At 65.5% G+C, this 56382-nt stretch carries 51 protein-coding genes and 4 pseudogenes (1 of these 55 only partly in view); 35 read left to right on the top strand and 20 right to left on the bottom strand.

The genetic code is table 11. The features are described 5' to 3' along the window. Positions 1 to 123: 123 nt before the first annotated feature. From ACMVY4_RS16575 to ACMVY4_RS16540, 8 genes are all read left to right on the top strand, one after another. Positions 124 to 315, top strand: a complete 192-nt coding sequence (locus ACMVY4_RS16575; protein ID WP_416897098.1) for a hypothetical protein — start codon at positions 124 to 126, stop codon at positions 313 to 315. Positions 316 to 332: 17 nt separating this feature from the next. After that, positions 333 to 1100 carry a hypothetical protein gene (locus ACMVY4_RS16570; RefSeq protein ID WP_416897097.1) on the top strand — a complete coding sequence of 256 codons (768 nt, stop codon included), beginning with the start codon at positions 333 to 335 and terminating at the stop codon, positions 1098 to 1100. A gap of 56 nt (positions 1101 to 1156) precedes the next feature. Beyond that, on the top strand, positions 1157 to 2074 hold the full coding sequence (locus tag ACMVY4_RS16565; protein WP_416897096.1) for a LysR family transcriptional regulator: 918 nt from the start codon (positions 1157 to 1159) through the stop codon (positions 2072 to 2074). Between the two features lie 49 nt (positions 2075 to 2123). After that, positions 2124 to 2957 carry a putative hydro-lyase gene (locus tag ACMVY4_RS16560; protein ID WP_416897095.1) on the top strand — a complete coding sequence of 278 codons (834 nt, stop codon included), beginning with the start codon at positions 2124 to 2126 and terminating at the stop codon, positions 2955 to 2957. Positions 2958 to 2959: 2 nt separating this feature from the next. Then, positions 2960 to 3997, top strand: a complete 1038-nt coding sequence (locus tag ACMVY4_RS16555; protein WP_416897094.1) for a TRAP transporter substrate-binding protein — start codon at positions 2960 to 2962, stop codon at positions 3995 to 3997. An 86-nt stretch (positions 3998 to 4083) separates the two neighbouring features. Next, positions 4084 to 4644, top strand: coding sequence for a TRAP transporter small permease subunit (locus ACMVY4_RS16550; RefSeq protein WP_416897093.1), 561 nt, complete (start codon positions 4084 to 4086; stop codon positions 4642 to 4644). Continuing rightward, entirely contained in the window at positions 4644 to 5927 is a 1284-nt protein-coding gene (locus ACMVY4_RS16545; RefSeq protein WP_416897092.1) for a TRAP transporter large permease, read from the top strand. Before ACMVY4_RS16550 ends, ACMVY4_RS16545 begins: the two co-directional genes overlap by 1 nt. 25 nt (positions 5928 to 5952) lie before the next feature. Beyond that, positions 5953 to 9546 (top strand): hydantoinase B/oxoprolinase family protein, encoded by a 3594-nt coding sequence (locus ACMVY4_RS16540; protein ID WP_416897091.1) that lies wholly within the window; start codon positions 5953 to 5955, stop codon positions 9544 to 9546. A 1-nt stretch (position 9547) separates the two neighbouring features. Here ACMVY4_RS16540 and ACMVY4_RS16535 read toward each other — a convergent pair whose 3' ends face one another. From ACMVY4_RS16535 to ACMVY4_RS16520, 4 genes are read right to left on the bottom strand one after another with little or no spacing between them, the layout of a single operon-like run. After that, positions 9548 to 10759: a TonB family protein gene (locus ACMVY4_RS16535; RefSeq protein WP_416897090.1), complete on the bottom strand. Its 1212-nt coding sequence runs from the start codon at positions 10757 to 10759 to the stop codon at positions 9548 to 9550. Positions 10760 to 10782: 23 nt separating this feature from the next. After that, positions 10783 to 11184 carry an ExbD/TolR family protein gene (locus ACMVY4_RS16530; protein ID WP_416897089.1) on the bottom strand — a complete coding sequence of 134 codons (402 nt, stop codon included), beginning with the start codon at positions 11182 to 11184 and terminating at the stop codon, positions 10783 to 10785. Beyond that, positions 11181 to 11609, bottom strand: coding sequence for an ExbD/TolR family protein (locus tag ACMVY4_RS16525; RefSeq protein ID WP_416897088.1), 429 nt, complete (start codon positions 11607 to 11609; stop codon positions 11181 to 11183). The genes ACMVY4_RS16530 and ACMVY4_RS16525 overlap by 4 nt, the downstream gene beginning before the upstream one ends. Next, positions 11563 to 12264 (bottom strand): MotA/TolQ/ExbB proton channel family protein, encoded by a 702-nt coding sequence (locus tag ACMVY4_RS16520; protein ID WP_416900334.1) that lies wholly within the window; start codon positions 12262 to 12264, stop codon positions 11563 to 11565. The genes ACMVY4_RS16525 and ACMVY4_RS16520 overlap by 47 nt, the downstream gene beginning before the upstream one ends. 275 nt (positions 12265 to 12539) lie before the next feature. Here ACMVY4_RS16520 and ACMVY4_RS16515 point away from each other — a divergent pair, with 275 nt between their 5' ends. From ACMVY4_RS16515 to ACMVY4_RS16440, 16 genes and pseudogenes are all read left to right on the top strand, one after another. Beyond that, on the top strand, positions 12540 to 12848 hold the full coding sequence (locus ACMVY4_RS16515) for an antibiotic biosynthesis monooxygenase family protein (protein ID WP_416897087.1): 309 nt from the start codon (positions 12540 to 12542) through the stop codon (positions 12846 to 12848). Between the two features lie 4 nt (positions 12849 to 12852). Continuing rightward, entirely contained in the window at positions 12853 to 13032 is a 180-nt protein-coding gene (gene hemP / locus ACMVY4_RS16510; protein ID WP_416897086.1) for a hemin uptake protein HemP, read from the top strand. Between the two features lie 179 nt (positions 13033 to 13211). Then, the gene (locus ACMVY4_RS16505; protein WP_416897085.1) at positions 13212 to 15284 is read left to right on the top strand and encodes a TonB-dependent receptor domain-containing protein; all 2073 of its coding nucleotides are present in this window, start codon (positions 13212 to 13214) and stop codon (positions 15282 to 15284) included. Next, positions 15190 to 15729, top strand: a complete 540-nt coding sequence (locus tag ACMVY4_RS16500; protein ID WP_416897084.1) for an ABC transporter substrate-binding protein — start codon at positions 15190 to 15192, stop codon at positions 15727 to 15729. The genes ACMVY4_RS16505 and ACMVY4_RS16500 overlap by 95 nt, the downstream gene beginning before the upstream one ends. Then, positions 15704 to 16018 (top strand): annotated as a pseudogene (locus ACMVY4_RS16495) (ABC transporter substrate-binding protein); the annotation flags it as partial. The gene ACMVY4_RS16500 and the pseudogene ACMVY4_RS16495, both read left to right, overlap by 26 nt. Positions 16019 to 16223: 205 nt before the next feature. Beyond that, a complete protein-coding gene (locus ACMVY4_RS16490; protein WP_416897083.1) occupies positions 16224 to 17297 on the top strand; it encodes a FecCD family ABC transporter permease in 1074 nt (357 codons plus the stop codon). Continuing rightward, positions 17285 to 17497 (top strand): annotated as a pseudogene (locus ACMVY4_RS16485) (ATP-binding cassette domain-containing protein); the annotation flags it as partial. The gene ACMVY4_RS16490 and the pseudogene ACMVY4_RS16485, both read left to right, overlap by 13 nt. An 85-nt stretch (positions 17498 to 17582) precedes the next feature. Continuing rightward, positions 17583 to 18080: an ATP-binding cassette domain-containing protein gene (locus tag ACMVY4_RS16480; RefSeq protein ID WP_416897082.1), complete on the top strand. Its 498-nt coding sequence runs from the start codon at positions 17583 to 17585 to the stop codon at positions 18078 to 18080. A gap of 144 nt (positions 18081 to 18224) precedes the next feature. Continuing rightward, positions 18225 to 18857 (top strand): TetR/AcrR family transcriptional regulator, encoded by a 633-nt coding sequence (locus tag ACMVY4_RS16475; protein ID WP_416897081.1) that lies wholly within the window; start codon positions 18225 to 18227, stop codon positions 18855 to 18857. A gap of 45 nt (positions 18858 to 18902) precedes the next feature. Continuing rightward, complete coding sequence (locus ACMVY4_RS16470) at positions 18903 to 19115, top strand: biotin/lipoyl-binding carrier protein (RefSeq protein WP_416897080.1); 213 nt, start codon at positions 18903 to 18905, stop codon at positions 19113 to 19115. A 149-nt stretch (positions 19116 to 19264) separates the two neighbouring features. Continuing rightward, on the top strand, positions 19265 to 20674 hold the full coding sequence (locus ACMVY4_RS16465; RefSeq protein ID WP_416897079.1) for an acyl-CoA carboxylase subunit beta: 1410 nt from the start codon (positions 19265 to 19267) through the stop codon (positions 20672 to 20674). A gap of 89 nt (positions 20675 to 20763) precedes the next feature. Then, complete coding sequence (locus tag ACMVY4_RS16460) at positions 20764 to 22401, top strand: AMP-binding protein (protein ID WP_416897078.1); 1638 nt, start codon at positions 20764 to 20766, stop codon at positions 22399 to 22401. Between the two features lie 26 nt (positions 22402 to 22427). Continuing rightward, positions 22428 to 23966 (top strand): acyl-CoA carboxylase subunit beta, encoded by a 1539-nt coding sequence (locus tag ACMVY4_RS16455; protein ID WP_416897077.1) that lies wholly within the window; start codon positions 22428 to 22430, stop codon positions 23964 to 23966. 63 nt (positions 23967 to 24029) lie between these two features. Beyond that, complete coding sequence (locus tag ACMVY4_RS16450; protein WP_416897076.1) at positions 24030 to 25163, top strand: C4-dicarboxylate TRAP transporter substrate-binding protein; 1134 nt, start codon at positions 24030 to 24032, stop codon at positions 25161 to 25163. Positions 25164 to 25269: 106 nt separating this feature from the next. Next, on the top strand, positions 25270 to 25800 hold the full coding sequence (locus ACMVY4_RS16445) for a TRAP transporter small permease (protein ID WP_416897075.1): 531 nt from the start codon (positions 25270 to 25272) through the stop codon (positions 25798 to 25800). Continuing rightward, a pseudogene (locus ACMVY4_RS16440) lies at positions 25797 to 27105 on the top strand (TRAP transporter large permease). Before ACMVY4_RS16445 ends, ACMVY4_RS16440 begins: the two are co-directional and overlap by 4 nt. A 40-nt stretch (positions 27106 to 27145) precedes the next feature. Here the strand turns inward: ACMVY4_RS16440 and ACMVY4_RS16435 are convergent. Both ACMVY4_RS16435 and ACMVY4_RS16430 read right to left on the bottom strand, forming a co-directional pair. Further along, complete coding sequence (locus ACMVY4_RS16435) at positions 27146 to 28126, bottom strand: NADPH:quinone oxidoreductase family protein (RefSeq protein WP_416897074.1); 981 nt, start codon at positions 28124 to 28126, stop codon at positions 27146 to 27148. Between the two features lie 92 nt (positions 28127 to 28218). After that, a complete protein-coding gene (locus tag ACMVY4_RS16430) occupies positions 28219 to 29181 on the bottom strand; it encodes a LysR family transcriptional regulator (protein WP_416897073.1) in 963 nt (320 codons plus the stop codon). A 127-nt stretch (positions 29182 to 29308) separates the two neighbouring features. Between ACMVY4_RS16430 and ACMVY4_RS16425 the strand changes: the two genes are divergently transcribed. From ACMVY4_RS16425 to ACMVY4_RS16415, 3 genes are read left to right on the top strand one after another with little or no spacing between them, the layout of a single operon-like run. Continuing rightward, positions 29309 to 29953 (top strand): glutathione S-transferase family protein, encoded by a 645-nt coding sequence (locus ACMVY4_RS16425; protein WP_416897072.1) that lies wholly within the window; start codon positions 29309 to 29311, stop codon positions 29951 to 29953. A 43-nt stretch (positions 29954 to 29996) separates the two neighbouring features. Further along, positions 29997 to 30989, top strand: a complete 993-nt coding sequence (locus ACMVY4_RS16420; protein WP_416897071.1) for a CmcJ/NvfI family oxidoreductase — start codon at positions 29997 to 29999, stop codon at positions 30987 to 30989. 24 nt (positions 30990 to 31013) lie between these two features. Continuing rightward, positions 31014 to 31733 (top strand): SDR family NAD(P)-dependent oxidoreductase, encoded by a 720-nt coding sequence (locus tag ACMVY4_RS16415; protein ID WP_416897070.1) that lies wholly within the window; start codon positions 31014 to 31016, stop codon positions 31731 to 31733. Here ACMVY4_RS16415 and ACMVY4_RS16410 read toward each other — a convergent pair. Genes ACMVY4_RS16410 through hmgA form a run of 4 tightly spaced genes read right to left on the bottom strand, consistent with a single transcriptional unit; the run spans position 31730 to position 35916 of the window. Further along, complete coding sequence (locus tag ACMVY4_RS16410) at positions 31730 to 31933, bottom strand: DUF2783 domain-containing protein (RefSeq protein WP_416897069.1); 204 nt, start codon at positions 31931 to 31933, stop codon at positions 31730 to 31732. The two genes, ACMVY4_RS16415 and ACMVY4_RS16410, sit on opposite strands and share 4 nt — an antisense overlap. A gap of 2 nt (positions 31934 to 31935) precedes the next feature. Then, entirely contained in the window at positions 31936 to 33552 is a 1617-nt protein-coding gene (locus ACMVY4_RS16405; RefSeq protein ID WP_416897068.1) for an FAD-dependent oxidoreductase, read from the bottom strand. 21 nt (positions 33553 to 33573) lie between these two features. Further along, the gene (locus ACMVY4_RS16400; protein WP_416897067.1) at positions 33574 to 34524 is read right to left on the bottom strand and encodes an MBL fold metallo-hydrolase; all 951 of its coding nucleotides are present in this window, start codon (positions 34522 to 34524) and stop codon (positions 33574 to 33576) included. A gap of 30 nt (positions 34525 to 34554) precedes the next feature. Next, positions 34555 to 35916 (bottom strand): homogentisate 1,2-dioxygenase, encoded by a 1362-nt coding sequence (hmgA, locus tag ACMVY4_RS16395; RefSeq protein WP_416897066.1) that lies wholly within the window; start codon positions 35914 to 35916, stop codon positions 34555 to 34557. A 68-nt stretch (positions 35917 to 35984) separates the two neighbouring features. Here hmgA and ACMVY4_RS16390 point away from each other — a divergent pair, with 68 nt between their 5' ends. From ACMVY4_RS16390 to ACMVY4_RS16380, 3 genes are all read left to right on the top strand, one after another. Next, positions 35985 to 36425, top strand: coding sequence for a MarR family winged helix-turn-helix transcriptional regulator (locus tag ACMVY4_RS16390; protein WP_416897065.1), 441 nt, complete (start codon positions 35985 to 35987; stop codon positions 36423 to 36425). A 175-nt stretch (positions 36426 to 36600) separates the two neighbouring features. Next, positions 36601 to 38286, top strand: coding sequence for a flavin-containing monooxygenase (locus ACMVY4_RS16385; RefSeq protein ID WP_416897064.1), 1686 nt, complete (start codon positions 36601 to 36603; stop codon positions 38284 to 38286). Positions 38287 to 38427: 141 nt separating this feature from the next. After that, on the top strand, positions 38428 to 39696 hold the full coding sequence (locus ACMVY4_RS16380; protein ID WP_416897063.1) for an acyl-CoA dehydrogenase family protein: 1269 nt from the start codon (positions 38428 to 38430) through the stop codon (positions 39694 to 39696). 70 nt (positions 39697 to 39766) lie between these two features. Here ACMVY4_RS16380 and msrA read toward each other — a convergent pair whose 3' ends face one another. Further along, the gene (gene msrA, locus ACMVY4_RS16375; protein WP_416897062.1) at positions 39767 to 40396 is read right to left on the bottom strand and encodes a peptide-methionine (S)-S-oxide reductase MsrA; all 630 of its coding nucleotides are present in this window, start codon (positions 40394 to 40396) and stop codon (positions 39767 to 39769) included. A 28-nt stretch (positions 40397 to 40424) separates the two neighbouring features. Further along, on the bottom strand, positions 40425 to 41330 hold the full coding sequence (locus ACMVY4_RS16370) for a TauD/TfdA dioxygenase family protein (protein ID WP_416897061.1): 906 nt from the start codon (positions 41328 to 41330) through the stop codon (positions 40425 to 40427). A 216-nt stretch (positions 41331 to 41546) separates the two neighbouring features. On the opposite strand from ACMVY4_RS16370, the gene ACMVY4_RS16365 reads away from it, so the two are divergent. Beyond that, positions 41547 to 42965 (top strand): sensor histidine kinase, encoded by a 1419-nt coding sequence (locus tag ACMVY4_RS16365; RefSeq protein ID WP_416897060.1) that lies wholly within the window; start codon positions 41547 to 41549, stop codon positions 42963 to 42965. Between the two features lie 3 nt (positions 42966 to 42968). On the opposite strand, the gene ACMVY4_RS16360 is transcribed toward ACMVY4_RS16365, so the two are convergent. Both ACMVY4_RS16360 and leuA read right to left on the bottom strand, forming a co-directional pair. Continuing rightward, the gene (locus ACMVY4_RS16360) at positions 42969 to 44660 is read right to left on the bottom strand and encodes an N-acyl-D-amino-acid deacylase family protein (protein WP_416897059.1); all 1692 of its coding nucleotides are present in this window, start codon (positions 44658 to 44660) and stop codon (positions 42969 to 42971) included. Positions 44661 to 44727: 67 nt separating this feature from the next. Then, positions 44728 to 46413 (bottom strand): 2-isopropylmalate synthase, encoded by a 1686-nt coding sequence (gene leuA / locus ACMVY4_RS16355; RefSeq protein WP_416897058.1) that lies wholly within the window; start codon positions 46411 to 46413, stop codon positions 44728 to 44730. Positions 46414 to 46752: 339 nt separating this feature from the next. Between leuA and ACMVY4_RS16350 the strand changes: the two genes are divergently transcribed. Beyond that, entirely contained in the window at positions 46753 to 47403 is a 651-nt protein-coding gene (locus tag ACMVY4_RS16350; protein WP_416897057.1) for a TetR/AcrR family transcriptional regulator, read from the top strand. 78 nt (positions 47404 to 47481) lie between these two features. Beyond that, a complete protein-coding gene (locus tag ACMVY4_RS16345; protein WP_416897056.1) occupies positions 47482 to 49203 on the top strand; it encodes a hypothetical protein in 1722 nt (573 codons plus the stop codon). Here ACMVY4_RS16345 and ACMVY4_RS16340 read toward each other — a convergent pair. From ACMVY4_RS16340 to ACMVY4_RS16330, 3 genes are read right to left on the bottom strand one after another with little or no spacing between them, the layout of a single operon-like run. Beyond that, complete coding sequence (locus tag ACMVY4_RS16340) at positions 49195 to 50139, bottom strand: ornithine cyclodeaminase family protein (RefSeq protein WP_416897055.1); 945 nt, start codon at positions 50137 to 50139, stop codon at positions 49195 to 49197. The two genes, ACMVY4_RS16345 and ACMVY4_RS16340, sit on opposite strands and share 9 nt — an antisense overlap. Further along, on the bottom strand, positions 50139 to 50486 hold the full coding sequence (locus ACMVY4_RS16335; RefSeq protein WP_416897054.1) for a LapA family protein: 348 nt from the start codon (positions 50484 to 50486) through the stop codon (positions 50139 to 50141). The genes ACMVY4_RS16340 and ACMVY4_RS16335 overlap by 1 nt, the downstream gene beginning before the upstream one ends. Before the next feature lie 26 nt (positions 50487 to 50512). Then, positions 50513 to 50824, bottom strand: a complete 312-nt coding sequence (locus ACMVY4_RS16330) for an integration host factor subunit beta (RefSeq protein WP_416897053.1) — start codon at positions 50822 to 50824, stop codon at positions 50513 to 50515. A gap of 169 nt (positions 50825 to 50993) precedes the next feature. Here ACMVY4_RS16330 and ACMVY4_RS16325 point away from each other — a divergent pair, with 169 nt between their 5' ends. Next, positions 50994 to 52394 carry a sensor histidine kinase gene (locus ACMVY4_RS16325; RefSeq protein WP_416897052.1) on the top strand — a complete coding sequence of 467 codons (1401 nt, stop codon included), beginning with the start codon at positions 50994 to 50996 and terminating at the stop codon, positions 52392 to 52394. Positions 52395 to 52493: 99 nt separating this feature from the next. After that, a complete protein-coding gene (locus ACMVY4_RS16320) occupies positions 52494 to 52850 on the top strand; it encodes a hypothetical protein (protein ID WP_416897051.1) in 357 nt (118 codons plus the stop codon). A gap of 56 nt (positions 52851 to 52906) precedes the next feature. Here ACMVY4_RS16320 and pnp read toward each other — a convergent pair. The 3 genes and pseudogenes from pnp to truB form a co-directional block, all read right to left on the bottom strand. Then, positions 52907 to 55082, bottom strand: a pseudogene (gene pnp, locus ACMVY4_RS16315) (polyribonucleotide nucleotidyltransferase). Positions 55083 to 55209: 127 nt separating this feature from the next. Further along, the gene (rpsO, locus tag ACMVY4_RS16310; RefSeq protein ID WP_416897050.1) at positions 55210 to 55479 is read right to left on the bottom strand and encodes a 30S ribosomal protein S15; all 270 of its coding nucleotides are present in this window, start codon (positions 55477 to 55479) and stop codon (positions 55210 to 55212) included. Between the two features lie 44 nt (positions 55480 to 55523). Next, positions 55524 to 56382, bottom strand: partial view of a tRNA pseudouridine(55) synthase TruB gene (gene truB / locus ACMVY4_RS16305; protein ID WP_416897049.1) — the 3' portion only. Its footprint extends 47 nt past the window's final position; the window shows 859 of its 906 coding nt (coding positions 48-906); its start codon lies off the right edge, out of view; the stop codon is at positions 55524 to 55526.

Raw genomic sequence — 56382 nt, 5'->3', positions numbered from 1 at the left:
CGCGGTCCACAGGATCACTTTGGGGTCGGATACTGGTATGATGCAGGTCATCCAGACAGAGATTCGTGCGGTGCCTCGGCGCCGGTCATGTCGACAATCGGCAGGCACACAGGAGCTTTTCGAATGCCGAAATACAACACCAGGTTCGAACTGAACGTTGACGATGTGGATCTGATCGAGACGGCGCTGCGCTCCATGCAGTCGAAGGCCGGGGACGATTCCGCGGAGACGCAGAAGATCAGGGCGTTGCTGGGCCGTCTGCACAACCAGAAGATCTTCTACCGGCCCGCGCGGGGCGTTTACGTCAGCGGCTGAGGCTGGCGGCCGCGCCGGTGGCGATCGACCGGCAAGCCGGCATGCGCGATCATCGATTGCCGTTGCAGACCGTCTTCTGCCGGATTGCCGGCAATTTCGTGACCAGACGCGGCCTGTCATGCGCTGCGGCTGCGGCCGCCATTGCGGTCGCCCTGGTCCAGTTCGCTTCAGATCGGGCCGTGGCGGCTCCCGATGTACCGCTTGCGGCCGAAGACGGTGGCCCGCGCCGGCTCGAAGTCCTGCCGGATATATCAAGCCTCAGGATCCGTGCCGAGCGTAGCACCGCCAGCCGGATCGTCGGTTCCTATCGGGGCGGCCAGATTCTCTGGAACCTCGGCTGTGTCCTCGAGGCCGGGCGTGGCTGGTGCGATGTTCAGGCGCTGAAGGGCGGTATTCGGGGGTATGTCGCCGCCGACTACATTCGTCCCGCCAAAGGGCCGGATGGCGCCGTGCCCACCGGAACAGATGATTCAGCTCTTCGGGCCGGACAGGGCGATTTCGACGCTACCGGCACGATCCCGTGTGCGGTGTCCTTGGGGCAGCCTACGGTCCCCTGCGAATTTGGTGTGGCTCGAGGTTCAGGAGGCGATGCGATGGTCGTCGTCTCGCGGCCGGACGGCCGGAAACGGGCACTCTTCTTCGCACATGGCCATGCCCTGAGCGCCGACACGACGGAAGCGGAGGGCCCGAAGCCGTTCGGCGCACGCAAGGAGGCCGATCTGCAATTCATTTCCGTCGGGAACGAACGATACGAAATTCCGGATGCCGTGATCCTCGGAGGCTGACGGCAGGCGATCCTGTGCCAGACTTGCCCGCACCGATCTGAGAAACGGCTCCGCCAATGCGCTTCACTCTCGACCAGATACAGACCTTCCTCACGGTCGCCCGCACGGCGAACATGCGGCAGGCGTCGGAGGAACTGCATCTGACGCAGCCGGCCGTCACGGCGCGCATCCGCAATCTGGAGCAGGTCCTGGGCGTCGAACTCTTCGATCGGAGCGCCGGCATGGCGTTGACCAAGGGCGGCGTCGCGCTGGTCAACTACGCCGAACAGTATCTGAAGCTGAACGATCTCATCCTGCGGGACGTGGCGCAGAGCGACAGCGTCGAGATGCTGTTCCGCATCGGTGTGTCCGAGACGATCGTCCAGGCCTGGCTGCCGGAATTCATCGCCAGCCTGCGCGAGACCTTTCCGCGGCTCAGGGTCGAGATCGATGTCGACATCTCCAGAAACCTCCGGGACCGTCTGATCGGCGGCGCCATCGACTTCGCCCTGCTGATGGGGCCGGTCTCCGAGTTCAGCGTCGAGAACGTTGCGCTGCCCTCCTTCGAGATCGCCTGGTTCCGCCCGCCCGGCGGTGACTGGCCCGAGGACTCGACCGACATCTTCCGGCGTTGGCCCGTCATCACATTCGCCCGGGGGACAAGGCCGTTCCGTCTGCTGAAGGAGACGCTGCTGGAGCGGTACGGTCCGGAGGCGATGCTGTTTCCGTCTTCCTCGCTGTCAGCCTGCTTCCGTCTGGTCGCGGCCGGTATGGGCGTCGGTGCGCTGCCTCTGGCGCTGGCCGGACCGTATCTGGAGAGTGGTGAGATCGACCGGTTCGATCCCGGCTGGCATCCGGCGCCCCTCGATTTCACGGCGTCCTACAAGGCCGTTCCGTCCGGCACGCTCGGTGCGCGGGCCGCCGCCATCGCGCTCGAAACGGCCATGTCTTTTGATAAAAATTCCTTATTGAAGCCGATGCAATATTACGATTAGATTTTAGTGTCGCGCCGTCGTTAACGTTCCTCCACACGAGGGGAACAGCATGGCTGTGGCACTGACACATGATGATCTGAAGGCCTGCGATGTCGCCGGCGTCCGGCGGGCGATCCGCTCCGGCAGCTACACGGGCCACACGGCGGGGCTGGTGCCCGGCCGGCTTCAGGCCAATCTCGCAATCCTGTCCGCTGACCTCGCCGGACCGTTCCGCGAATTCTGCGAACTCAATCCGAAGCCGTGCCCGCTGGTCGGCGTGACTGCGCCGGGCGATCCGGCCTGGTCCGCGCTCGGCGACATCGACATCCGCAGCGATGTGCCAGCGTACTACATCTACGAGAACGGCGAACGGACCGGCGAGGTCACGGATATCGCGGCGCTCTGGCGTGAGGATCTGGTGGCATTCGCCCTGGGCTGTTCGTTCACCTTCGAGAACGCGCTGATCGAGGCGGGCATTCCGATGCACCACATCGACGCCGACCGCACCGTTCCGATGTACCGGACGTCCATCGAGACGCACAGCGCCGGTCCGTTCGGCGGCGGCACCGTGGTCTCCATGCGCTATGTCGATCCCGGCCGGGTGGATGAAGCGGTGGAGATCTCGGCCGCATATCCGTGGGCCCATGGCGACCCGATCCATGTCGGCGATCCCGGGGCCATCGGGATCCGCGATATCGAACGGCCGGACTGGGGCGATCCGCCCTGCGGTCCGGCAGGCGTGCCTGTATTCTGGGCCTGCGGCGTGACCCCCCAGAATGCGTTGACCGTGGCGCGTCCGGACTTCTGCATCACGCACAAGCCCGGCTGCATGCTGATCACCGATATCGGCGAGCGCGAAAACGCGTTCGTCGACCAACCTCCGGCTCATGAACAGGGAGACTGAAAATGTTGAAGCTGGCATCCATGGCCGTCGCGCTGACCATCGGCGCGACCGCTGCACTGGCCGACGGGCCCGTCGTCGTGAAAGGCGTCGGGACCTGGGGCAATCTGAACAATTACAAGAAGCACGAAGGCCCGTTCTGGAACGAACACATCGCCAAGGCCTCGAACGGCCAGATCATCGGTGAGATCAAGCCGCAGACCGAACTGGGTCTGAAGGGCTTCGAGATCATGCGTCTGGTCAAGAACGGCGTCTTCGACTTCGCCTTCGGCCTGCCGGGCTATGTCGCCGCCGAGAATGCGGTGTTCGAGGGCGCCGACCTGTCGTCGGTCACCCAGGACATCGAGACCCAGCGCAAGGTTTCCGACGCCTATTTCCCGATCCTGGAGAAGGCCTTCGCGGACATCTACAACGCCAAGCTGATGATGCTCTATCCGTTCCCGAGCCAGATGCTGTGGTGCAACGCCGAGGTCAACAGCATCAAGGACCTAGAGGGCAAGAAGATCCGCGTCTACGCCACGTCGCTCGGCGATTTCGTCGAAGGCGTCGGCGGCACCTCGGTGACCGTACCCTTCGCTGAAGTCATCCCCGCGCTGGAAAAGGGCGTCGTCGACTGCGGCATCACCGGTACCGCGCCGGCCTATAACGCCAAGTGGCATCAGGTCGCGACGCACGCCTTCACCATGCGCGTCGGCTGGGGCCTGGCCTTCGGCGCCATGAACATGGACAAGTGGAACTCGCTCAGCGCCGATCAGCAGAAGATGCTGCAGGCCGAGATCGACAAGCTGACCGACCAGATGTGGACGGAAACGGCGACCGAAGACGAGACCGCAATCTCCTGCATCACCGGCGGCGAGTGCGCCTGGGGCGAGCCCGGCAGCATGAAGCTGGTGGTGCCTTCCGAGGCCGATCTGGCCGCGCGCGACAAGATCGCCACCGATGTGGTCCTGAGGCGCTGGGCCGAGCGTTGCGGCGACGAATGCGCCGCCAACTGGAACGAGACTGTCGGCCCGATTCTGGGTCTGACGGCTTCCGCCAACTGATCCGAGCCGCGAATTCGGGGGCAGGGTACCGTCCTGCCCCCGGTTAGCCGATATTCTTCAAGGGCATTTCTTTGGGGACGTTCGTCATGCTGAGCATCATCGCCAAGGCGCATCATGTCTCGCGCGTACTCGCCTGGATCGGCGGGGCCCTGATCCTCGGTTCGGCGCTTCTGGTCACCGTCGAGGTTCTGATCCGCAAGTTCCTGGGCACATCCCTCGCCGGCGCGGACGAGATTTCCGGCTACGCCTTCGGCATCGCAACAACGCTGGGACTCGCCTTTGCCCTGTTCGAGCGCGCGCATATCCGCGTGGACGCCCTGTTCATTCTTCTGCCCGGTTTCCTGCGGGCCATCCTCAACCTCCTGGGTCTGGCGCTGCTGGTCGGGTTCGCGGCAATCATCACCGTGATGGCCTGGCAGATGGTCGGCGATACGCTGAAGCACGGATCGCATTCGATCACCCCGATGCGCACGCCGCTGGCGCTGCCTCAGATCCCATGGCTCGCCGGATGGGTGCTTTTCGTCGTGGCCGGCCTGTTGCTGTTTTTCGGTGCGCTGCTCGCGACGCTGCGCGGTGACACCGCTTCGGCTGACAGGCTGATCGGCGTGAAGACGCTCGACGAGCAGATCGACGACGAGAGGGCCTGATGCTCACCAAAACCCTTCTCATCCTGCTCGGCCTGATTGCGCTGGCCGTCCCCGTCGCCGCGGCTCTGGGCTGGCTCGGCCTGACCATCCAGTATCTCGACAGCCCGATGCCGCTGCACCGCGCGCTCGGCGACATGGTCTGGCAGACCGGCACGGACTTCCTGCTGGTCGCCATTCCGATGTTCATCCTGTTGGGAGAGATCCTGCTACGCTCGGGCATTGCCGGCCGCATGTATGACGGCATCATGAAGTGGCTGGGCTGGCTGCCCGGCGGCCTGATGCACGCGAATACGGGGTCCTGCGCGCTCTTCGCGGCCACCTCCGGCTCCTCCGTGGCGACGGCGGCGACAATCGGTACCGTCGCCATCCCGCAGATCGAGAAGCGCGGCTACAACGAACCCCTGTTCCTCGGCACCATCGCCGCCGGCGGCACGCTGGGCATCCTCATTCCGCCCTCGATCAATCTGATCCTCTACGGCCTGCTGACCGACACCTCCGTGCCGGAGCTTTATCTCGCCGGATTCCTGCCGGGCTTTCTGCTGGCGGCGCTGTTCATGGCCACGGTGGTCGCCTTCTGCATCGTCCGTCCGCGCTGGGGCGGCGAGAAGATCACCGTCACCTGGTCTGAGCGGATCCGGGCGCTGCCGTCGCTTCTGCCGCCCGTCGGCATCTTCGTCGTCGTCGTCGGCTCGATCTATGCCGGCGTGGCCACGCCGACGGAGGCCGCAGCGCTCGGCGTGGTCGCCGCGCTGATCCTGGCTGCCGCCAACCGCACGCTGACGCTGTCGATGCTGCGCGCGGCCGTCGAAGGCACCATGCGGACGACGTCGATGATCATGCTGATCATCCTGGCGGCGGTGTTTCTGAACTTCGTGCTGTCCATCGTCGGGCTGACACAGGCGCTGGCGGATTTCGTCACCGGCCTTGGCCTGACGCCGATGCAGACCATGCTGATGCTGATCGCGGTGCTCGTCGTCATCGGCTGCTTCATGGAAACGCTGTCCATGCTGCTGACGACGGCGCCGCTGATCGCGCCGATCGTCGTGCAACTCGGTTTCGATCCTGTCTGGTTCGGCATCCTGCTGATGGTGATCCTGGAAACCGCGCTCATCACGCCGCCCATCGGCATCAATCTCTACGTGGTGCAGGGCGTCCGCGAACGCGGGGCGTTGACCGACGTCATGAAGGGGGCGGCGCCGTTCGTGGTGACCATGTTCGCCATGATCGCGCTGCTGCTGATCTTCCCCGAGATCGCGCTCTGGCTGCCCGATCTCTTCTACTGATTTCTCTGCGAAAGACGTTCCGACCATGACCAAATGGCAATTCTGGGTCGACCGCGGCGGCACCTTCACCGATCTGGTCGGCCGCCGGCCCGACGGCTCGCTGGTGACCCACAAGCTGCTCTCGGAGAATCCCGAACAGTACCGGGACGCGGCCGTCCAGGGCGTGCGCGACCTGCTGGGCCTGAAGCGGGGCGAGGCGATCCCGTCGCACACCGTCGAAGCGGTGAAGATGGGCACGACGGTGGCCACCAATGCGCTGCTGGAGCGCAAGGGCGACCGCACGCTGCTGCTGATCACCAGGGGTCTCGGCGACCTGCTGAGGATCGGCTATCAGACCCGGCCGACGCTCTTCGATCTGCATGTGGTCCTGCCCGAACTCCTCTACGAACGCGCGGTCGAGGTCGAGGAGCGGCTGGATGCCGAAGGCAATGTGATCACGCCCCTGGACGAGGAATCCGTCCGCGGCGACCTCCGGGCCGCAAAGGCCGACGGCATCGACTCGGTCGCCATTGCCTTCATGCACGGCTATCTGAACCCGGATCACGAGGCGCGGGTCGCGGCCATCGCGCTGGAAGAGGGATTCGGCCAGATCTCGGTCTCCAACCAGGTCTCGCCGCTGATGAAGCTCGTCTCGCGCGGCGACACGACGGTGGTCGATGCCTATCTGAGCCCCATCCTGCGGCGCTACGTCAATCAGGTGGCCGCCGAACTGGGCGGCCACAACCACACCCGGCTGATGTTCATGCAGTCCAATGGCGGGCTGACGGACGCGCGGCTGTTCCAGGGGAAGGACGCCATCCTGTCCGGTCCCGCCGGCGGCGTCGTGGGCATGGTCAAGACCGCCGAACTGGCCGGGCACGACCGCCTGATCGGATTCGACATGGGCGGCACCTCGACGGATGTCTGCCATTTCGCCGGCGATTTCGAGCGATCCTTCGAGACCGAGGTGGCCGGCGTCCGCATGCGTGCGCCGATGATGAACATCCACACGGTCGCCGCCGGCGGTGGCTCGATCCTGCATTTCCGGGACGGCCGGTTCCAGGTGGGGCCGGACAGCGCCGGCGCGGATCCCGGGCCGGCCTGTTACCGGCGCGGCGGCCCGCTGACTGTCACCGACTGCAATGTCCTTCTGGGCAAGCTGCAGCCGGATCATTTCCCGGCGGTGTTCGGCCCCAACGCCGACGAGAAGCTGGATGCGGATATCGTGCGGCGGAAATTCGAGGCAATGGCTAAGGAGATCGCCGACGCGACGGGCGAGCCGCTGCGCAGCCCGGAGAATGTCGCAGAGGGCTTCCTGCGCATCGCCGTCGAGAACATGGCCAACGCGATCAAGAAGATCAGCGTACAGCGCGGCTACGACGTCACGAAATACACGCTGCAGTGCTTCGGCGGGGCCGGGGGGCAGCATGCCTGTCTCGTCGCCGATGCACTCGGCATGGAAACCGTGTTCGTGCATCCGCTGGCGGGCGTTCTCAGCGCCTACGGGATGGGGCTCGCCGAGATCCGCGCCCTGCGCGAGCGGCAGTTCGAGCGGCCGTTGAGCGATCTTGATGAGGCCGCCCAGGTTCTCGATGCGATGGCTGATGAGGCCGGTGACGAGGTCACCTCACAGGGCGCCGATCCGGCGCAGGTCACCGCCATACGGCGGGCGCATCTGCGTTACGCCGGGTCCTACCAGTCGCTGGAGGTCGAGTTCGGGACCGAACAGGAACTCAGAGACCGCTTCGACGCGGCCCACAGGGCGCGCTACGGCTTCGCCGCCGACGACCGGGAACTGATCTTCGAGGCGCTGTCGGTCGAGGCCATCGGCGGCGCCGCGGAAATTGCCGATACGAGGGACGCGCTTTCCGAAGGCGCGCCCGACGCGCTGGCGACGGTGGACGTCTCGTTCGGAGACGCCGCGGCGGTGCCGCTCTACGACCGCGACGCGATGCGGCCGGGGCAGCATGTGGACGGCCCGGCCATCATCCGCGAGGCCACCGGCACGAACGTCATCGAGGCGGGCTGGCGCGCGGAAATGAATGCCTGGGGGCATCTGATCCTCACACGTGCGGTGCCCGTCGCCCGTGAATCCGCCATCGGCACCGAGGTCGATCCGGTGATGCTGGAGGTTTTCAACAACCTGTTCATGTCGATCGCCGAACAGATGGGGGCAACCCTGGCCAACACGGCCTATTCGGTGAACATCAAGGAGCGCTACGACTTTTCCTGCGCGCTGTTCGATCCCGAGGGCGGGCTGGTCGCCAACGCCCCCCACGTGCCCGTCCATCTCGGCTCGATGTCGGAATCGATCCGGACCGTCATCCGCATGAACCCTGGCATGCGCCCCGGCGACGTGTTCACCCTCAACGATCCCTACAATGGCGGGACGCATCTGCCCGACGTCACGGTGATCACGCCCGTCTTCGATGAAGCCGGCGAGCGGGCGCTGTTCTATGTCGCCTCGCGCGGGCACCACGCCGACATCGGCGGCAAGACGCCGGGGTCCGCGCCGCCGGATTCGCGGCGGATCGAGGAAGAGGGCGTCCTGATCGACAACTTCCTGATGGTCGACCGCGGCGTCTTCCGTGAGGCAGAGACCCGCGCTCTGCTGGCCTCGGGCGACTGGCCGTGCCGGAACATCGACAGCAACATCGCCGATCTGAAGGCCCAGGTCGCCGCCAACGCCACCGGCGTCCGGGAAGTGCAGAAGATGATCCGGCAGTTCGGGCTGGATACCGTGCACGCCTACATGGGGCACGTTCAGGACAATGCGGCCGAGTCCGTGCGCCGCGTGCTCGATGCGCTGACCGACGGCAGCTACGACTACGAACTCGACAACGGGCGCTTCATCCGGGTGAAGGTCACCGTCGATCACGACAGGCGCGAGGCGACCATCGATTTCAGCGGTACCGCAGACAAGGACCCGCTGAACTACAATGCGCCGCTCGCCGTCTGCAAGGCGGTGGTGCTCTACGTCTTCCGTTCGCTCGTGGCGGCGCCGATCCCCATGAACGAAGGGTGCTTCCGGCCCCTGAAGATCGTGACGCGCGAGGGCAGCATGATGCACGCGCAGTACCCGTCGGCGGTCATCGCCGGAAACACCGAGGTCAGCCAGATGGCCTGCAACGCCCTGATGGGCGCGCTTGGAGCGATGGCCGGCAGCCAGGCGACGATGAACAACTTTGTCTGGGGCAATGACCGCATCCAGAACTACGAGACGATCTGCGGCGGTTCGGGGGCCGGACCCGATTTTGATGGCTGCTCGGCAATCCAGACCCACATGACGAACACCCGTGGCACCGACCCGGAGGTACTCGAGTTCCGGTTTCCGGTCCGGCTGGAAGATTATGCGATCCGGCGCGGCTCCGGCGGGCGCGGGCGGCACGGCGGCGGCGACGGCATCATCCGCCGGATGCGGTTTCTGGAGACGATGACGATCACGACGCTCTGCTCGCACAGGCGGGTGCCGCCCTTCGGCGTCGACGGGGGCGAGCCGGGGGAGGTGGGCCGCGAGTGGATCGAGCGGGCCGACGGGACCCGGACCGAGCATGGCGGCAACGACCAGAACGAGATCCTGCCGGGCGACGTCTTCGTCATGCACACGCCGTCGGGCGGCGGCTTCGGAAGGCCGGCCTGAGCTACCTCATCGAGAAGACGATCGGAACCACCAGCTCCAGCCTGCTGCCGGGATAGAAATCCGGCATCTGCGGCAACGGCTGCGCCCGCTGGATCATTGCCTCGACCTCCTGATCGAGCAGGCGGTGGCCGGAGCTCTGTTCGATCCGGAAGTCGATAACCGTGCCGTCGCGCCGCATCACGAAGTAGAGTTGCGCCGTGCCTTCCTGGCGCCGCCGCTGGGCCATTCTCGGATACTTCTTGTGTCGTTCCAGCCAGAGCTGCAACTGAGCCAGAAAGTCCGCCCGCTGACCCGGAGATCCGCCGCCCTGCTGTTGACCGCTCTGGCTTCCGGCGCCGGAGTCGGAGCGGGGTCCGGACTTTCCCTGCGCACCCGGCAGCGCCGCCAGCCGTCCGTCGCCGCTCTCCGGTGCGGCAGCGGTCGTCTCGGGACCGGTTTCGGCTTCGACGCTCTTCGATTCGATGGCGTCGGCCGTGGATGTCGCGGCCTTCACCGGAAGGCTTTCCTTTGGTTCAGCCTGCCGCAGGCGCACCGTGTTCCTGACGGGACGATCGACAGGCGGTGCCGGAACAGGCGGACGCGGCGCGACCCTGGCGGTCTCTGTCGGCTCCTCTGCCAACGGCTTTGCCTCGGCTGTCTCTGCCTCGACGAGTCCGGTCCTTGCCACCGCCGCCGCTTCGACCTCCTGCGCCCCAATCGTTTCCGGCTCTACTGGCTGCACAGGCTTCGCCGCCGCTTCCGTCTGTCGGTCCGGCACCTGCGCCACCGTCACGGGTTGTTCGAACACCGGTTCGATCGACGGCTTGGGCGATTCGGGTTCCACGGCTGCCGCGATCTCGACGGGCTCCGACAAGATTTCTCTGGCCGGCTTCACCGAGGTGGTCTCGGCCGCCGGATCCGTCGCAGCAACCTCGGCAATCTCCGGCTTCGCGGGGGCGGCGGATTGAACCGGCGCGGCTTCAATGACTTCTGCAGGCGGCGGGTCGTTGCTGTCGCTGTCCGGGGGCATTTGTGACTCCGCGGCGGCGGGCCTCGCCACTTCGGCAATCTCCGGCGCCGAATCTCCGGCGGCACCCGCAGGCCTTCCCGCCGACGCGAGGCCGACCTGCAGGCCGCCGGCGCCGGTCGCGACTGTTCCGTGTTCCGGCGCCTGCCAGAGCCACGCGGCAGCGACGGCGAGGTGCAGCGCGACGGCAGCGGTGATGCCGGCCACCCAGCTTCTGCGCCGCAGCCTGATCATTCGGAAGCCGGAAGCGTCAGTAGATTGAGCCGCCTTACCCCGCTATCCCGCAGGAGCTCCATCAATTCCACCACCTCGACAGCATTGGCATCGCCATCCGCCTTGAGCCGAACCTGGCCAGCCGCGATCTCCTTCAAGGCATCCGGCAAAGCGCTTCTTTCGACGGGCCGTCCGTCGATGGCGATGCGTCCGTCGCGCGACAGCAGGATCATGACATCCTGTGCCTGCGGGTCGCTTTCCGTCTCTGATCTGGGCGGTGCGACCTCGAAGGGGTCGGTAATGGCAAGCTGGCCGGCCAGCATGAAGAAGATGAGCAGCAGGAAGACCACGTTGATCAGCGGCAGCACGCTGTCATCGCCGCTCCGGCGGGAGCGGGCAGTGTCGGCGAGCCGCCTCATCGACGCCCTCCAGCCCGGATCAGGGCCATGCCAGCGGCGCCGGCGGCGCCGAGACGGTCCAGAACCTCGACGGTGCGTTGGAGGGAGACATCCGGTGCGGGCCTGAGGATCACCGGCCGGCCGGGCTTGTCAGCCACCAGGACGCCGATTCGGTCGGCGAGCGTCTCGAGATCCATCGGTTCGCCGGCAAGCCGCAAGGCATCCCGCCGGATATCGACGAGAAGCGAACCCTCCAGTCTTGCGCCGCCGCCGGCCTCGACCGGCGGGCTGAGATCGATGGCCCGCCAGTCCAGAAAGGACGAGGCGAGCATGAAGAAGACGAGCAGGATGAAGACGACGTCGATCAGCGGGGTGAGGCTGATCAGCGCCCGCCGGCGGTCAGTCCGCGCCGACAGGGGCCGTGTCGCGGAAACCTCGGCCGGCATGGCGCTCCTCGGGTTCGTGCTGCATTGGCAGATCGCAGGTGAACAGGCGTGAAACCGCACTGTCGGTGTCGTGGGCAAACCGCTCGGTCCGGCGTTCCAGCCAGTTGAGCGCTGCGACGGTTGGAATGGCGACGGCCAGACCCGCGGCGGTGGTCAGCAGAGCTTCCCAGATGCCGCCCGACAGGATGGCCGGATTGACCTGATTGCCGGCGGCCTCCAGCTGCCGGAAGGCTTCGATCATGCCGAGCACGGTGCCGAACAGGCCCAGCAGCGGCGCCAGCGTTGCAATGACTTCCAGCGGCCGGAACCAGCTGCGCAGATCGTCGAGCGCATCGCCGCCCAGGCGCATGGCTTCCTCCCGGACATGGGCTTCGGGCAGCCCCTGGCGCAGTCCGCGCATTGCGCCGGTGACGATCCGGGCCAGCGGTCCACGGTCGCTGTCGATCAGATTCAGCGCCTCCACCGGGCGGCCATCGCGCCACAGCTGCAAGGCGCGTCGGGTGCGTTGGTGCTCTGAGAGGCGCAGGCCGCGCAACTGGATCAGCTTGGTGAGCACGATCGCGAGGGCGAGGACCGACATCGCGGCCAGAAGAGCCACGACCGGTCCGCCAGTCTGCATCAGTTCAAGCGCGGTGGCGATGCCATCGGCCGGCATCTGGTCGCTCGCAGCGGTCTGCGGCAGGGGCTCTGTCATTGCTCGGGTCCTGTCATTGAGGCGGGAACATGGGCTGGCTCTGCAAACCATGGCCGCTTGCATGAGTCTCGAAACTTATAATAAGAGTCATTATCATTATCAACAGCCGAGGCGTAAGGCGGACGCGGCGGTGCCGTCCGAGATGATATTGCAAATCAGTTGCAATAATATCTTCGAAGGACTAAGGAGGGGCCATCGGTGAGGGCGGCCCCGCCGCAAACAGAGGGAAGAGCCGAATGTACATTGCAATGAACCGTTTCCGGATCGTGCCGGGCCAGGAAGAGGCCTTCGAGCAGGTCTGGAAGGAACGCGACAGCAGGCTGGAAGAAGTCCCCGGCTTCGTGGAATTCCACCTGCTGAAAGGGCCGTCCGACGACGAGCACACGCTCTACGCATCGCACACCATCTGGAACAGCTATGCGGATTTCGAAGCCTGGACGAAGTCGGAAGCGTTCCGTCGCGCCCATGAAGGCGCCGGTGAGCGCCGCCAGCTTTATCTCGGCCATCCGAATTTCGAGGGCTTCGAGGTTGTCCAGCAGCTCTGATCCGATGTCCGATTTCGATGCTCGATCCTCCCGGCGCTCGATACCCGTCGCGGGTTCGGCGCTGGGGGAGGTCATCGACAGCATCGACCTGTTCGCGACAGGCAATGAAATACAGATACGGCACCGTGGCGAGACCTACCGCCTGCGGCTGACCGGGGCGAAGAAGCTCATTCTGGTGAAATGACAGTGGCTGGCGCGATGTGCGCCGGCAGCTAGACGAAGACAGACGATCCAAGCCCGCCACCCGCCTTCCCCGAAAGGCACAGGCAGCCAGCCAGGATCCATTCTCGACAGAGAGAGGGCGTGGGAATGGCAAAGGCTTTGGCGGCCGCGTTAGGCGCGGCGTTTCTGGGAATCTCGATCATGTCCGTCGCGGTGGCGCAGACATCCGAAGAGGGCGGTAACGGGGAGGCGGCAGCCGCCGGCCCGAAGAAGCTGGGACCGATTTCGGTGACCGCAACGCGAACGCCGATCGATGCGGCCGAGTATCCCGGCATGGTGACGGTCATCGAGAAGGAAGAGATCGAGCTACGGCAGGCGTCCTCGCCGGACGATCTGCTGAACTTCATCCCCAATGTCGAGTTCACCGGCGGCCCGCGGCGCACGGGCGAGACGCCGAGCATCCGCGGATTCTCGGGCAGCGATCTCGTGATCCTGATCGACGGCGCCCGTCAGAACATCAATGCGGCCCATGACGGCCGCTTCTTCGTCGATCCCTTCATCCTGCGCGAGGTCGAGGTGCTCAGGGGCCCCGCCTCGGCGCTCTACGGGTCAGGCGGCACCGGCGGCGTCATCGCGTTCCGTACGCTGAACGCCTCGGATGTCCTGGAAGCCGGCGAGACGAGCGGCGTTCATTTCGCCGCCGGCTATCAGACCGTGGACCGGGAGGAATCCCTGAGTCTGACCGGCTTCGCGCGGCCGGACGAGAAATGGGACCTGGTCGGCAATGTGAACTACCGCGATCCGGGATCGATCAAGCTGGGCGACGGCAGCGAACTGACACGGTCCGACGACGACATTCTCTCCGGCATGTTCAAGGCGGGCTATGATGTCGGCGGCGGCCACGAGCTGGAATTCTCGTTCATCACCTTCCGCAACAATGCGAAGGAGCCCAATGTCGGTCAGGGCGGGGCCGAGGACGACCTTGTCGACAAGAAGATCGTGGACGATACGGCGCGGCTGTCCTGGCGCTTCGATCAGCCGGGCAACGACCTCGTCGATCTGGACACGCAGGTCTATTTCTCCCGTTCCAACATCGACGAGACGCGTCTCGACAACAACGGCGCCGGTCCGCAGGGGCAGAACCTGGTCCGCAACGTCGCGACCGTCGGCTTCCGGGCCGACAACCGCTCCCGCGTGGGCTGGCTGGAGGGAGCGGAGACCACGCTGGTCTACGGCCTCGAAGGCTATCAGGACATCCAGAACGGCATTTCCGATGGCGGCGAACGGGACGGTGTGCCGGACTCGCAGAACCTGTTCGGCGGCGTCTTCGCGCAGGGTGAGATCCGGCTCAGCGAACCGCTGGGGGAGGGCAGCGGGGATTTCCTGCTGCTGCCCGGTTTGCGGTTCGACTACTTCTCCTCTGAGAGCGCCATCGCCTCGGCCATCACCGAAACCGCGGTCTCGCCCCGGTTCGGCGCGACCTGGTATCCGCTGCCATGGATGATGGTCTTCGGCAACTACGCGCACGCCTTCCGCGCGCCCAGCTTCGACGAGGCCTTTCTGGACGGTGTCCACTTCGAAATCCCGGTCGGCCTGGGGGTCACCAACCGCTTCATCGCCAATCCCGATCTGCGTTCGCAGCGGACCCGGACGATCGAGGCCGGCCTCGGTTTCGAGTTCGTCGACGTCCTGCAGCTTGATGACAGCCTGACCTTCAAGGCGACCCGCTTCCGGACCCGGGCGAAGGACTTCATCGATCTGGAAGTGATCCAGCCGACCCTGTTTGTGGACTGCAACCCGTTCATTCCGGGCAACTGCGACGGGACCACCCAGGCCGTGAACGTCCCCAACGCGGAGCTGGAGGGCAACGAGATCGAGGCCGTCTACAACAGCCGCGGGGCGCGGATCGCCTTCGGCTTCTCCAATCTCGACGGCGACGATCTGGATACCGGCGACAAGCTGGGCGTGCTGACACCGGCGCAGGTCACGGTGGATGCGGCGATCAAGTTCCCCGAACACGGCGTGATCGCCGGCGTGCGGACTCTGGCGGCCTTCGACTTCGACAAGGTCGACGATCCGAACGACGAACGCACCGGCTACGTGGTCAGCGATGTCTACATGGCCTGGCAGCACGAGGTCGCGAAGGGCGTCGGACTGCGTGTCGATCTCGGCGTCGACAATGTCACCGACCGCGCCTACTCGCGCGTCTTCAACAACGCCTTCGAGCCGGGCCGGAACTTCAAGGGCCGGATCGGCATCACGGCGCGCTGGTGAGCCGGCCGCCAGCAAGGGAAAGGTACAGCACATGAAGTCTCGTATCCTGATGGCCGGGCTGCTGGCTGTTATCGGCCTCGGCTGGCCGGTCGGCGCTTCGGCTGAGGGCAGCGGCCAACGCGTTGTCACCATCGGCGGGTCGATCACCGAGATCGTCTACCAGCTGAATGCCCAGGACCGGCTGGTCGGCGTCGACAGCACCAGCATGTTTCCGCCTCAGGCGCTTGAACTGCCGAATGTGGGCTATGTGCGGCAGCTGTCGGCGGAGCCGATACTGGCGCTGGCGCCGGACCTGATCCTGGCGGAAGCGGATGCCGGTCCGCCCGCCGCGGTCGATCATCTCAGGGCTGGCCGGAGTCGGCTTCGAACTGGTTCAGGACGAGCACAGCATCGACGGTGTCGCCGCCAAGATCGAACTGGTGGCTGCTGCGCTGGGTCTGGGTGAGAAGGGTGAGGCTCTCGCGCAGGCTACCCGGAAACGGTTCGACGCGGTCAGCCGCAAGGTCGCCATGACCTCGCACCGGCCCTCCGTGATGTTCGTCCTGTCCGCCGGCAAGGGCGCGCCTCTTGCTGCCGGGGAGGGCACTTCGGCCGGCGCCATTATTGAGATGGCCGGGGGCCGCAACGCCCTCTCGGGGTTCGAGTTGTTTCGCGCACTGACACCGGAGGCCGGCGTGGCCGCGCAACCCGACATCGTTCTGGTGACCGAACGGACGCTGAAACTGCTGGGCGGCAGGGAGGCCGTTGCGGCCCTGCCGGGCATCCAGGGCACGCCCGCTGGCCGCGAACGGCGCGATCGTGGCGATGGACGGTCTGCTGCTGCTCGGCTTCGGGCCGCGGCTGCCGGATGCGGTGGAGACATTGACGGCGTTGCTGCACCCGGGAAGCTGAACGAAGAGCATGGTGGACGGGACAGTGCACGGGGCGGAGCCCGGAGTGATGACAGCCGAGGACCGGCGCGTAAGGCGGCGCAGAACCCAGCTCATTGCCCTCGGGCTGTTCCTGGTCGTCGGCTGTCTTCTTTCCGCAGGCATCGGTGCGGTGTCGATCAGTCCCGGGCAGTTGCTGGCGATCCTTCTGGAAAAGGCCGGAGGGTTCGAAACCGGGATCGAATACGGACAGCGCGAGGAAATCGTTCTGCTCGCCATCCGCCTGCCGCGTCTCGTGCTCGGTGTCGTCGTGGGCGCTGCCCTGGGCGTCGCGGGCGCCGTGCTGCAGGGCCTGTTCCGCAATCCGCTCGCCGACCCGGCGCTGATCGGCGTCTCAAGCGGCGCCGCGGTCGGGGCCGTCATCATCATCGTTCTCGGCGCACCGCTGGCGGCCATGCTGCCGGCCCTGCTGGCCGCCTATCTGATCCCGGTAGCGGCTTTTCTCGGCGGACTGGTGGTCACGGCGCTGGTCTACGGGCTGGCGCAGCGCCACGGCGGCACCGATGTCGCCATCCTGTTGCTTGCCGGAATTGCCATGAACGCCATCGCTGCGGCCATCGTTGGGATCATGATCTTCCTCAGCGACGATCAGCAGCTCAGGGACCTGAACTTCTGGCTGCTTGGTTCTCTCGCCGGCGCGACCTGGGACAAGGCGTTTGTCGCATTGCCCGTCATTGCGATTGCCATCGCGGCGCTGATCAGCCTGCACCGGTTTCTGAACGCCATGCTGCTTGGCGAGGAGGCCGCCCAGTATCTCGGCCTGCCGGTGGAGACCGCCAAGCGGCTCTGTGTGCTCTTCGTTGCGCTGGCGACGGGCGGCGCGGTGGCGATGACCGGCGTCGTCGCCTTCGTCGGCCTGGTCGTGCCCCACATGGTCCGCATGGTCATCGGCCCCGATCACCGGCTGTTGCTGCCGGCGAGCTGTCTGGGCGGCGCGCTGGTCATCGTGCTGGCGGATCTGCTTGCCCGCACAGTTGCCGTGCCGACCGATCTGCCGCTCGGGATCGTGATGAGCCTGACCGGCGGTCCGTTCTTCATCTGGCTGCTGGTGCGCAGGCGGGGAGTTGCCTCATGGGGATCGTGACCGCACGGGATCTCGTGGTCCGGCGGGGCGGGCGCGCGATTCTGGACCGGGTCTCGATCGATCTGGAACCTGGCAGGCTGACCGCGATCCTCGGCCCGAACGGCGCCGGAAAATCGACGCTGCTCCGGTGCCTGGCCGGAAGTCTGAAGCCCGACGGGGGCCGCGTGGCAGTCGGCGATGTCGCGGTTGGCGACGTCCCGGCGCGGGACCTTGCCCGGCGCCGCGCCGTGATGACACAGGAGAACCGGCTCGGCTTCGCCTTTTCGGTGATCGAGGTGGTGCAGCTTGGCCGCACGCCCCATGCAGGCCGGTCCGATGCGGCCTGCCGACCGCAAGGCCGTGGCGGAGTCGCTGGAGGCTGCGGGCATCCTCTCCTTGGCCGACCGCGATTTCACGACACTTTCGGGCGGCGAGAAGCAGCGCGTGCATCTGGCCCGCGCGCTGGCCCAGATCTGGCCGTTCCGGGGCAGGGGTGAGGCGAAGTTCCTGCTGCTCGACGAGCCGACCAACAATCTCGATCTCTCGCATCAGCACCGGCTGCTGGGCTTCGCGCGCGATCTGGCCGAAGCCGGCCTGGCGGTCGCGGCTGTCCTGCACGATCCGAACCTGGCTTCCGCATACGCGCATCGGGTGGCGATCATGAAGGCGGGGCGTCTGACAACCCTCGGAACGCCGGCCGAGGTCATGACCGCCGGGACGGTGTCGGAGATCTACGGCCTCGGACTGCAGCCTTTCGGGCAATTGCGGACAGGCGCTCATCTGTTGTTCGCGGAGGGTGCGTGAGGCGCTTCCGCCATTTCGACTTCGTGACCTGATCCTTCCGCCGAGCGGGTTCGCAAGCAGGCGTTCGAGGCCGTGCAAGTAGGGACTTGTGTGCGGCCTCGTTCTGACCTAGAAATTTATTGGTCAACTAACAAATAACTGATCATGCCCGACGCCCTTCCGCCCAGACGCACGCAGATCGAACGCCGCGCCGAATCCGACCGCCGGATGCTGGCCGCAGCCGTGCGTCTGATCGGCCGGCACGGGTCTGTCGGCACCAGCCTGGCCGAGATCGGCACGGAAGCCGGCTACAGCCGCGGTCTTCCGGCCGCGCGGTTCGGCACGAAGCTGGCGCTGCTGGAAGCCGTGGTCGATGCGTCGGAGAAGTGGTTCGAGCGCAAGGTCGCGCGGCGTCTTGGCGACACGAAGGGGCTTGCGGCACTGTTCGAGCGGATGGCCGCCCATCTGGAAGGCGCCCGGGACGATACTTCCGGCACGGTCACCGTCTATCAGCTCTATGTGGAATTGATCGGCGCGGTGTCGGATCTCCGGCCCCGCATGCAGGCCTTCGGCGAGGCGTACCGGCAGGGTTTCCGGCGTCACCTTGTGGAGGCGCGGGAGCGCGGGGAGCTGCGCGACGATGTCGATGTCGACCGCATGGCCACGACGATCCTGGGCGCGGTCCGCGGCGTGATCGTCCAGTCGCTCGTCGATGGCGGCGTCACGGATCTGAATGTGGCCCGAGATCATCTCACATCGGTGTTCAGGGAAGCCCTGACGCCGAAGGCGGCCGTCTGACGCGGCGCGCCGAAATCTGATGCACCTGACCTGGGGAGGATAAAGGTGGACGTTAAATCCGAGATTGCCGGCAAGGTCTGGAAGATGGTTGCCGCCGTGGGCGACAGCGTCGACGAGGACGACGAGATCGTGATCCTGGAATCCATGAAGATGGAAATCCCGGTGGTCGCGCCGAAAGCCGGCCGCATCGCCGAGATCCTGGTCGAGGAAGGCGAGAGCATCCAGGAAGACCAGATCATCGCCCGGCTGGAGACCTGATCCGGCCATGACCGCCCACGCTTCCGACCTGGAACAGATCGCCGCCGCGCGCGCGGACCTCGAGGATGCCGCTCGGCCGAAGCTGGTCGAACGCCAGCACAAGCGCGCCGACATGACCGCGCGGGAACGCATAGCCGTGCTTTGCGACGATGGCAGCTTCCGCGAGATCGGCGCGCTGGTCTGCGACGACGGCGGCAGCCGCCTGGAACGGCCTGGCCGATGGTGTCGTCATCGGCACGGCGCAGATAGACAGCCGTCCGGTCGTCATCGTCTCGCAGGACTTCACGGTTCATGGTGGCTCCAGCGGCAAGCTGGGCAGCGCCAAGATCCGCCGTGCCGTGCAGCAGGCGATGCGGGACGGCACGCCGCTGGTCATGCTGCTCGACGGGGGCGGCCACCGTATCCAGGACGGGCAGGATTCGCGGCACTTCGCCAACGGCTCGCCGACCTTCCACGATTTCGCGCGGATTTCGGGCTGGGTGCCGGTGGTCTCGGTGATGATGGGCGCGGGCTTTGCCGGCCCGACGAATTATGCCGGCATGTCCGACTTCGTGATCATGGTGCGCGGGCAGGCCTGTATGGGGCTGGCAGGCCCGGCGCTGGTCAAGGCAGGCACCGGCGAGGACATCGACATCCAGTCGCTCGGCGGCGCGGAAGTTCAGGTCGACAAGTACGGCCTCGCCCATCTCGGCGTCGATACCGAGGCCGAGGCGCTGGACGCCGTGAAGCGCTATCTCGGATTCCTGCCGTCGAACGCGCGCCAGCCGGTGCCGTCGGCAGCGGCCTGCCCACTGGACGACGAGCGCCAGCAGGACCTTCACGAACTGGTCCCCGCGGACACGAGGAAGGCCTACAACGTCCGCAAGGTCATCCAGCGCCTGGCCGATCCCGACAGCCTGCTGGAGATCCAGCCGACCTTCGCGAAGAACGCGGTCACGGCCTTCGCCCGGCTGGGCGGGCGGCCGGTCGGGTTCATCGCCAACCAGCCGATGCATCTGGGCGGCATGCTGACCTCGCCCGCCTGCGAGAAGATCGCCCATTTCGCGGCGATCTGCGACGCCTACGGCCTGCCGCTGATCTATCTGATCGACGTGCCGGGCTTCTCCATCGGATCGTCGGCGGAGCGCAGCCTGCTCGGTCGGCGCAGCGCGAGGATGGTCTACGAACTCGGCCATGCGACTGTGCCGCGGGTCTCGGTCGTCCTGCGCAAGGGCTACGGGCTCGGCTACATCGCCATGTGCGGCGGCCGCAGTTTCGATGCGGACGCCTGCCTCGCCTGGCCGACCTCCGAGATCTGCGCCATGTCGCTGGAGGGCGCGGCCAACGTCGCCTACCGCAAGGACATCGAACGCGCCGACGATCCGGACGAGAAGCGCCGCGAGATCGTCGCTGACATGCGGTCCCGCATCAGCCCGCTGCGTGGCGCCGAAGGCTTCGGCATCGACGACATCGTGGCGCCGGAAGACACGCGCCGCCGCCTGTTCGAGATCCTCGAACGGGCGCCGCTGCGTCGGGAGAATTTCATGCCGCCGAAGGTCCGCTCGATCTCCCCGATCTGAGGGGGAACGGGCGTCTTCTGGCGCGACGGCGGGCGGACCGGGGGAGGGACCGCCCGCCGGCCAATCTGTCGGGAACGGGGAGGAGCCGTGTGACCGAACTGGAAGTGAGGGCCGCCGAGACGTTCGGCGATCCGCGCATCCCGCCGCGCGACCGCTGCGTGCTTCGCCACATTCTCGACCGTCACGCACGGGAGACGCCCGAAAGCCCGTTCGTCTGGTTCGACGGCGGCGAGACCTGGGACTACACCCGCATGCGGGCGGAGGCGGCCCGCACCGGCGCAGGCCTTCAGAAGGCTGGCGTCGAACGGAATGACCGGGTGCTGGTGTGGTTGCCGAACGGTCCGCTGATGCTGCGATGCTGGTTCGGCGTCAACTATATCGGCGCGGCCTATGTGCCCGTGAACACGGCCTATCGCGGATCGCTGCTGGAGCACGTGATCCGCAATTCCGACGCGAAGATCATGATCGTTCACGCCGACCTCGCCGACCGGCTGAAGGACATCGACATGTCCGCCGTCGAGCAGTTGATCGTCGTCGGCGGCCATGTAGACGGATTGCCCCTGCCGGTTCTCGACATTGCCGCGCTGGGTGCGGAAGGCGACGAACCGGCGCCACTGGACCGCCCCATCGACCCCTGGGACCTGCAGTCGATCATCTACACGTCGGGCACGACCGGCCCGTCGAAAGGTGTGCTGTCGTCCTATCTGCATCTCTTCACCATGGCGACAAGCGAGCGGCAGATGCTGGACCATACGGACCGGCGGCTGATCAACCTGCCGCTGTTCCACGCCGGCGGAACGGGCAACACCTACGGCATGCTGGCCAAGGGCGGGTCCATCGCCCTGGTCGATTCCTTCAAGACCGATACCTTCTGGGACGTCGTCCGGGAGTCGGGATCGACCTGCGTCACCCTGCTTGGCGCGATGACGCCCTTCCTGATGAAGGCTCCGGCGAGCGAGCACGACCGCGACCATCCGCTCCGCACGGTATTCATGGTGCCGCTGTCGGAAGACGTGACCGCGTTCACGCAGCGCTTCGGTCTGGACATCTACACCACCTTCAACATGACCGAGATCAGCTGCCAGTTGATGTCGGAGAAGAACCCGCTGAAGGTCGGCTCCTGCGGCAAGGTGCGACCCGGCGCGACGGTGCGCCTTGTCGATGCCAATGACTGCGAGGTGCCGGTCGGCGAGATCGGCGAGATGATCGTCCGGGACGAGCGGCCATGGGGCCTCAATCACGGCTACAACAACAATCCCGAGGCGACGGCGAAAGCGTGGCGGAACGGTTGGTTCCACACCGGCGACATGTTCCGCATGGACGCTGACGGGACGTTCTATTTCGTCGATCGCGCGAAGGATGCGATCCGCCGCCGGGGCGAGAACATCTCCTCCTTCGAGGTCGAGAACGAGGTGAACGCGCATCCGGACGTGCGAGAAAGCGCTGCGGTCGCCGTGCCGAGCGAATTCAGCGAGGACGAGGTGCTGGTGATCGTGGCGCCGGTGCCGGGGCGGACCGTGGACCCCGCGGCGCTGCTGGAATTCCTGCAGCCGCGGATGGCGCATTTCATGGTGCCGCGCTTCATCCGGATCATGGACGACCTGCCGAAGACGCCGACGCAGAAGGTGCAGAAACACCTGCTGCGCAGCGAAGGCGTCACCGCCGATACCTGGGACCGGGAGGCCGCCGGCGTGAAGATCCGGCGCGAGAAGATCGGCGCGGCCTGACCGGAACCGAAGGAACGACAATCGAGATGAATGCAGACAATACGGTGAGCGGCGAGATGGGCGAACTTCGCGAACAGCTGCGCGAGGTTCTGGACGCCCGTGCGGCCACCCGCGACGACGCTCGCCAGGTTGCCGTGGACAAGCAGCATGCCCGCGGGCGCTGGACCGCGCGCGAGGGCGTGGCCGGCATGATCGACGCGGGCAGCTTCACCGAATATGGCGGGCTGGCCAAACCGGCGACCGAAGGCATGACCGGCGCCGCCGACGGGCTGGTGATGGGCACCGGCAAGGTCGATGGACAACCGGTCGCGATGGTCGCCTATGACTACACCGTCTATGCGGGCACCCAGAGCGCGGTGAACCACTCCAAGATCAGCCGCATGTTCGAGCTGGCCGAGCAGCAGCGCCTGCCGGTGATCTGCTGGCTGGATGGCGGCGGTGCGCGGCCACATGACATGTTCGTGCCGAACCGCCTGGGTTCGCCGACCTTCGTCACCTTCTCGCGTCTGTCCGGACTGGCGCCGACGGTCGGTATCGTGCCGGGCCGGGCCTTTGCCGGTCACGCCAACCTGGCCGGCCTCTGCGATGTCGCCATCGCAACGAAGAACGCCTCGATGGGCATGGCCGGCCCGCCGCTGGTCGAGGCGGCGCTGGGCGTGAAATTGACGCCCGAGGAGATCGGCCCGGCGGAGGTCCACTACAAGTCCGGCGCCATCGACCTGCTGGCCGAGAACGAGACCGAGGCCTGCGCGCTGGCGAAGAAGTACCTTTCCTTCTTCAACGAGAGCGCGGAGGCCGCCGAAGCGCCGGATCAGACGCGCCTCCGCGAGATGGTGCCGGAGAGCCCGCGACGCGCCTATGATGTGCGCAAGGTGATCGAGGGGCTGGCCGATAAGGATAGCATGCTGGAACTGAAGCCGGCTTTCGGCCGCGCCATGGTCACGGCGCTGGTGCGGATGGGCGGCAAGACGGTCGGCGTCGTCGCCAACCAGCCGATGGTCCTGGCCGGCGCGATGGACGGTCCCGCCTGCGACAAATCAGCAAGGTTCGTGCAGCTTTGCGACGCCTACGACATTCCGATCCTGCTGCTCTGCGACACGCCCGGCCTGATGGTCGGCCCGGACGTCGAGAAGACCTGCCTGGTCCGGCGCAGCGCGCGCCTGCTGTCGGCGCTGTCAAACGCGACGGTGCCGCTGATGACGCTGGTGCTCCGGAAGGCCTACGGGCTCGGCTACTACATCATGGGATCGCGGCCGCTGATGCCCTCGATCCTGATTGCCTGGCCGACAGCCGAGTTCGGCGGTATGGGCCTGGAAGGCGCCGCGAGCATCATCTTCCAGAAGGAACTCGCCGCGATCGAGGATCCGGCCGAACGCGCCGAGGCGCACCGCGCCTACACCGAGGAACTGAAGGCCTACAACACCGCGCTCCGGGTCGGCGAGCGGTTCGGATTCGACGACGTCGTCGACCCCGCCGAGACCCGGGACATTCTCATCCGCACGCTCGAGACCTTCCCGCGCCCGCCTGAGCGCCGGGGCAAGAAGAGGACGATCGATCCGATCTGACCAGGCACCACCCGCGTCGGGCATGTCGCCTGGCGCGTTCACGTCGAACAGGGGAGTATCGACATGAGCATCATCAGAACAGCCTGCAGCGCACTGATCGCTGCCGGACTTGTGGCCGGCATGTCAGCCGCCGCATCGGCGAAGGAGCTGAAGGCCAGCGTCCATCTGCCGCCGAAGAACAACACCGTCGCCGACGGCTGGGAACCCTTTGCCGAACAGGTGAAGGCCGCCACGGCCGGCGAAGTCACCGTGAAGCTGTTCCTCGGCGGATCGCTGCTGGGTCCGAAGGCCGCATCGGAGGGCATTCGCGACGGCGTCGTCGATCTGGGCTACGTTATCGTCGGCTACCATCCGGCGGAGTTCCCGCACACCGCCTTCATCAACGACATGGCGGCCATCGGCACCAACGCCGTGATCGTCACCGCGGCGACGACCGAGCTGATCATGACCCAGTGCGAGCCCTGCCTGGTCGAGTACAAGCAGCGCGGCAACGTCTATACCGGCACCTACGCCGTGCCGCCGATGGTGATCATGTCGACCAAGATGATCGACAGCCCCGATGACATCAAAGGCCTGAAGATCCGCTCCGCCGGCGCGGCCTGGGACAACTTCGTCAACGCCGTCGGCGCGACCCCGGTGAACGTTCCGTCATCCGAGCAGTACGAGGCCATGAGCCGCGGTGTCGTCGATGCTTCCTTCCACGTCGCTGCGTCGCTGAAGACCTATGGTCTGTGGGACATGACCAAGGACGTGCTGCTGGTGAATGTCGGCGCCTACCGGGCGATCAACACCTTCGCCTTCAACCCCGACAGCTGGTCGGACCTGACCGACGATCAGCGCCGCATCGTGCTGGAAGCCGCCTCCGACGCCAATTTCGGCATCGCCGCCGGTTACATCCGCACCGACAACGAGGCCCTGAAGGAGAGCCAGGACAAGGGTATCCGGGTGCAGGAAATCTCCGACGCCTTCAAGGCCATCCGCGCCGACTATGTCGCCAACGAGAAGAAGGGCCTGATCACCAAGGGCAAGGAGACCCGCGGCGTCGCCAATCCGGAGCCGCTGATCGAGCAGATGAGCGCGCTGGTCGACAAGTGGACCGCGATCTACGAGGAAGTCGGCGGCGACGTGGACGCAATGCGCGCCCGCTTCAAGACCGACGTGATCTCGAAGATCGACGTCTCGACCTACGGGAAATAAACGGCACGGCGAAAGCCGGGCAATCAGGACGGACCGGCCGTGACGGACAGGCCGCCGATGCAGGCGGCCTGTCCGGACGCCTGCCGGCAAGGGGAGACACGACCACATGATCGAGAAGCTGATACGCCTGCTGGCCCGGTTCTTCGGGCTCATCGGCATGGTCGGCATGTTCGCCATGCTGCTGCACGTCACTATCGACGTCGCAGGCAAGACGCTGTTCGACACGCCCTTGCCGGTGACCATCGAGATGACCGCCCACTATTACATGGTCGCGGTGGTCTTCTTTCCGCTGGCCGCCGTCGAGCTCAGGAACGGCCACATCTCGGTGGAGATCGTGTCCCAGTATCTCGGCGACCGAGCGCGACGCATCCTGATTGCCTCCGTTTCGCTGCTCGGCGTCGTCTACTTCTCGATCGTGACGGCCCGGACATGGCACGACGCCGTGAACAAGTTCGAGATCGGCGAGTACCTCTACGGCACCGTGCCGCTGGAGGTGTGGCAGACCCGCTTTTTCGTACCGCTCGGCTGCGGACTTCTGACGCTAGTCCTGCTTTGGAAGGCAGTGATGCTGCTCCGCGGCGTCGGACGCCTTGCCGATGAGGGAAATGAATTGATCGAAATGGACGTCGCGAAATGACGGATCTCCAGATCGGCGGCGTCGGTCTCGCCGTCCTCATCGCCCTGCTCCTGGCCCGTGTGCCGGTCGGAATCGCCCTCGGCGGCGTTTCGCTGGTCGGCATCTATGTCCTGCTCGGCCTCAAGCCGATGCTCGGCATCGTTACCGCGGTGCCCTACGAACTGGTGGCGCACTGGACGCTCAGTTCGGTCCCGATGTTCCTGCTGATGGGCTATGTCTGCTACCACGCCAACCTGACCGAAGGGCTGTTCCGGCTCGCCCGGCTCTGGCTGTCGGCGCTGCCCGGCGGGCTCGCCATCGCCTCCGTCGGCGGCGCTGGCCGGCTTCTCGGCCGTGACCGGTTCCAGCGTCGCCTGCGCCGCGGCCATGGGGCGGATCGCTGTGCCGGAGATGCTGCGATCCAACTACGACAAGGGGCTGGCCGCCGGCTCGGTCGCCGCGGCGGGCACCATCGGTTCCCTGATTCCGCCATCCATCCTTCTGCTGATCTTCGGCATCTTCGCCGAGGTGCCGATCGGCAAGCTGTTCGTCGGCGGATTCCTGCCCGGCATCCTCACGGCGGTGATGTTCGGCCTGATGATCCTCATCCGGGTGAAGCTCACGCCGTCGCTGGCGCCGTCGGTACACGAAGAGGTCTCATGGCGCGACCGCTTCGCCGCCTTCTACGACACGTGGCCGGTGATCCTGCTGGTGATCGGCGTCTTCGGCGGCCTTTTCGGGGGCATCTTCACCCCGACGGAGGCCGGCGCCGTTGGCGCGGCGCTCTCCATCGTCATCGCCTTCCTGAAGGGCGGGCTGACCTGGGGACGTCTAAAGGACGCCACGACAGAAGCGATGCAGAGCACGGCAGCCATCTTCATCATCGCCATCGGCGCCAACCTGCTGACCCGCTTCCTGGCCTTCGCCGGGGTATCGGATTTCCTCGCCGAGGTCGTGCTGGCCGAGGGCATCAGCCAGCTTGCGCTGATCATCGGCATCTCGGCCGTCTATCTGGTCCTGGGCATGTTCCTCGATCCACTCGGGATCATGCTGTTGACGCTGCCGATCTTCCTGCCGGTGGTGGAATCGCTCCGTATCGATCTGATCTGGTTCGGCATCCTGATCGTGAAGTATCTGGAGATCGGGCTGATCACGCCGCCGGTCGGGCTGAACGTCTTCGTCATCAAGGGCATTGTCGGCGACGCCATCAAGACCGAGGTGATCTTCAAGGGCATCCTCTGGTTCGTGGTCGCCGACATCATCACCCTGGCGCTGCTGATCGCCTTCCCGGAGATCAGCCTGCTGCTGCCTGAACTGCTCTACTAGCGAGCGGGGGCGAGGGCGGTCCGGGCCGGCGCATCTCTCGTCACGGCGTGACGACGAGCCGGCCCGCCACGCTGCGTGCTTCCAGCGCCTCCAGGGCTTCGGGGATTCCGTCCAGCGTCAGCGTCCGGGCGATGGCCGGTCTGATCTCGCCGGCGGCGTAGCGCCGGAGAATGTCCTCGTGGGCCGTCTCGATCACGTCGCGGCGGTGCTGGTGGTAGACGCCCCAGTGGACGCCGACCACGCTGTAGTTCTTCACCAGCACATGGTTGGCCGGGAACTGCGGAATGTCGCCGCCGGCGAATCCGATCACCAGATAGCGCCCTTCCCAGGCGAGACTGCGCCGGGCGGTTTCGGCGATGGCGCCACCGACAGGATCGAAGACGACGTCGACACCGCGGCCCCCGGTGATGCGCTTGATCTCGGCGCCGGCATCGTCGGCGGTGTAGTCGACCACGTGATCGGCGCCCTGGGCCTTGCAGAACGCCAGCTTCTCCGCCGAGCCGGCCGCGGCGATGACCCTGGCGCCGACGGCGCGGCCGAGCTGGATTGCAGCCGACCCGACCCCCGACGCGCCGGCGAGGACCAGCAGCCACTCGCCCTCCCGCAGTCCGCCACGGTGGAACAGGGCCACATGGGAGGTCTGGTAGGTCGAGTAGAGCAATGTGAGATCGGGAAACGGAATGTCCTTCGGAAACACCAGCGCCGCGCCGGCGCGGATGAGGGCGTATTCGGCGAAACCGCCGGCGGGCAGCGCCGACATCGCGCCGACATGAGCGCCGATTTCCAGTTCCACGCCGGGACCGCATGCCTCGACCACGCCGGAGGTCTCCAAGCCTGGGACGAACGGCAGGGGCGGGCGGTCCTGATAGATCCCCTGGCAGAGCAGTATGTCGGCGAAATTGATCGTGCCGGCGCGGGCTCGGATCAGCGCTTCACCGGGGCCGGGCTCCGGTGGCTGGATGTCGACCAGCCGCAACGACGTGGATGGATGGCCCTTCTCTGCAACCTGCCAGGCTCTCATCGTTCGCGTCCTCCCTCATCTCCAGCGCAGGTCGATGATAGGGGGCGGGACAGGCCGCCGGGTTCCCGAATTCGGAAGGTCTGCGGCAAGCGTTACGCGTGGCCGGTTCCCGTGCGGTGGTGATCCCTCAGCACGTCGTCAGGGGCGGTGCAGTCGGCTGCGGCGGCGCGGATCGCCTCGCGGAGCCAGCGATGCGGCGGGTCCTCGTTCAATCGCGGCGGCCAGTAGGCGTTGAGCCGGAAGCCTTCGACGGCCACCGGTGGTCTGAAGGTCTCGAGATCGCGACGCATGTTCTGGATCAGGCGCATCGGCATGAGCGCGATCAGGTCGGTCTGTTCCAGCAGCAGTCCGACGACGGAGAAGCCCGGCACCACGACGCCGATGCGCCGGCTCCGGTTGAGGCGCGCCAGCGCCTCGTCGGTCGGTCCGACCGCATCGCCGCGAAACGGCGAGACCAGCAGATGCTCGTACGCGCAGAAATCGTCCAGCGATACCGGGCCGCCGTTGAGCATCGGATGGCCGCGCCGCGCCACGCCGACATAGCGCTCGTCGAAGAGGTGCATCGAATGAAGGCCGGGGAAGGAGAACTGCGGCACGGTCAGGGCGAGGTCGAGCCGGGCCTCCCGCATGTCGGCCTCCAGCGATCCGGCGTCGACGGGCCGGATCTCCAGACGCATCCCCGGCGCTTCAACCTGGATGCGGCGAAGCAGGGGCGGCAGGATCAGGGCGGCCGCATAGTCGCTCGCCGCGATCCTGGCCGTGCCTTCGAAGCCCGACGGATCGAACCGTTCTGCCGAAAGCAGGCGTGAGATGTTCGACAGCGTCGCCGAGACCACCGGCACGAGCTCCTCGGCGCGCGGCGTCGGTACCATGCCGTTCCGGGTGCGCACGAACAGCGGATCGCCGAACAGCTCTCTCAGACGCGCGAGCTGGCCGCTCATGCCCTGCTGGGTCAGCCCAAGGCGCTCCGCAGCCCGCGTGACGTTGCGCTCGTTGGCCATCGCCTCGAATGCGAAGAGCAGTCGGATATCCCAGCGGTCATTATCGCGCTTCATTGTGAAATCCATCGCGACCATCTGTTGGACCGATAGTAGGGGGTCCGGCACACTGCTCCAATAACAAAGAACAGAGCCGTCCCGATCGCGGTGACCGGGGCGTACATTTTCCTTCAGGGAGGAAATGATGGAGATTCTCGCGGACCCGATCACGGTGAACTGCCGCAAGGTTCTGGCCGGGCTGAAGATGATCGGCTCGGACTACACGTTGACCAAGGTCGACTACTTCCAGGGCGAACAGAAGAGCCCGGAATACGTGGCGATCAACCCGAATGCCTCGATCCCCGCCATGCGTGACGGCGACCTCGTGCTCTGGGAATCGAACGCCATCCTGCAGTATGCCGCCGACAAGGCCGGCAATGCCGGCGCCTATCCGACCGACCTCAAGACCCGCGCCGATATCAATCGCTGGCTGCTCTGGGAGTGCGGTTCGTGGTTTCCGAGCTGCTACGTCTATCTCGTCGAGAACTGCGTCAAGCCGCTGCTCGGCGCGGAGACCGATCCTGCCGTTCTCGAAGGCGAGGCCGAGAATTTCCACAAGCTGGCCGGGATTCTGGACAACCGTCTGGCCACCAGCACCTGGATCTGCGGCGACAGCCCGACCATTGCCGATGTCGTGGTCGCGTCGCCGATGCATCTCCACGGCTGGCAGAAGCTGCCGCTGGATAACCACCGCAACATCGTGCGATGGATGACCCGGAACGTGGAGGCCGCGCCCTGGTGGAAGGCAACCCATGTCGAGGAAGGCTTCAAGCTGCCCGAGGCGGCATAGGCCGAAGCCGGGCCGGCCATAGCAGTCGAACAGGAACGGTATCGTGAGTGTATTGTCGGAAGATCTGGGTCAGTCGGCCCGCACGGGTGTGTTCAATTACATGTCCGCGGCGTCTCAGAGTTCGCTTCACCGCAACGGCAAGGTTCTGACCCGGCGCGATGCGGACGGCAGCGATGCGAGCTGGCAGGGCGTCGATCTGGTGAAGTGCGACATGAAGGTGACGGATGCGCGCGGCTTCTCCGGCGGCCGCGCGCCGACGCTTGAGCGCAACGGCTTCGAACTGCTGCACCGTCCGGTCGATGCAGGACGGCTCGACTTCTTCAACAACGATCAGGTTCTGCGCGACTACTATCCGGCCTGCGCCGAGGTGGTCCGGGCGGCGACCGGCGCCCGCACGGTGAAGGCGTTCGATCACAACATCCGCTCGGCCAGCGGCAAGAAGAGCAGGAAGCGTATCGATGGCGGGCAGCAGGTGCAGGGACCTGCGCATGTCGTGCACGGCGACTACACGCTGACCAGCGCGCCTGCCCGGTTGCGGCAGCTGGCGAAGCCGCCGGGAACCAACGACACGGTGCGTCCGCTGCTGAAGGAGGGCGAAAGCCTGCTGGATGCAGAGGAAGTCGAGGCCGCGATCGAAAGCGGCCGTTTCGCCATCATCAACCTCTGGCGGAACATTGTCGAGGACCCGGTAGAGGTGAATCCGCTGGCGCTCTGCGACGCTGCGAAGGTGGTGCCGGAGGATCTGGTCGTCTTCGAGATCCACTACGCCGACCGCGTGGGCGAGAACTATTTCGCCAAGCATGCCGACGGTCACGCCTGGTTCTTCTATCCGGAGATGAAGCGCGACGAGGCGCTGCTGATCAAGCAGTGGGACAGCGCCGGCGAGATGGCGCGTTCCGACGGCGCGCGGTCGGACGGCGCCGATCCGCAATCGCCCTGCACCTTCAGCTTCCACAGCGCTTTCGAGGACCCGGCCATGCGCGATGACGCCCCGGACCGCTGGAGCATGGAAGTCCGCTGCGCGGTGATCTACTGACCCTGCCGATCGATTGGAGCGCCCATGATCTCCCCTGAAGGCCGCGTCGTGATGATTTCCGGCGCCAATCGCGGCATTGGCAAGGCGATTGCCGGCAGTCTCTACGACGCCGGATTCGACCTCAGCCTGGCCTGCAGGCGACCGGAGATGCTGGAACCTTTTCTCGCCGGGCTGGACGATGACCGGGTGTTCACCGCCCGCTATGTCGCCGAGGACAAGACCACCCATGGCGCCTGGGTCAACGGCACGCTGGCCAAGTTCGGCAGGATCGACGGGCTGGTGAACAATGCCGGCATCTGGGACGCCGTCTCCGTGGATGATCCGGAAGACAACGAGGAAGCGCTGGACCGCATGTGGGCGATCAATGTGAAGGGCCCGCTTTCCATGACGCGTCTCGCATTGCCAAGCCTCAGGAAATCGGGGTCGGGCCGCGTGATCAACGTGGCCTCGCTGGCGGGCAAGTTCGTCTATGACGGCGGCGTCGGCTATTCGATGACCAAGTTTGCAGCCGTGGCGCTGTCGCACGCGACGCGGCATGCGGGCTTTGCCGATGGCGTGCGCTGCACGGCGCTCTGTCCCGGCTATGTCGCGACGGATCTGACCAGCAAGGTCGAGAGCACGCCGATGAGCGACATGACCAGCGCCGAGGATCTGGCGGAGCTGGTGCGGACGGTGATGTGCCTGTCCAACACGGCGTCGGTCGCGGAACTGGTGGTCAACTGCCGCGCAGACATCTCCGCCTAGGCTTTCCTGCCGGGTTCCCTTGCGGCCTTCAGCGCGGAAAGCAGCACGTCCTGCGCGCCGATGTGGTTTGCGAGGATCAGCACCAGCCGGGCATTGAGCGCTTGGCTCTCGGCCTCGTCGAGGCCGTCATGGGCGCCGATCAGGGCCTCGTAGAAATCGTCGGGCCGTTCGAGGTTGGGATCGAGATTGATCGGGCTCATGCTCAGGCCCTTCCGGTCGCGGTGCGTATGGCTTCGCGGATCGCCACCTCGTCGAAGCGGTCCCAACGGGCGGCGACATGCTGGTCCGGCCGCAGCAGGTAGACGGCCGCCTTTGCCTCACCGAGATAGCGTTCATGAAGGGCCTTGTTGCCGGCGGCCTTGAGCGCCAGCCGTTCGGCCACGATGCCATCTTCTTTCAGACGCTCCGGCGCATGCGCATCGATGGTGAGAAGCTGGAAGCCGCCGCCGAGCTTCTCGATCAGGAAACCGCCATCGAGCGGCGCATCGGGGCAGGGGCTGCCGGGCCGGGTCCGGGCCGGTCCACCGGCCAGTGCGTCGGAGCCGTTCAGCGCCGAGCCGTCATAGATGCAGGGGACGGAGAGACGTCCCGAGTTCACCAGCGGACGGGCGAAGGGGTAATGCTCGCTGAGGTCGAGGACCGCGTTGCGGAACAGCTTGCTGACCGCAGACTTCGGCGTGATGAAGTCGGTCGAACGGGTGGAGTTCAGGACGTTCTCGTCGGCGCCGTGACGGCGCTCGGCATCATAGCTGTCCAGCAGGCTGTCGGGCGCCTTGCCGTCGATCACCAGCGCCAGCTTCCAGGCCAGGTTCTCGGCATCCTGCAGGCCGGAATTCGCCCCGCGCGCGCCAAAGGGCGAAACCTGGTGCGCCGAATCGCCGGCAAACAGGACCCGACCGTGGCGGAACTTCTCCATGCGGCGGCACTGGAAGGTGTAGATCGAGGTCCAGACCAGTTCGTAGTCGATCTCCGGACCCAGCATCTGGTCGACGCGGGCGCGGACGTTCTCTTCCTTCAGCTCTTCCTTGCGATCCACGTTCCAGCCGATCTGGAAATCCAGCCGCCAGACATCGTCGGGCTGCTTGTGCAGCAGGGCCGACGCGCCGGACTTGAACGGCGGGTCGAACCAGAACCAGCGCTCGGTGGGGAACGGGGCGGTCATCTTCACGTCGGCGATCAGGAAGCTGTCCTCGAAGACGCGGCCCTCGAAGCCCAGACCCAGGATGCCGCGCACCGGCGAGCCGGCGCCGTCGCAGGCGATCAGCCAGTCGGCCAGCACGGTGTAGGACCCCTCCGGCGTCTCGACCGTGACCTCGACATGATCGTCCCGGACTTCGACCGCCTTGACCCGGTTCCGCCCGCGCACCTCGACCGGGACGCCATCCGCCTGTGCCTGGCGGAAGCGCTCCATCATGTACTTCTCGAAATAGGGCTGCTGCAGGTTGATGAAGGCGGGGTACTTGTGGCCCTGCTCGGGCTGCAGGTTGAACTCGAAGACCTTGCGTTCCTGATAGAAGACCTTGCCCGTGTTCCAGACCACGCCCTTGTCCATGAGGGCCTCGCCGCAGCCGAGCCGGTCGGCGATCTCGAGACTGCGTTTGGCGAAACAGATGGCGCGGGAGCCCATGCCGACGCCCTCGTGATCGTCCAGCACCAGCACCTCGACCCCCTTCAGGCCCAGGTCCAGCGCGGTAGCAATGCCGATGGGCCCGCCGCCGACGATGACGACGGAATGCCTGACCGGCACAGCGCTGTCCTGATCGGCGGAGCGGGCGTAGGGATAGGTCTTGAACGCCAGCGTGTAGCGGTCGTGGAACATGGCCGGTTCTCCCCGATGCGGTCAGTCGCTCAGCTGTTCCCACATCTCCTTGTCGCGCTCGGCGGTCCAGATACGCGGCGTGTCGATGCCCTGACATTCGTCATAGGCGCGGGCGACATTGAACGGCAGGCAGTGCTCGTAGATCGCGTAATTCGCAAACTTGGGATCGCAGGCTTCGCGGACGGCCTCGTAGGCCTCCTTCAGGCTGCCGCCCCGGAAAGCGACCTGCCGGACCGGCTCGAATGTCGAGCGGAGGAAATCGGCAGTGGAATCCAGCGCATCGTTGACCTTGGCATTGCCGATCAGCGCGTTGCCGCGGCCCGGCACGATGGCCGTGGCCCCGAAGGCCCGGACGGCTTCCAGCGTGCCCGGCCAGTCGTTGAAATGCCCGTCGCCGCAATAGCAGGCCGAGTGATACTCGACGATGTCACCGGTGAAGAGGACGTTCCGGTCGGGCACGTGGACGACGATGTCGCCGGCTGTATGGGCGCGGCCGACCTGGTAGAGATCGACCCGGCGCTTGCCGAGGAAGACGGACATCTTGCCGTTGAATGTCGTGGTCGGCCAGGTCAGGCCGGGGATCTCCTCATGGCCCTCGAACAGGCGCGGCATGCGGAAGAATTCGCTGTCCCAGTCCTCCTTGCCGCGTTCCGCCACCATGGAACGCGCCTTGTCGGACATGATGATCTCGTTGGCGCCGTAGGCCGAGGCGCCCAGCACCCGGACGGCGTGATAGTGGGTCAGCACCAGATGCGTGATCGGCTTGTCGGTGACTTCCCGGACCTTCTCGATCACCTTCCGCGCCAGACGCGGCGTCGCCTGCGCCTCGATCACCATCACGCTGTCGTCGCCGATGATGACGCCCGAGTTCGGATCGCCCTCGGCGGTGAAGGCCCAGAGGCCATCGCCGATCTCGGTGAAGCTGATCTTCTTCTCGGCAGTGTCGTTCTGCGACGCGAATCCCTTGGCCATGTTTCCTCCCGATGAATGGCGGCGGCGGTGTTATTTCTCGCCGGGCGTGCCGTCGAATTTCTTCTCCAGGCTCGACCAGCAGTCAATGTAGTCGTCCTGCAGTGGGGCCTCCTTCGCGGCGAATTCCGTCAGGTGCTGCGGGAAGCGGGTCTCGAACATGAAGCTCATGGTGTTGTCCAGCTTCATGGGTTTCAGATCGGCGTTCGATGCGCCCTCGAAGGCGTCCCGGTCTGGACCGTGCGGCAGCATCATGTTGTGCAGGCTCATGCCGCCGGGCACGAAGCCGTGGGGTTTGGCGTCGTACTGGCCGTAGATGTTGCCCATCAGCTCCGACATGATGTTCTTGTGGTACCAGGGCGGCCGGAACGTGTTCTCGGCCACCATCCAGCGCTCCCGGAACAGCACGAAATCGATGTTGGCCGTACCCGGATGGCCAGACGGCGCTGTCAGTACGGTGAAGATCGACGGATCGGGGTGATCGAACAGGATCGATCCCACCGGGCAGTAGGTCGTCAGGTCGTACTTGTATGGCACGAAGTTGCCGTGCCACGCCACCACGTCCAGCGGGCTCTGGCCGATGTCGCACCTGTGGAACTGGCCGCACCACTTCACGGTGACGGTCGACGACGCCTCCCGGTCCTCGAAGGCGGCGACCGGCGCCTTGAAGTCGCGGGGATTGGCCAGGCAGTTCGCGCCGATGGGACCGCGGCCCGGCAGTTCGAAAGGCTGTCCGTAATTCTCGCAGACGAAACCGCGGCAGGGACCTTCGAGCACCTCGACGCGGTAGAGCAGACCGCGGGGAAGGACGGCGATCTCCTGCGGCGCGACATCGACGATGCCGAGTTCGGTCGTGAAGCGCAGCCGCCCCTCCTGCGGCACCACCAGCATCTCGCTGTCGGCGGAGAAGAAGTAGTCGTCGGTCATCGAGGCGGTGACCAGATAGATGTGTGCGGCCATGCCGGTCTGGGTGTTCACGTCCCCGGCCGTGGTCATCGTCCGCATGCCTGTCAGCCACGTCAGCGCCTCGTCCGCATGCGGGATCGGGTCCCAGCGGTACTGGCCCAGGCTGGTGACCTCCTCGATCACGTTCGGGGCGCTCTTCCAGTGAGGCAGGTCGATGCGGCTGTAGCGGCCCGAATGCTTCACCGACGGACGGATGCGGTAGCACCAGGTGCGCTGGTTCTCGTGCGCGGGCGCGGTGAAGGGGGTGCCGGAAAGCTGCTCGGCATAGAGGCCGTAGTTGCACTTCTGCGGCGAGTTCATGCCGCGGGGCAGGGCGTCGGGCAGGACCTCGGTCTCGAAGCTGTTGCCGAAGCCCGACATGTAGCCGTCCTGACCGGCGCTGCCCGTCGCGGCCTGCTGCATGTCCACGGGGTGAATCTGGCGGTTCATCACGGCCTCCTTCGAATATCGTTGCGTTTGTAACTATCGATTTTGTAACCATCAAGCGGGAGGCGTTGATGGAAAACGACGGCGATTTCGATCTGACGGATTTTCTGCCCTACCTGCTCAATCAGGCGGCGGAAGAGGCGAGTTTGGCGTTCCAGCAGGTCTACCGGGAACGCTATGGCATGCTGCGGACCGAGTGGCGCGTCCTGTTCCATCTCGGGCGCTACGGACCGATGACGGCGGCAGAGATCGGGGCCCGGGCCCGGATCCACAAGACCAAGATATCCCGCGCCGTCGCTGCGCTGGAAAGCCGGCGCTTTCTCACCAGGGCACGGCTTGAAGCCGACCGGCGGCAAGAAGAATTGCGCCTTACGGTGGCGGGGCAACGGGCGTTCGAGGATCTGAGGGGCCTTGCGTCGGCGCACAATGACCGTCTGAGGGCCGGCTTCTCCGAACGGGACTGGCAGGGGCTGACGCGAAGTCTGCGACACCTTGCGCGCATGGATCGGTAACGCGATGTCGTCGGGGGCCGGTCGCGTTGGTCGGGCATGCTCATCTGCAAGGCACGGTTGACGTGGTGGCAGGGCTCAGCGCCGTTTCGGCGTGCAATTCGGTCCCGATTCTGTTATACTCGCGAGTAGCTGAAATGAACTCGTCGGAATGAGTTCGCCGATTCGGGAGGACGAAATGTCTGCAGCAACTGCACAGAAGATCGAGGAACACGAGGTCGTCATCATCGGCGCCGGCGTGTGCGGCATCTACCAGCTGCACCGTATGCTCGACATGGGCGTGGACGCCGTGGTCGTGGAGATGAGCGACGATCTGGGTGGCACCTGGTACAACAACCGCTATCCGGGCTGCCGGTTCGACTCGGAGAGCTACACCTACGGCTACTCCTTCTCGAAGGAGCTTCTGAATGAGTGGCACTGGGTCGAGGCCTATTCGCCGCAGCCGGAGAACCTGAAGTATCTCAACCACGTGGCGGACAAGTTCAACCTGCGTCCGCACATGCAGTTCAACTGCAAGGTCGATCATGCGCGCTTCGAGGAGTCCGAGGATCGCTGGTATCTCGACCTCTCAGATGGCCGGACGATGTCCTGCCGCTTCATGATCATGGGCCTGGGCCTGCTGTCCCAGCCGACCCTGCCGAAGATCAAGGGCCGCGAGGACTACAAGGGCAAGGCCTTCCACACCTACTACTGGCCGCATGAAGGCGTGGACATGAAGGGCAAGAAGGTCGCCATCATCGGCACCGGCGCCACGGCCATCCAGATCATTCCGGAAGTGGCCAAGGAAGCCGACAGCCTGACGGTGTTCCAGCGCCGCGCCAACTGGGCCGCGCCGCTGAACAACTACAAGATCACCGACGAGAAGATGGCGGAAATCCGCAGCCGCTACGACGAGATCTTCGAGGCCTGCGCCAAGTCGCCGGGCGGCTTCGAGCATCACCCGGACCGCCGCGGCTTCTGGGAGGTCGACCGGGATGAACGTCTCGCCATGTGGGAGCAGCTCTACAAGGAGCCGGGCTTCGGCATCTGGCTGAAGAACTTCCGCGAGATCTTCACCCATGAGGACGCCAACGCCGAGATTTCGGAGTTCATCGCCAGCAAGATCCGCGAGCGGGTCAAGGATCCGGTGACCGCCGAGAAGCTGATCCCGAAGGATCACGGCTTCGGCGTCCAGCGCGTGCCGCTGGAGACCTTCTACTACGAAGCCTACAACCGCGACAATGTCGAGCTGATCGACATCTCCGAGACGCCGATCGAGCGGATTACGGAGAACGGTATCAAGACCAGCGAGCGGGATTTCGATTTCGACATCATCGTCTACGCGACGGGCTTCGACGCCATCACCGGCGCCTACGACCACATGGACATCCAGGGCCGCGACGACTTCGTGCTCCGGGAGAAGTGGAGCGACGGTCCGGAAACCTACCTCGGCATGATGGTCCACGGCTTCCCGAACATGCTGATGCCGGCCGGTCCGCAGTCGGGCTCGGCCTCGACCAACTACCCGCGCGGCATCGAGAACGGCGTCAACTGGTGCACCGATCTGCTGAAGGTTGTCTGGGACAAGGGCTACACCCGCGTCGAGGCGACAGCCGAGGCGGAGGAGCGCTGGACCCGTCACGTGGCCGAGATGTATTCGACCATGCTGATGCGGAAGGCGAAGTCCTGGTTCACCGGCTACAACTCGAATGTCGAGGGCCATGAAGCCGGACGCATCCGCTACTTCGTCTACAATGGCGGCACGCCGAAATACATGAAGACGATCAACGAGGTTCGCGACAAGGGCTACGAGGGCGTCGTCCTGAGCTCGCCGGGCTCCTCGGGCATGGTGCCGCCGCATCAGATCGGCGACGCCGCCGACTGATCCGGCAGCAGGCTGAACTGCGCGGGGAAACGCTTTCCCGCCGCCTGTCAGCCGTGCCACAATCCAGAACACTGAAGCGGCGCGGTTCCGCAAGGGACCGCGCCTTTCTTTTTCATGCCGGGCGCAGGGGAGGAGACCACCATGCCTGATACCGTCGGACAGATGTCGCCGGACGACGATCTCAACAATCTCACCATGTCGGAAGAGGCGCGGCCTCTGCTGGACCATGTGAAGCGCTTCATCTCCGAAGTCGTCGATCCGATGTCGGAGGAGTTCCACAAGCTGGGCGAGGGCCGGCCGGACATCTGGCAGTACGCGCCGGGTCAGCTGGAAGTTCTGGAAGAGGCCAAGAACGAGGCGAAGAAGCAGGGTCTGTGGAACTTCTTCCTGCCCGACGCCGAGACCGGCGAAGGCCTGAAGAACCTCGACTACGCCTACATCGCCGCCGAACTCGGCAAGAACTCGCTGGCTTCCCAGACGATGAACTGCTCGGCGCCCGACACCGGCAACATGGAAGTGCTGGAGCGCGTCGGCACGAAGGAGCAGAAAGAAAAGTGGCTGAAGCCGCTGTTGAACGGCGAGATCCGGTCGGCCTATGTCATGACCGAGCCGTACCGCGCCTCTTCGGACGCCAAGAACGTCGCCATGGAGGCGAAGCTGGACGGTGATCACTACGTCCTGAACGGCGAGAAGTACTACGCTTCCGGCGCCGGCGATCCGCGCTGCAAGATCATGATCGTCATGGTCAAGACCAACCCGGATGCGCCGACCCACAGGCAGCAGTCGCAGATCCTTGTGCCGATCGACACGCCCGGCGTCGACGTGCTGGGCCCGATGCACGTCTTCGGCGATCCGGATGCGCCGCACGGCCACATGCACATCCGCTTCACCGATGTCCGCGTGCCGAAGGAGAACATCCTGCTGGGCGAGGGCCGTGGCTTCGAGATCAGCCAGGTCCGTCTCGGCCCGGGCCGCATCCATCACTGCATGCGTTCCATCGGCGCCGCCGAGAAGGCCCTGGACCTGATGATCAACCGCGGCATCAGCCGTGAAGCTTTCGGCAAGCCGATCATCCAGCTGGGCAAGAACATCGAGACCGTGTCCCGTGCCCGCATCGAGATCGAAGCCTGCCGGATGATGGTTCTGAAAGCCGCCAAGGCCATGGACGTTCTCGGCAACAAGGAAGCCCGCGTCTGGGTCTCCATGGTCAAGGCCATGGTGCCCGAGAAGGTCTGCAAGATCATCGACGAGGCGATCCAGATCCACGGCGCGACCGGCGTGTCCCAGTGGACGCCGCTGGCGGAGATGTACCACAAGCAGCGCACGCTGCGCCTGGCCGACGGCCCGGACGAGGTGCATCACTTCGTGGTGGGCCGCTATGAGATCCAGAAGCACGGCGGCATGAGCTGACGCCGGTTTCCACGGTTCCGAACGGAAAGGGGCGGCCCCAGGGCCGCCCCTTTTTCGTTGGCGCTGCCGCCTATTGTTTCGTCTTGTCGGGGTAGAGCTTGTAGAGCTTCTGCACCTTCGGCGCGGCGATGTAGGCGATGTAGGGCTGCATCGGATTCCGCGCCGCGTAGTTCTGGTGATAGTCCTCGCCGTCGAAGAACCGCTCCAGCTTCTCCAGCTTCGTGACGATGCGGTCGTCGAGCACCTTCGCCTTGTCGACCTGCGCGATATAGGCCTCGGCGACCCGCTTCTGCTCGTTGTCGGCATAGAAGATCGAGGAGCGGTATTGCGGGCCGACATCGTTGCCCTGGCGGTTCAGCTGCGTCGGGTCGTGGGCGACCGAGAAGAAGATCTTCAGCAGCATGCCGAAGCTGATCTTCGCCGGGTCGTATTCGACCTTCACCACCTCGGCGTGGCCGGTCCGGCCGGAGCAGACGGCGTGGTAGTTCGCCGTGTCGGACGTGCCGCCGGCATAGCCGCTGACGACCGAGTTCACGCCGTCCAGTTCCAGATAGACCGCCTCGACGCACCAGAAGCAACCGCCGGCCAGCACGGCGACGCCGCTGTCCGCCGCCGCGTCGATATCGGTCTCCGGGTCAGGGAAGCTGCCCGCCACCAGCCCGAAGGCGCCGTCGTCGCGTTTCGATCCGAATAGGGCCATGATTGGCCTCCTTGTCTGACTTGGGCTTCTAGGCCGCGATTTCGGGCAGCGGCAGGCCGGCCATCTCGACCGAATTGGCCGGTTCGCCGACAGTGGCACGCTGTACGTCCCGCTTGTAGGTCAGATCGTCAAATGGCGTGCCGCGGTGCATGGTGCAACGGTTGTCCCACATCACCAGATCGTTGACCCGCCAGCGGTGGCTGTAGACGAACTGCCGCTGCGTGGCGTGCGCGATCAGTTCGTCGATCAGCGCCCGCGCCGCGTCGTCGTCCATGCCGTGGATCTTGAGCGCATGCGAGGCCAGATAGAGGTTCCTGCGCCCGGTTTCCGGGATCGTGCGCACCAGCACCTGCGGCACCGGCGGCATGGCATCGATTTCTTCCTGTGTGAAACGCCGATAGCCCATGCGCATGCGGGAGTAGCGAATGCAGTGCTCGGCGATCAGGCCGTCAAGCGCGGCCTGCCTTTCCGTCGGCAGGGCATCCCAGGCCGCTCGCTCGTCCGCGAACTCGGTCAGGCCGCCGGTCGGCGGGATCGAGCGCGCATAGAGCAGGCTGGCGCGGCCGGGCACATACTTGAACGAACTGTCGGTGTGCCACAGCCGGTTGCCGAGTTGGAACTGACGCAGACGGTTGTCCTCAGACAGGATCTCGTCGCCATGTCCCAGGTTGGAGACATCGGCGAGATCGAGCCGGATCCGCTTCTTCTGGTCCTTGCGGTACTTGCCGATGGACGTCTCCAGCGGTCCGAAATGCGCAGCGAAATCGACATGCTGCTGCTGGGTCAGGTGCTGATCCGGAAAGATCAGCACGGCGTAGGCCCAGAAAGCCGCCTTGATGGCATCGACGGTTTCGGGGTCGAGCGGCCTCGACAGATCGATGCCGTCGACTTCGGCCGCGAACTGCCCGGTCACGGGCCAGAGTTTGAGTTCCATGAGCGTCGCCTCCCGACGCTCATTAGAGCATGGAACGACATGGTCGAGAAAGCCGCGCAAGGGCAGGCGGCGGTTGCGGCTGGCGGGCGTTTCAGGTTGACGGCGCTCACACTTCGAACCGAAAGGCGGCGATGGCGTGACCTCATGGGCGTACGATCAGGTAGCGAGTTACCCGAGCTCGAATGCGCACGATACGCGTAAGGGTGTGAGACCGACGTGACTCTTGGTGGCGACAACCGCATCGGCGGCATCGGACTCGATGCGCGCCTCGAACGGCGTCTGCTCGACGCGATGGCGGCGCTCGCCCGGATCAGCCTCTATTCGACATTGGTCTTTGCGGGCGCGGTGACCCTGACGCTCTCGTTGGAGGGTTCGCCGGTGGCGATCGCCAATCCGGCGGCCGTCTGGATCTGGTGCGGGGCGCTGTACCTCTGGGGACTGGTTTCCTTCACCCTGTCTGTTGTCCACAAGCGCCAGGCGAGGGCTGGCACAGCGCGGCGGGAAACCTGGCGCCTCGTCTTCCCTCTCCATTACGCCGTCAACGCAGCACTCTGGAGCGCGCTCCTGTTCGTCGAGAACTGGGACACCAATCCGGTCGGCGAGGTCTTCGTAGTCCTGCTGATCCTCGGGCTTCTGGCGGTCTATCTGATCGACCTGTCGCCGCATCTGCCGTCGTTTGCGGCGGCCTGCGCGGTACTGTTCGTCGCGTCGGCCGTCGCCCTTGTCTCCTACCAGGGCGACATCATCTGGCTTCTGCGCATCGTCGGGCCGCTGTTCATGATCTACATGTTCATTCAGGGCGTCCGGAACCACCGGCGTTTCGTCGACAGCTTGAGGCGGGAACTCGGCATGGCCGACCTGGCGGCCGATCTCAGAACCGCCAAGGAGCGTGTCGAGCGCGAGAGCCGCGCGAAGTCGGACTTCTTCGCCACCATCAGTCACGAGCTGCGCACGCCGCTCAACGCCATTCTGGGCTTCACCGAGATCATGCGGATGGAGTTGATGGGGCCGCTGGGTCATCCGCGGTACCGCGAGTATCTCGAAGGCGTCGATGACGGTGCCCGGCAGATGCTCCGCCGCGTCGAGGGCCTGCTCGACCTCGCGGATACGGCCGACCCGTCAAGCATGCCGGCCCTGGCCGCGGTCGACTCAGCCGATCTGCTGGCCACCGTTCGCGAACGCCTGGGGCCGCAGGCCCGGGGCGCGAACATGTCGCTGGAGTTCCGCGATCGCATGAACGGGCCGATCCTGGCCGATCCCGAACGGCTGCCGGCAGCCGTGGCCGCGCTCGGAACGGCGGCGCTTGCGGCAATGGACGAGACCGGCGTGCTGGTGATCGGGATGGAGGCCAGCGAGACGGAGGGTCCGCAGATCTATCTTCACGGACTGGACCGCGAACTGCCCCTGGATCAGTTGCAGGGACTTCGGGATCCGTTCGGCAGCGGTCAGGACTGGGTTGCCGACAACGGCTTCGAGGCCGATCTCTCGCTCAGGGCTGCGCATCAGCTGGCGGCGTTGCATGGCGGCCGGATCGATGCCGTCGCTCATGACGGCCACGACGCCATCGCCATCGTCCTTCCGGCGACCTGTCTGGTTTCAACCCAGCCGCCGGGCGAGGCCCAGGCGGCCGAGTAGGGATCAGCCCCGGATCAGCCCGCCCGGACGGGCGCCGGTCAGCTCGTCAGCGGAGATCGTCTCGATACCTGCCTTGAAGGTGTGCCGGTAGCCGCTGGCGCGCTGGATCAGGCGCCGTCCGCCAGCCGGCAGGTCGTAGACCACCTGCGGCAAGGTCACCGCAAGATTGTCGAAGTCGATCACGTTGACGTCGGCCTTCATGCCCGCTTCCAGCGTGCCGCGGTCGGTCATGCCATAGGCCCGGGCGGTGTCGTGCGTCTGCTTCTTGACCAGATAGGGCAGGGGGATGTGCTCGCCCCGCTTGCGGTCGCGGCCCCAGTGGGTGAGCAGCGTGGTCGGTGCCGAGGAATCGCAGATCAGGCCGACATGGGCGCCACCGTCGGCGACGCCGCAGACCGTGTGCTCGTCCATCATCAGTTCGCGCACGACCTCCAGATCGCCATGGAAGTAGTTTTCGAACGGGTAGAGCAGGATCGCCTTGCCGTCCTGATCCATCATCGCGTCGAGCACCGCCTCCCACTTGTCGCGGCCTTCGCGCTTCGCCCGGTTGCCGACGGAGTTCTGTGGCTCGGGCTCGTAGTTGAGCGGATAGGCCAGCGGATGGGCCTTGTCGATGGCCAGCTCCATCCATTTCGTGTGGCCGTTCTGAGGGCGCTCGTCGATCAGCGCGCGGCGCAGTTCGGGCTCGTTCTTCAGCCGCTGATAGCGTTCTGCCGGCGTGAGATCGGCCATCGAACGCCAGACGCGGTGCGTGATGAAGGGATGAATGGAGGTCTCCAGACCCATCAGAATACCGATGGGACGGGTGCCGACCTGGCCGTTGGCGCGGACGCCGGCGGCATTCGCGCGGTGGATGCCGTCGAGGGTCTGCTTCCAGCGGTCGGGCGCATTGTCGACCTGGATCAGCAGGACGGAAAGCGGACGTCCGGCCCGCTCGGCGGCGGCGCGCAGGATGTCGAAATCGCCCTCCTCGAAATCCGAGTTCACCTGCAGGACACCCTTGCCGGCGCGGCGCATGGCGTCGGCCATGCCGAACAGTTCGGCCTCACGCGCGGTCAGTGAGGGGGTGTAGCGTCCGTCGGCGGCCTTGTGCTTGATGGTCCGGGAGGTGGAGAAGCCCATGGCGCCCGCGGCGAGGCCTTCCTCCAGCAACTGGCCCATGCGCTTGATCTCGTCCTCGGTCGGCAGGGCCTGATAGTCGGCCCCGCGGTCGCCCATGACGTAGTAGCGCAGCGCGGCGTGCGGCACCTGGGTGCCGATGTCCATGGTGCGCGGGGTCTCGCCGAGCACGTTCATGAAGTCGGGAAAGCTCTCCCAGCGGAAGTCGATGCCTTCGGACAGGACGATCTCCGGGATATCCTCGACGCCTTCCATCAGGTTGATCAGATAGGGCTCGGTGCCCGGCTTGACCGGTGCGAAGCCGACGCCGCAATTGCCGAAGACGGTCGTGGTCACGCCGTGCCAGGCGGACGGCGTCAGATCGCTGTCCCAGGTGGCCTGGCCGTCGTAATGCGTGTGGATATCGACCCAGCCGGGCGTGACCAGCGCGCCATTGGCTTCGACGTCGCGTTTCGCCGGCCCCGCCTTGCCGCCGACTTCGGCGATCCTGCCGTCCGCAATGGCGATGTCCCCGGTGAAGGCGTCCTTGCCGGTACCATCGACAATGGTGCCACCGCGAATGACCAGATCGTGCATGACGTTGCGCTCCCCTGAGGTTCGAGCCTCAGGGATATACGCGACGTCAGCCGTTTCGCAACAGATACTACTGAATGGCGGCCAAGCGGTTCAGCGCGGAGATGATGGCCTTCATCGAGGCCGTGGTGGTGTTCTCGTCGATGCCGACGCCGAAGCGCTGCTCGCCGTGGCGGTTCGCCAGACGGATGAAGCAGACCGCGCGGGTGCGGCTGCCCTTCTCGCTGGCGTGGATCGCCTGCTCCCGGTAGTCGGTCAGGTTCGCCTGTATGCCGAACGTGTCCTTCATGCCCTGGAACAGAGCGCTTATCGGACCGTTGCCCTCGCCCGCGACCTCCACGGCCTGACCGTCCTTCTCGATCACGGCATCGATCGAGACGACGCCTTCCTCGGCGGTCTTGTTGAAGGCGTAGCGGGCGAGACGGAATGGCGTCGTCGTCTCGAGATAGGTTTCCTCGAACGTGTCCCAGATGTCGCCGGCCAGGATTTCCTTGCCGGTCGTGTCGGCTATCTTCTGCACGACCTGGCTGAACTCGACCTGCAGCAGGCGCGGCAGCTCGACGCCGAAGTCGTTCTCCATGACATAGGCCGTGCCGCCCTTGCCCGACTGGCTGTTGACCCGGATGATGCCCTCATAGGCGCGGCCGACATCCTGCGGGTCGATCGGCAGGTAGGGGACCTCCCAGAGCCCGTCATTGGACTGCCGGATGGCGGTCATGCCCTTCTTGATCGCGTCCTGGTGCGAGCCGGAGAAGGCGGTGTAGGCCAGTTCGCCGGCATAGGGGTGGCGCTGGTGCACCGGCAACTGGTTGCAGGCCTCGGCGACCGCGATCGACTCGGTGATGTTCGAGAAGTCGAGATCCGGGTCGACGCCCTGGGTGAACATGTTGAGCGCCAGGGTGACCAGATCGACATTGCCGGTGCGCTCGCCATTGCCGAACAGGGTGCCCTCGATCCGGTCTGCGCCGGCCATCACGCCGAGTTCGGTCGCCGCCACGGCCGTGCCGCGGTCATTGTGCGGATGCAGGCTGAGGACGACCGAGTCCCGGTTCTTCAGGTTGGTGTGCATCCACTCGATCTGGTCGGCGTAGTAGTTCGGCGAGGCCATCTCCACCGTCGCCGGCAGGTTGATGATGATCGGGTTGTCCGGCGTCGGTTCGAACACGTCCATCACCGCATGGCAGATGTCGCGGGCGTAGGGCAGTTCGGTGCCGGTGAAGCTTTCCGGACTGTACTCGATGCGGACATTGCTGCCTTCCAGCGTCGGTATCAGTTCCTTGATGAGCTTCGCCGCATCGACGGCGATCTTCGTGATGCCGTCCATGTCCTGGGCGAAGACAACCCGGCGCTGCACGGTCGAGGTCGAGTTGTAGAAGTGGATGATGACGTTCTTCGCGCCCTTCACCGCCTCGAAGGTGCGGCGGATCAGTTCCTCGCGCGACTGCACCAGCACCTGAATGGTGACGTCATCGGGGATCACGTCGTTCTCGATGATGTGGCGGCAGAAGTCGAAATCCGTATCCGACGCGGCGGGGAATCCGACCTCGATCTCCTTGAAGCCGACGGCGAGCAGATGACGGAAGAAGCGCATCTTGCGGTCGCGGTTCATCGGCTCGATCAGGGCCTGATTGCCGTCGCGCAGATCCACAGAACACCAGATGGGCGCCTTGTCGATGGTTCTGGTCGGCCAGCTCCGGTTCGGCAGGTCGATCTGCGGAAAGGCCTTGTACTTGTGAAGGTTGGGCATGGTGGGCATGGTCATCGTCTCCGGAGACGCGGAATTCTTCATCGGGGCGTCGAGGCTGCCGGGCCTGTGTTTGCGGAATTCGCAGGCGCTCTGCAAGCGTTTCGGGATGTTGGAAAGATATGGCGGCCGGCGTACCGGCCTCGACGCAGTGGGGGCTTTACCCGACTCTACCTGAGAGCCGGGTCGGCTAGGACGAGGCCTAGAAGCTTATGCGCGGTCGCGGTCTGCATCGTGGGCGAAGCTAGAGGGGCGCTCTCTCAACGTCAATCCGAAATCGGGACGGCTTGCCGCTGCCCCGGCTCCCCTATATGACGGCACCCTGGTTATTGTGGCGTTAGCAGAGGGCAGATGGGCGACCCGGGTGGCACAGTGGCGGAAGGCGTCCTGCCCGCGAAGCAGCTGCGCAGCCAGAAACGCCAGCGGGCGATTCTGGATGCGGCGCACCGGCTGCTGGAGGCGCGTGGCTATGACAGCCTCAAGATGGAGGACATCGCCGCCGAAGCCGGAAGTTCTGTCGGCGCCGTTTACCAAAGATTCCGCAACAAGGAAGGTCTGCTCGACGCCATGCTGCAGGAGCAGCTCGACAGCCTCCAGCAGCTGATCGAGACAAGGCTGACGGCGAACATGCTGGAAGATGGCGAGGGCAGAGCCATCCGCACGCTGGTGGAGCTGATCGTCAACTTCATGCGTGACAACCAGAACTTCATGCGTGCGCTGACGTCCCGTCAGCTGGCCGAACCAATCGGCGTCACGCCGCTGCAAAAGACGGCGCGGGCAGCGATTTCGCGGACCTGGGAAGTGCTGCGGCGCGCCCGGCCCTCTCGGGAAAATGACGGCAGTCGCGATCGCTTTCTCTTCGCCATGCAGATGGTGATCGGCACCTGCACCAATGCGGTGCTCAACCGGCCCGGGCCGCTTCTGATCGACGATCCGCGCCTGACAGAAAGCCTTTCGGTCGCGGTTGAGACGTTGCTGGCGCAGGATACGCTGCGGTTGTAGGGACAGCCGTCGCGGCGCCGGTGCCAATAAGCAATTCTTAACCGGACTGGACCTAGGCTCCCTGTCATGGGAGCGGCCATGAAATCGAATTCGATCCATTACGAGGTTCTGGGACAGCGCGGCACCGCCTGGACGATCATTGCTGTCGTGGACGAGCAGCACGAGGCGATGAAGAAGGCGCAGGAAGCCCGCACCTCCTACCGCGCCGTCAAGGTGATGCGGGAGCGCTTCGACAAGGACTCGAACACCTACCGCTCCGGGCAGATCTTCTACGCTGGCGCTCAGGCCAAGCCGTCCAAAATCGATCCCGACGAGGTTGCCGACGTCTGCTGGAAGGTCGACGACTTCTATTCCTATGAAGGCCGACGCTCCATCAACCGTCTCCTCCGCAAGGAACTGATGGAATGGGGCATCACCGCCACCGAACTGATCCACAGCCATGAACACATCCAGCGGCTGCAGGACAATGGAACCTCCATACAGCGCGCGGTGCAGCAGACGGCGATCGTACAGATCCGCGAGACCGGGCAGGGTGTCCAGGAACGGATCAAGCAGATCTACGAGCTGATCGAGAAGGGCGCGCGGGTTCTCGAGAAGGACATGCCGAGCTTCCCGTCCATCGTCGGCGACCGGCTGGATGAGGTCATCGAGCAGGTCGAATCGCGGGAGAGCCGTTCCTACCTGCTGCACGGGGCGCTGACACGCTATCTGGGCGGAGCGAAGGGCTTCAACGACAAGATGGTTCTGGTGCTGGGCCTGATCCGCGCGGATCATCCGGACTGGGTTCACGAGGTCGCGGACAACTTCGTCGCCGAGCTTCTTTCGATCGGGAAGGTGTTGTCCGTCCTCATCGGCGACCGCAAGACGCTGAAGGACGAAATGATCGCGGCCGCCAAGCTTGCCATCGGGCGGGCGGATCCGGCCGACGACAACTACCCGACCGAGGCGCGGATGGTGAACCGCCTCATCGCGGCGGGAAAGATGCCGGCGACCCACCAGGCGCTCACCCGTTTCGTCATCGAGGCGCTGAAGGGCAAGCGGCTGCTGATCGAAGGCGGCATTCTGGACGAGGCGAAGGCGCTGTCCGAAGTCGCCGAGAACCTGAAGTCCGAGAAGGACGAGTGGATCGGCAGCCTGTCCATGGTGGAGGCGATCGGCCGACGTTGTGGCCGCTGGCTGCATCCGGAAGCGGTGGCCGAACTGCTGAAGGACGCCACGGAGCCCGACGCCAAGTTGAAGCGCCTGCTGTCGCTGGAAGCCAACGTCTTCGGCAACGCCAACAAGCGGAAGATCGGCGATTTCCTCGTGCCCATCATCGCCTCGCCCCAGGGCGAGATGTATCTGACGCTGGAGGGCGGTACGGTGACGGCCAAGCTGCGCCGGCTGCGGGCGATGCAGGACATGGTCCTGCAGAGCAGCCTGCTGGACATGCACCGCAGCAAGCTGGCCCTGAAGCTCGACGAACTCGCCTATCGCGTGGTCCGGAACTCGAAACTGATCGAACGCATTTCTTCAAGCAAGGACGGTATCGTCGACCGCTGTTTCGCCCTGCTGAAGATGATCGTCGACGGCTACTTCACCATGGGCAACACCGAGACGGCGGCCCGAAATGCGGTGAAGCGCTGCCTGAGCAGCCCGGAGTTCACCGCCGGCTTCCTGAGGGCGGGCCTGTCACGCGAAGAGAAGATGTCCAGGCTCGAAGCGCTCAGCAAGCTGCTGAAGCAGGCCGGCGTGGACATTCAGGACACCCTCGGTGCGCCACCGCCGAAGCCGGACGCCGACGTCACGGCGTCAGCCTGAATAGCGGTCCGCTGTCAGCTGAGCCGCGGCGAGGTCTTCCAGCGCCGCACCCACCGACTTGAACAACGTCACCTCGCTGTCGTCCGAACGGCCGGCATGTGCGTCGCGGCAAAGCTCGTAAAGATCGGCTGCGATGTCATCGGGCGTGATCACGCCGGCCTTCAGCGGCTGTACGATATCGCCGCCCTCGCTGCTGGCGCCGTCGCGCGTGTCGACGAAGACCGTGGCGCGCCGGACGGCGTCGTCGTCGCATTCGCGCATGTCGGGTCGGAAGGCGCCGACCAGATCGAGGTGTGCGCCGTCTTTCAGCCAGCCGCCGAGCACCAGCGGTTCCGTCGAGAGTGTCGCGCAGGAGACGATGTCGGCCTGCCGGACCTCGGCTTCGAGATCCGTAGCCGCACTGACCGGCAGCCCCTCATCGGCGAGGCCCTGGGCCAGAGCCTCGGCGCTGGCCGGATTGCGGTTCCAGACGCGGACGCGATCGATCGAAGGCCGCGCCGCCATGTGAGCGCGGATCAGCATCGGCGCCAGCGTTCCGGCGCCGGCCATCAACATGTGGCGTGCGTCGCTGCGGGCGAGATAGCGCGCCGCGAGACCGGAAGCGGCGGCCGTGCGCCAGGCCGTCAGTCGCGCGCCGTCGATCAGTGCGGTGGGGGTGCCGGTCGCCGGATCCAGCAGCAGGTATTGCCCCTGTACGGCCGGCATACCGCGCTGGCCGTTGCCCGGAAAGACAGTGGCCAGCTTCACCCCGAAGGCCGCGCCGGTCTTCCAGGCCGGCATGAGCAACAGTGTTGCGTCGGCCTCCCCGGGCACGCCAACGGTGTGATGATGTCTCAGCGGCTGCTCGCATCCATCTCGGAACATCTCGTGCAGGGCGTCGGCAACGGCGGTTTCGTCCAGCAGACGATCGACGGTCTCGGCGCTGATGAACTGCATCAGACGGCTTCGGGGCCCCGGAGTGCGGGCTGGCCGGAACGCACCGGATCGCGATGCAGGGCCTCGTCGAGCGCCTTTTCGTTGGCGTCGAGTTCACGCGCCAGTTCGCCGGCGCGGCTCTCGGCGGACCGGGCGCGCTTGCGCACACGGCCGTCGCGGAACCAGACCACGATCCCGCCGAAGATCATGCCGGCCAGGAAGCAGGCGAAGATCACGAGATAGAGCGGGAACTCGACCGCATAGGGGATCGGTTCCAGCGCCAGGGTCACCGGCTCCTTGTTGGAAATACCGATGGACACGCCGACGATGATGGCGGCGAGAAATACGATGAGCTTGATCAGTTTCAACGGCAGTCTCCGAAAGGCCGTGACGGTCAGTCGGTGTTGAGCCGCTCGCGCAGTTCCTTACCGGTCTTGAAGAACGGCACGTACTTCTCGTGCACGTGCACGGCGTCGCCGGTGCGGGGGTTGCGGCCGACGCGTTCGGGGCGGCGCTTGACCGAAAACGCGCCGAAGCCACGCAGCTCGACCCGGTCGCCTCTCGAAAGCGCGGCGGTGATCTCGTCGAAAACGGTCGCCACGACCCGTTCGAAATCGCGGTGGCTGAGCTGCCGGTCCGGCTCGGTTTCGCCGTGCCGTTCCCGGTGCCTGTTCGCAATCCGGGTTATCAGTTCCGATTTGATCATTCGCGCGGCACCTGAGTGTCCTTCACCCTGACGGCAGAGAATGCCAAAGCGGAGGCAAGAGCGTCAAGCAAATGGGCGGACAATGAAATATTCTGGCCGCGGTGACGACCGGATCCCGAGATTGCGCGTGACGGTTCTCCTGGCCCTTCCGGTCTCCTAGACTTGGCGCATGTCAGGGAATGCCGATTCCGCACGCGCCACGTCCATCCGGCGCAGCCTCTCGTCGAGGCTGCTGATCCTGACCATCGGCTTTGTGATGCTGGCCGAGGTGATGATCTTCGTGCCGTCTGTCGCGCGCTACCGTGAGAGTTATCTGACCCAGAAGCTGGACGAAGCGAACCTGGCCGCCCTGTCGGTTCTGGCTGCGCCCGACGCCATGGTCTCCGAGGAACTGCGGAAGCTGCTGCTCCAGTCGGTCGGCGTCGAGAGCGTGGTCATGAAACTGCCCCAACGGCGCATGCTTCTTCTGGCCCACGACATGCCGCCGCAGATCGATCAGATCTTCGACCTGCGGACAGCCGGCGCCTTCGAGATGATCGGCGACACCCTGATGACTCTGGTCCGGGGCGGGGACCGGAAGCTGCGCATCATCGGTTACGCGACCACCGCCGCCGATGCGCATGTCGAGATCATCATGTCGGAGCGGCCCCTGCGCCAGGCCCTGCTCGACTATGGCTGGAACATCTTCACCCTGAGCCTGTTCATCTCGATCGTCAGCGCAACGCTGCTGTTCTTCACGCTCCGCTGGATGTTCGTGCGGCCGATGCGGCAGATGACGCGCAACATGATCGCCTTCCGGGAAAACCCCGAGACGGCGGAACTGCCGCCGCTGCCGACCGACCGCGGCGACGAGATCGCGCTCGCCTCCAACGAATTGATGGAGATGGAGCGGAACCTGCGTCAGGCGCTGGTGCAGAAAAATCATCTGGCTGCGCTGGGCACGGCGGTTGCCAAGATCAGCCACGACCTGCGCAACATCCTCGCCACCTCGCAGGTCGTTTCCGAACTGCTTCAGGATTCGGCGGATCCGGCGGTCCGGCGTCTGACGCCGCGGCTGCTGCAATCGCTGGACCGGGCCATCGCGCTTTGCGACCGATCCCTGAAATACGGCAGTGCGGACGAGCCGCCGCCATCACCGACCCGGTTCCAGCTCAGGAAGCTGGTCGACGAGGTCGGCGGCACGGTAACCATGGACCCCGACCAGTCGCCGCGCTGGCAGAACAACATCGAGGAGGAGTTCCAGCTCTACGCCGACCGTGACCAGATCTACCGGGTGCTGATGAACCTGGCCCGCAACGCCGTGCAGGCGGCGGGTCCGGAGGGCGAGGTCTGCTGTTCGGCGCGTGAGGAGGGCGCAATGGCCGTGATCCGGGTCTCCGATACCGGCGGCGGACTGCCGGAACACGCGAGGAAGAACCTGTTCCGCGCCTTCGCCGGCAAGGGGCGGGACGGTGGAACCGGCCTCGGGCTGGCGATCGCGCGGGACCTCATCACCGCCCATGGCGGCACCATCGAACTGGAACGCACCGGGCCGGAGGGCACCTGCTTCAGGATCACGCTGCCGGCCTGACCGCTTAACGGAAGTTTCAGCAGTTTTCGTAATCCTTGCGGCATGATCAGGATCTCTACAGCAGTGCTATTCGGCGCCCTGGCGGCGGCATGCAATCCCATGACGCTGTTCGAAGCGGACAAGCCCGATATCGAGACGGCTCAGCTCTACGCGGACGATGTCTGCGAGACCGCCGGTTCGAACTCCAACGCCTGTTACTTCGCCCGCCAGCAAGCCAACACACGCTGCTACCGCACGCTGGGCGTCGTCGACTGCTACCTGTCGGATCAGCCCTTCAGCACGACCGGCATTCCGCGCTCCAACGTGCAGCCGATCGACAAGCGCCCGCGCTTCACCGCCGTCGAGGCGGTCAGGACCAGCGCGCCGGTCGAAAGGGAAACGGCCGCGAAGGAAGAGGGTGCTGAAACCGAGGCGACCGACACTGGTCCCGTCACGCCGGCGCCCACCGGCTCATAAGAAAAACCCCGGCGCGTGAACGCCGGGGCTCTCCAGTTCAGTCCTGCAGGTGCAGATCAGTCGTTGCGGCGCGGACGGCGTCCCTTGCCGCCGCCACCGCCCGAGCGCTCGCGCTGGGGCAGGGGCTCGACGCCCTCGATTTCCTCGCCGGTCTCCTGATTGACGTAGCGCATGGACAGGCGGAACTTGCCGCGGTCGTCCATGTCCAGCAGCTTGACCCAGACTTCCTTGCCTTCCTCGACCACGTCCGAGACCTTCTCGGTGCGGCCTTCCTGCATTTCCGAGACGTGCACGAGGCCGTCGCGGCTGCCGAAGAAGTTCACGAAGGCGCCGAAATCCATGATCTTGACGACCTTGCCCTGGTAGACGGCGCCCACCTCGGGTTCGGCGACGATCGAGTGGATCCAGTCCAGGGCCTTCTTCGCGGCGTCGCCGTCGCTGGAAGCCACCTTGACGGTGCCGTCGTCGTCGATGTCGATCTTGCAGCCGGTGGTCTCGGTGATCTCGCGGATCACCTTGCCGCCGGTGCCGATGACATCGCGGATCTTGTCGGTCGGAACCTTGATCACCGAAATGCGCGGCGCGGTGTCGCGAAGTTCGGTGCGTTCGCTGGAGATCGCGCTGGTCATGCAGTCACGGATGTGGGCACGGCCCTCATGCGCCTGCTTCAGAGCGATGGTCATGATCTCCTCGGTGATGCCGGCGATCTTGATGTCCATCTGCAGCGAGGTGACGCCTTCGGACGTGCCGGCGACCTTGAAGTCCATGTCGCCCAGGTGATCCTCGTCGCCGATGATGTCGGACAGGACGGCGAAGCGCTCGCCCTCCAGGATCAGACCCATCGCAATGCCGGAGACGGCGCGGCGCAGCGGCACGCCCGCATCCATCATCGCCAGCGAGGTGCCGCACACCGTCGCCATCGAGGAGGAGCCGTTCGAACTCGGTGACTTCCGAGACCACACGGATCGTGTAGGGGAAGTCCTCCTTCGCCGGCATCAGCGGATGCACGGCGCGCCAGGCCAGCTTGCCGTGACCGATTTCACGACGTCCCGGGCCGAGGCGGAAGCTGGTCTCGCCGACCGAGTAGGGCGGGAAGTTGTAGTGCAGCATGAAGTGCTGTCGGCTCTCGCCCGCCAGTGCGTCGATGATCTGCTCGTCCTGGCCGGTGCCCAGCGTGGTCACGACCAGGGCCTGGGTCTCGCCGCGGGTGAACAGCGCCGAACCGTGGGCCCGGGGCAGCACGCCGACTTCGCAGTCGATGGGGCGCACCGTGGAGGTGTCGCGACCGTCGATGCGGGTGCCGGTGTCCAGAATCGAGGTGCGGACGATGTTCTTCTCGAGGTCCTTGAACGCCGACGAGACGGCGATATCGCCTTCCTCGTTGCCGGCCAGGGCCTCCTTGACCTTGGACTTGGCGGCCGAGACCGCGTCCTGGCGGCCGGTCTTCTCGCGGATGCCATAGGCGGCGACCAGGTCGTCGCGCGCAATGTCGGCAACCTTGGAGGCCAGCTCGTCGGTGTAGAGCGCCGGCGGCTCGGACCAGGGTTCCTTCGCCGCGCGCTCGGCCAGGCCGATGATCGCGTCGATGACTTCCTGATAGGCGTTGTGGCCGAACATGACAGCCTTCAGCATCTCGTCCTCGGAGAGCTCGTCGGCCTCGGATTCGACCATCATCACGGCATCGCCGGTGCCGGCGATGACCAGGTCCAGGCGGCTGTCGGCCATCTGGTCCAGGGTCGGGTTCAGCACGTACTCGCCGTCGATGAAGCCGACGCGGGCGCCGCCCAGCGGACCCATGAAGGGCAGGCCGGAAATGGTCAGCGCCGCGGAGGCGCCGATCATCGCGACGATATCGGCCTCGTTCTCCAGATCGTGCTGCAGCACGGTGCAGATGATCTGGGTGTCGTTCTTGAAGCCGCCGGCGAACAGCGGGCGGATCGGGCGGTCGATCAGGCGGCAGGTGAGGGTCTCGTGGTCCGAGGGACGCGCCTCACGCTTGAAGAAGCCGCCCGGGATCTTGCCGGCGGCGAATGCCTTTTCCTGATAGTTCACGGTCAGCGGGAAGAAGTCCTGGTCGGGCTTCGCCTGCTTGTTGGCGACGACGGTGCAGAGCACCATCGTCTCGCCATAGGTCGCCATCACGGCGCCGGTGGCCTGCCGGGCAATCTTGCCCGTTTCCAGGACCAGCTTGCGCCCGCCCCAGATGATTTCCTTACGGTGTATATCGAACATCTAGCTTACCTTCTTTCAGCCCGTCCCGGGCTGGTCCTGGACCGGGCAGCGCGGATCGCCCTTGCGTTCCGCGCCCCGAAATCCCGGTCCTGTCGCCCGACGCCCCTGCGCCGGACGTCAGTGGCCGTCAGCGGCGGATGCCGAGACGGCCGATGAGCTCGCGGTAGCGCGCCTCATCCTTCGACTTGACGTAGTCGAGCAACGACCGCCGCTTCGAGACCAGCTTCAGCAGGCCGCGGCGGGAATGGTTGTCTTTCTTGTGGGTCTTGAAGTGCTCGGTCAGGTTGACGATCCGCTCGGTCAGGATCGCGACCTGAACCTCGGGCGATCCGGTGTCGGCGTCGCCCTTGGCGTATTCCTTGATCAGTTCGGACTTGCGTTCCGCAGTAATCGACATCGGGTTACTCCATCTCGTTTGTATCGGACCGGCCGTCGGGCCGGTCAGAGATTGAAAACACGCACCGGTTCGACCATTTCCGCCCGATAGCGCGCCAGCGCCACGGGCTTTCGATCGTGCATGACGCAGAGGATCTGATCGTCCGGAGACGTGAAGTTGAGGACCCGCACAGGCTGACCGTTACGCAAGCGGTTCGCCTGTTCCCCCGTCAGGGCCAGAGCCGGGATGTCGTCCAGCGCGGTCTCGACAGGCAAAAGGGCCTCATGGCCGGCGCGCTTATCGCACAGGCTCTCGAAATCCGCCAGCGAAATCGCGCCTTCCAGCCTGAAGGCGCCGACGGCAGTGCGGCGGAGAGCACTGACGTGTCCGAAGCATCCGAGATCGCGGCCGAGGTCGCGGGCCAGGCTGCGCACATAGGTGCCCTTGCCGCAGACCATCCGGAACGCGGCGTGGTCCGGATCGGGCATTCCGGTCAGTTCGAGATCGAAGATCTCGACCTCGCGCGGCGCCAGTTCCGGTGGCTCTCCGTCACGGGCCAGGTCGTAGGCGCGTTCACCATCGACCTTGATCGCCGAGAAGGCTGGCGGACGCTGACTGATAATGCCGGTGTAGCCGGGCATGGCGGCGCGGATGGCGGCCTCGTCCGGCCGCTCGGCGCTCGTCTCGACCGGCGCGCCCTCGGCGTCGTCGGTGGTGGTCTCGACACCCCAACGCACCGTGAACTCGTAGGTCTTCTCGGCGTCCATGGACAGGTGGATACACTTGGTCGCCTCGCCGAAGGCGATCGGCAGGATCCCGCTGGCCAGCGGATCGAGTGTGCCCGCATGTCCGGCCTTCTTTGCCTTCAGAAGCCAGCGGACGCGGTTGACCATGTCTGTGGAGGTCGGGCCGACAGCCTTGTCC

This window comes from Minwuia sp. (assembly GCF_048007105.1).
Taxonomy (GTDB): domain Bacteria; phylum Pseudomonadota; class Alphaproteobacteria; order Minwuiales; family Minwuiaceae; genus Minwuia.
Note: the sequence above shows the minus strand (reverse complement) of the source record. Positions and strands in the feature narration are given on the sequence as shown.

Excerpts from the sequence above, each read along its gene's own strand:
- ACMVY4_RS16390 (WP_416897065.1), top strand. The coding sequence starts at position 35,985 with ATGGAAAACGACGGCGATTTCGATCTGACGGATTTTCTGCCCTACCTG.
- ACMVY4_RS16325 (WP_416897052.1), top strand. The coding sequence starts at position 50,994 with ATGTCAGGGAATGCCGATTCCGCACGCGCCACGTCCATCCGGCGCAGC.
- ACMVY4_RS16520 (WP_416900334.1), bottom strand. The coding sequence starts at position 12,264 with ATGCCGGCCGATGGCATCGCCACCGCGCTTGAACTGATGCAGACTGGC.
- ACMVY4_RS16545 (WP_416897092.1), top strand. The coding sequence starts at position 4,644 with ATGCTCACCAAAACCCTTCTCATCCTGCTCGGCCTGATTGCGCTGGCC.
- ACMVY4_RS16370 (WP_416897061.1), bottom strand. The coding sequence starts at position 41,330 with ATGGAACTCAAACTCTGGCCCGTGACCGGGCAGTTCGCGGCCGAAGTC.
- ACMVY4_RS16410 (WP_416897069.1), bottom strand. The coding sequence starts at position 31,933 with ATGAGCCCGATCAATCTCGATCCCAACCTCGAACGGCCCGACGATTTC.
- ACMVY4_RS16350 (WP_416897057.1), top strand. The coding sequence starts at position 46,753 with ATGGGCGACCCGGGTGGCACAGTGGCGGAAGGCGTCCTGCCCGCGAAG.
- ACMVY4_RS16550 (WP_416897093.1), top strand. The coding sequence starts at position 4,084 with ATGCTGAGCATCATCGCCAAGGCGCATCATGTCTCGCGCGTACTCGCC.
- ACMVY4_RS16320 (WP_416897051.1), top strand. The coding sequence starts at position 52,494 with ATGACGCTGTTCGAAGCGGACAAGCCCGATATCGAGACGGCTCAGCTC.
- ACMVY4_RS16345 (WP_416897056.1), top strand. The coding sequence starts at position 47,482 with ATGAAATCGAATTCGATCCATTACGAGGTTCTGGGACAGCGCGGCACC.
- ACMVY4_RS16505 (WP_416897085.1), top strand. The coding sequence starts at position 13,212 with ATGTCCGTCGCGGTGGCGCAGACATCCGAAGAGGGCGGTAACGGGGAG.
- msrA (WP_416897062.1), bottom strand. The coding sequence starts at position 40,396 with ATGGCCCTATTCGGATCGAAACGCGACGACGGCGCCTTCGGGCTGGTG.
- leuA (WP_416897058.1), bottom strand. The coding sequence starts at position 46,413 with ATGCCCACCATGCCCAACCTTCACAAGTACAAGGCCTTTCCGCAGATC.
- ACMVY4_RS16555 (WP_416897094.1), top strand. The coding sequence starts at position 2,960 with ATGTTGAAGCTGGCATCCATGGCCGTCGCGCTGACCATCGGCGCGACC.
- ACMVY4_RS16445 (WP_416897075.1), top strand. The coding sequence starts at position 25,270 with ATGATCGAGAAGCTGATACGCCTGCTGGCCCGGTTCTTCGGGCTCATC.
- ACMVY4_RS16425 (WP_416897072.1), top strand. The coding sequence starts at position 29,309 with ATGGAGATTCTCGCGGACCCGATCACGGTGAACTGCCGCAAGGTTCTG.
- ACMVY4_RS16490 (WP_416897083.1), top strand. The coding sequence starts at position 16,224 with ATGACAGCCGAGGACCGGCGCGTAAGGCGGCGCAGAACCCAGCTCATT.
- ACMVY4_RS16415 (WP_416897070.1), top strand. The coding sequence starts at position 31,014 with ATGATCTCCCCTGAAGGCCGCGTCGTGATGATTTCCGGCGCCAATCGC.
- ACMVY4_RS16405 (WP_416897068.1), bottom strand. The coding sequence starts at position 33,552 with ATGTTCCACGACCGCTACACGCTGGCGTTCAAGACCTATCCCTACGCC.
- ACMVY4_RS16385 (WP_416897064.1), top strand. The coding sequence starts at position 36,601 with ATGTCTGCAGCAACTGCACAGAAGATCGAGGAACACGAGGTCGTCATC.
- hmgA (WP_416897066.1), bottom strand. The coding sequence starts at position 35,916 with ATGAACCGCCAGATTCACCCCGTGGACATGCAGCAGGCCGCGACGGGC.
- ACMVY4_RS16450 (WP_416897076.1), top strand. The coding sequence starts at position 24,030 with ATGAGCATCATCAGAACAGCCTGCAGCGCACTGATCGCTGCCGGACTT.
- ACMVY4_RS16330 (WP_416897053.1), bottom strand. The coding sequence starts at position 50,824 with ATGATCAAATCGGAACTGATAACCCGGATTGCGAACAGGCACCGGGAA.
- ACMVY4_RS16540 (WP_416897091.1), top strand. The coding sequence starts at position 5,953 with ATGACCAAATGGCAATTCTGGGTCGACCGCGGCGGCACCTTCACCGAT.
- ACMVY4_RS16530 (WP_416897089.1), bottom strand. The coding sequence starts at position 11,184 with ATGAGGCGGCTCGCCGACACTGCCCGCTCCCGCCGGAGCGGCGATGAC.
- ACMVY4_RS16380 (WP_416897063.1), top strand. The coding sequence starts at position 38,428 with ATGCCTGATACCGTCGGACAGATGTCGCCGGACGACGATCTCAACAAT.
- ACMVY4_RS16560 (WP_416897095.1), top strand. The coding sequence starts at position 2,124 with ATGGCTGTGGCACTGACACATGATGATCTGAAGGCCTGCGATGTCGCC.
- hemP (WP_416897086.1), top strand. The coding sequence starts at position 12,853 with ATGTCCGATTTCGATGCTCGATCCTCCCGGCGCTCGATACCCGTCGCG.
- ACMVY4_RS16565 (WP_416897096.1), top strand. The coding sequence starts at position 1,157 with ATGCGCTTCACTCTCGACCAGATACAGACCTTCCTCACGGTCGCCCGC.
- ACMVY4_RS16475 (WP_416897081.1), top strand. The coding sequence starts at position 18,225 with ATGCCCGACGCCCTTCCGCCCAGACGCACGCAGATCGAACGCCGCGCC.
- ACMVY4_RS16525 (WP_416897088.1), bottom strand. The coding sequence starts at position 11,609 with ATGCCGGCCGAGGTTTCCGCGACACGGCCCCTGTCGGCGCGGACTGAC.
- ACMVY4_RS16575 (WP_416897098.1), top strand. The coding sequence starts at position 124 with ATGCCGAAATACAACACCAGGTTCGAACTGAACGTTGACGATGTGGAT.
- ACMVY4_RS16455 (WP_416897077.1), top strand. The coding sequence starts at position 22,428 with ATGAATGCAGACAATACGGTGAGCGGCGAGATGGGCGAACTTCGCGAA.
- ACMVY4_RS16430 (WP_416897073.1), bottom strand. The coding sequence starts at position 29,181 with ATGAAGCGCGATAATGACCGCTGGGATATCCGACTGCTCTTCGCATTC.
- rpsO (WP_416897050.1), bottom strand. The coding sequence starts at position 55,479 with ATGTCGATTACTGCGGAACGCAAGTCCGAACTGATCAAGGAATACGCC.
- ACMVY4_RS16400 (WP_416897067.1), bottom strand. The coding sequence starts at position 34,524 with ATGGCCAAGGGATTCGCGTCGCAGAACGACACTGCCGAGAAGAAGATC.
- ACMVY4_RS16465 (WP_416897079.1), top strand. The coding sequence starts at position 19,265 with ATGGCAGCTTCCGCGAGATCGGCGCGCTGGTCTGCGACGACGGCGGCA.
- ACMVY4_RS16340 (WP_416897055.1), bottom strand. The coding sequence starts at position 50,139 with ATGCAGTTCATCAGCGCCGAGACCGTCGATCGTCTGCTGGACGAAACC.
- ACMVY4_RS16435 (WP_416897074.1), bottom strand. The coding sequence starts at position 28,126 with ATGAGAGCCTGGCAGGTTGCAGAGAAGGGCCATCCATCCACGTCGTTG.
- ACMVY4_RS16515 (WP_416897087.1), top strand. The coding sequence starts at position 12,540 with ATGTACATTGCAATGAACCGTTTCCGGATCGTGCCGGGCCAGGAAGAG.
- ACMVY4_RS16360 (WP_416897059.1), bottom strand. The coding sequence starts at position 44,660 with ATGCACGATCTGGTCATTCGCGGTGGCACCATTGTCGATGGTACCGGC.
- ACMVY4_RS16500 (WP_416897084.1), top strand. The coding sequence starts at position 15,190 with ATGTCACCGACCGCGCCTACTCGCGCGTCTTCAACAACGCCTTCGAGC.